General features: G+C 72.1%; 51 protein-coding genes and 3 tRNA genes (2 of these 54 running past the window's edge). 27 read left to right on the forward strand and 27 right to left on the reverse strand.

The window, feature by feature from the left end; genetic code table 11:
* From IF28_RS0112400 to IF28_RS0112410, 3 genes are all read left to right on the forward strand, one after another.
* Positions 1 to 1,744: the 3' portion of an MMPL family transporter gene (locus IF28_RS0112400; RefSeq protein ID WP_030217977.1), read on the forward strand. Its footprint begins 338 nt before the window's first position; the window shows 1,744 of its 2,082 coding nt (coding positions 339-2,082); its start codon lies off the left edge, out of view; it ends in the stop codon at positions 1,742 to 1,744.
* Positions 1,745 to 1,870: 126 nt separating this feature from the next.
* Positions 1,871 to 3,058, forward strand: coding sequence for a sensor histidine kinase (locus IF28_RS0112405; protein ID WP_078621116.1), 1,188 nt, complete (start codon positions 1,871 to 1,873; stop codon positions 3,056 to 3,058).
* Positions 3,055 to 3,717 carry a response regulator transcription factor gene (locus tag IF28_RS0112410; protein WP_030217981.1) on the forward strand — a complete coding sequence of 221 codons (663 nt, stop codon included), beginning with the start codon at positions 3,055 to 3,057 and terminating at the stop codon, positions 3,715 to 3,717. Before IF28_RS0112405 ends, IF28_RS0112410 begins: the two co-directional genes overlap by 4 nt.
* 10 nt (positions 3,718 to 3,727) lie before the next feature.
* Here the strand turns inward: IF28_RS0112410 and IF28_RS0112415 are convergent, their stop codons facing one another.
* Positions 3,728 to 3,964, reverse strand: coding sequence for a hypothetical protein (locus tag IF28_RS0112415; protein ID WP_030217984.1), 237 nt, complete (start codon positions 3,962 to 3,964; stop codon positions 3,728 to 3,730).
* Positions 3,965 to 4,158: 194 nt separating this feature from the next.
* Between IF28_RS0112415 and IF28_RS0112420 the strand changes: the two genes are divergently transcribed.
* Both IF28_RS0112420 and IF28_RS0112425 read left to right on the forward strand, forming a co-directional pair.
* Entirely contained in the window at positions 4,159 to 4,761 is a 603-nt protein-coding gene (locus IF28_RS0112420) for an ArsR/SmtB family transcription factor (protein WP_030217988.1), read from the forward strand.
* 11 nt (positions 4,762 to 4,772) lie between these two features.
* Positions 4,773 to 4,961, forward strand: a complete 189-nt coding sequence (locus IF28_RS0112425; RefSeq protein WP_030217991.1) for a hypothetical protein — start codon at positions 4,773 to 4,775, stop codon at positions 4,959 to 4,961.
* 9 nt (positions 4,962 to 4,970) lie between these two features.
* Here IF28_RS0112425 and IF28_RS0112430 read toward each other — a convergent pair whose 3' ends face one another.
* A complete protein-coding gene (locus IF28_RS0112430; RefSeq protein WP_030217993.1) occupies positions 4,971 to 6,449 on the reverse strand; it encodes an alpha/beta hydrolase in 1,479 nt (492 codons plus the stop codon).
* Between the two features lie 177 nt (positions 6,450 to 6,626).
* Positions 6,627 to 7,328: a DUF4328 domain-containing protein gene (locus IF28_RS0112435; protein ID WP_078621085.1), complete on the reverse strand. Its 702-nt coding sequence runs from the start codon at positions 7,326 to 7,328 to the stop codon at positions 6,627 to 6,629.
* Positions 7,329 to 7,583: 255 nt separating this feature from the next.
* On the opposite strand from IF28_RS0112435, the gene IF28_RS39175 reads away from it, so the two are divergent.
* The 5 genes from IF28_RS39175 (at position 7,584) to IF28_RS0112460 (ending at position 10,872) form a co-directional block, all read left to right on the forward strand.
* Positions 7,584 to 7,883, forward strand: coding sequence for a hypothetical protein (locus tag IF28_RS39175; protein WP_158713677.1), 300 nt, complete (start codon positions 7,584 to 7,586; stop codon positions 7,881 to 7,883).
* A gap of 285 nt (positions 7,884 to 8,168) precedes the next feature.
* Positions 8,169 to 8,384 (forward strand): hypothetical protein, encoded by a 216-nt coding sequence (locus IF28_RS0112445; protein WP_030218000.1) that lies wholly within the window; start codon positions 8,169 to 8,171, stop codon positions 8,382 to 8,384.
* Between the two features lie 21 nt (positions 8,385 to 8,405).
* Positions 8,406 to 9,152 (forward strand): DNA repair protein RecO, encoded by a 747-nt coding sequence (recO, locus tag IF28_RS0112450; RefSeq protein WP_030218006.1) that lies wholly within the window; start codon positions 8,406 to 8,408, stop codon positions 9,150 to 9,152.
* A 21-nt stretch (positions 9,153 to 9,173) separates the two neighbouring features.
* Positions 9,174 to 10,025: an isoprenyl transferase gene (locus IF28_RS0112455; RefSeq protein WP_030218009.1), complete on the forward strand. Its 852-nt coding sequence runs from the start codon at positions 9,174 to 9,176 to the stop codon at positions 10,023 to 10,025.
* A gap of 454 nt (positions 10,026 to 10,479) precedes the next feature.
* Positions 10,480 to 10,872, forward strand: a complete 393-nt coding sequence (locus tag IF28_RS0112460) for a hypothetical protein (RefSeq protein WP_158713678.1) — start codon at positions 10,480 to 10,482, stop codon at positions 10,870 to 10,872.
* A gap of 79 nt (positions 10,873 to 10,951) precedes the next feature.
* Here IF28_RS0112460 and IF28_RS0112465 read toward each other — a convergent pair whose 3' ends face one another.
* The 4 genes from IF28_RS0112465 to IF28_RS0112480 all read right to left on the reverse strand — a co-directional run bounded on the left by IF28_RS0112465 (position 10,952) and on the right by IF28_RS0112480 (position 14,123).
* Entirely contained in the window at positions 10,952 to 11,371 is a 420-nt protein-coding gene (locus IF28_RS0112465) for a Fur family transcriptional regulator (protein ID WP_030218014.1), read from the reverse strand.
* A 63-nt stretch (positions 11,372 to 11,434) separates the two neighbouring features.
* Complete coding sequence (locus tag IF28_RS0112470; protein ID WP_030218017.1) at positions 11,435 to 12,337, reverse strand: metal ABC transporter permease; 903 nt, start codon at positions 12,335 to 12,337, stop codon at positions 11,435 to 11,437.
* Between the two features lie 5 nt (positions 12,338 to 12,342).
* Positions 12,343 to 13,113 carry a metal ABC transporter ATP-binding protein gene (locus tag IF28_RS0112475; protein WP_030218020.1) on the reverse strand — a complete coding sequence of 257 codons (771 nt, stop codon included), beginning with the start codon at positions 13,111 to 13,113 and terminating at the stop codon, positions 12,343 to 12,345.
* A gap of 23 nt (positions 13,114 to 13,136) precedes the next feature.
* Complete coding sequence (locus IF28_RS0112480) at positions 13,137 to 14,123, reverse strand: metal ABC transporter substrate-binding protein (RefSeq protein WP_030218023.1); 987 nt, start codon at positions 14,121 to 14,123, stop codon at positions 13,137 to 13,139.
* A 162-nt stretch (positions 14,124 to 14,285) separates the two neighbouring features.
* Between IF28_RS0112480 and IF28_RS0112485 the strand changes: the two genes are divergently transcribed.
* Positions 14,286 to 15,668 (forward strand): glycine--tRNA ligase, encoded by a 1,383-nt coding sequence (locus IF28_RS0112485; RefSeq protein ID WP_030218029.1) that lies wholly within the window; start codon positions 14,286 to 14,288, stop codon positions 15,666 to 15,668.
* A 308-nt stretch (positions 15,669 to 15,976) separates the two neighbouring features.
* Here IF28_RS0112485 and IF28_RS0112490 read toward each other — a convergent pair whose 3' ends face one another.
* A complete protein-coding gene (locus tag IF28_RS0112490; protein ID WP_234325112.1) occupies positions 15,977 to 16,180 on the reverse strand; it encodes a hypothetical protein in 204 nt (67 codons plus the stop codon).
* 118 nt (positions 16,181 to 16,298) lie between these two features.
* Between IF28_RS0112490 and IF28_RS0112495 the strand changes: the two genes are divergently transcribed.
* Entirely contained in the window at positions 16,299 to 16,766 is a 468-nt protein-coding gene (locus tag IF28_RS0112495; RefSeq protein WP_158713679.1) for a hypothetical protein, read from the forward strand.
* Here the strand turns inward: IF28_RS0112495 and IF28_RS0112500 are convergent, their stop codons facing one another.
* Positions 16,767 to 18,212: an MFS transporter gene (locus IF28_RS0112500; protein WP_030218037.1), complete on the reverse strand. Its 1,446-nt coding sequence runs from the start codon at positions 18,210 to 18,212 to the stop codon at positions 16,767 to 16,769.
* 78 nt (positions 18,213 to 18,290) lie between these two features.
* Here IF28_RS0112500 and dusB point away from each other — a divergent pair, with 78 nt between their 5' ends.
* On the forward strand, positions 18,291 to 19,511 hold the full coding sequence (dusB, locus tag IF28_RS0112505; RefSeq protein WP_406710402.1) for a tRNA dihydrouridine synthase DusB: 1,221 nt from the start codon (positions 18,291 to 18,293) through the stop codon (positions 19,509 to 19,511).
* Here dusB and IF28_RS0112510 read toward each other — a convergent pair whose 3' ends face one another.
* A complete protein-coding gene (locus IF28_RS0112510) occupies positions 19,512 to 21,230 on the reverse strand; it encodes a hypothetical protein (RefSeq protein ID WP_030218043.1) in 1,719 nt (572 codons plus the stop codon).
* A 509-nt stretch (positions 21,231 to 21,739) separates the two neighbouring features.
* Here IF28_RS0112510 and ppdK point away from each other — a divergent pair.
* Both ppdK and IF28_RS0112520 read left to right on the forward strand, forming a co-directional pair.
* Positions 21,740 to 24,460 (forward strand): pyruvate, phosphate dikinase, encoded by a 2,721-nt coding sequence (ppdK, locus tag IF28_RS0112515; RefSeq protein WP_030218046.1) that lies wholly within the window; start codon positions 21,740 to 21,742, stop codon positions 24,458 to 24,460.
* Positions 24,461 to 24,637: 177 nt separating this feature from the next.
* The gene (locus tag IF28_RS0112520; RefSeq protein WP_234325114.1) at positions 24,638 to 25,303 is read left to right on the forward strand and encodes a hypothetical protein; all 666 of its coding nucleotides are present in this window, start codon (positions 24,638 to 24,640) and stop codon (positions 25,301 to 25,303) included.
* Between the two features lie 31 nt (positions 25,304 to 25,334).
* Here IF28_RS0112520 and IF28_RS0112525 read toward each other — a convergent pair whose 3' ends face one another.
* From IF28_RS0112525 to IF28_RS0112540, 4 genes are all read right to left on the reverse strand, one after another.
* Positions 25,335 to 25,748 (reverse strand): excalibur calcium-binding domain-containing protein, encoded by a 414-nt coding sequence (locus IF28_RS0112525; RefSeq protein ID WP_030218051.1) that lies wholly within the window; start codon positions 25,746 to 25,748, stop codon positions 25,335 to 25,337.
* A 159-nt stretch (positions 25,749 to 25,907) separates the two neighbouring features.
* Positions 25,908 to 26,258, reverse strand: a complete 351-nt coding sequence (gene nirD / locus IF28_RS0112530; RefSeq protein ID WP_030218052.1) for a nitrite reductase small subunit NirD — start codon at positions 26,256 to 26,258, stop codon at positions 25,908 to 25,910.
* Positions 26,255 to 28,852 (reverse strand): nitrite reductase large subunit NirB, encoded by a 2,598-nt coding sequence (nirB, locus tag IF28_RS0112535; RefSeq protein WP_030218054.1) that lies wholly within the window; start codon positions 28,850 to 28,852, stop codon positions 26,255 to 26,257. Before nirB ends, nirD begins: the two co-directional genes overlap by 4 nt.
* Complete coding sequence (locus IF28_RS0112540) at positions 28,852 to 30,069, reverse strand: NAD(P)/FAD-dependent oxidoreductase (RefSeq protein ID WP_030218058.1); 1,218 nt, start codon at positions 30,067 to 30,069, stop codon at positions 28,852 to 28,854. Before IF28_RS0112540 ends, nirB begins: the two co-directional genes overlap by 1 nt.
* Before the next feature lie 171 nt (positions 30,070 to 30,240).
* Between IF28_RS0112540 and IF28_RS0112545 the strand changes: the two genes are divergently transcribed.
* Positions 30,241 to 31,023, forward strand: a complete 783-nt coding sequence (locus IF28_RS0112545) for a sulfite exporter TauE/SafE family protein (RefSeq protein ID WP_030218061.1) — start codon at positions 30,241 to 30,243, stop codon at positions 31,021 to 31,023.
* A 109-nt stretch (positions 31,024 to 31,132) separates the two neighbouring features.
* On the opposite strand, the gene IF28_RS0112550 is transcribed toward IF28_RS0112545, so the two are convergent.
* From IF28_RS0112550 to IF28_RS0112560, 3 genes are all read right to left on the reverse strand, one after another.
* On the reverse strand, positions 31,133 to 31,774 hold the full coding sequence (locus IF28_RS0112550; RefSeq protein ID WP_030218068.1) for a class F sortase: 642 nt from the start codon (positions 31,772 to 31,774) through the stop codon (positions 31,133 to 31,135).
* A gap of 117 nt (positions 31,775 to 31,891) precedes the next feature.
* Positions 31,892 to 32,428 carry a hypothetical protein gene (locus tag IF28_RS0112555; RefSeq protein WP_030218071.1) on the reverse strand — a complete coding sequence of 179 codons (537 nt, stop codon included), beginning with the start codon at positions 32,426 to 32,428 and terminating at the stop codon, positions 31,892 to 31,894.
* 315 nt (positions 32,429 to 32,743) lie between these two features.
* Positions 32,744 to 33,160, reverse strand: coding sequence for a gamma-glutamylcyclotransferase family protein (locus IF28_RS0112560; RefSeq protein ID WP_030218074.1), 417 nt, complete (start codon positions 33,158 to 33,160; stop codon positions 32,744 to 32,746).
* Between the two features lie 198 nt (positions 33,161 to 33,358).
* Between IF28_RS0112560 and IF28_RS0112565 the strand changes: the two genes are divergently transcribed.
* Positions 33,359 to 35,005 carry a M4 family metallopeptidase gene (locus IF28_RS0112565; protein ID WP_030218077.1) on the forward strand — a complete coding sequence of 549 codons (1,647 nt, stop codon included), beginning with the start codon at positions 33,359 to 33,361 and terminating at the stop codon, positions 35,003 to 35,005.
* Here IF28_RS0112565 and IF28_RS0112570 read toward each other — a convergent pair.
* Together IF28_RS0112570 and IF28_RS0112575 are read right to left on the reverse strand one after the other, a co-directional pair.
* Entirely contained in the window at positions 34,939 to 37,107 is a 2,169-nt protein-coding gene (locus IF28_RS0112570; RefSeq protein WP_234325116.1) for a molybdopterin oxidoreductase family protein, read from the reverse strand. The two genes, IF28_RS0112565 and IF28_RS0112570, sit on opposite strands and share 67 nt — an antisense overlap.
* Before the next feature lie 98 nt (positions 37,108 to 37,205).
* Complete coding sequence (locus tag IF28_RS0112575) at positions 37,206 to 37,916, reverse strand: SanA/YdcF family protein (RefSeq protein WP_030218081.1); 711 nt, start codon at positions 37,914 to 37,916, stop codon at positions 37,206 to 37,208.
* 158 nt (positions 37,917 to 38,074) lie between these two features.
* Between IF28_RS0112575 and IF28_RS0112580 the strand changes: the two genes are divergently transcribed.
* The 5 genes from IF28_RS0112580 (at position 38,075) to IF28_RS0112600 (ending at position 45,130) form a co-directional block, all read left to right on the forward strand.
* The gene (locus IF28_RS0112580) at positions 38,075 to 38,842 is read left to right on the forward strand and encodes a sirohydrochlorin chelatase (RefSeq protein WP_030218085.1); all 768 of its coding nucleotides are present in this window, start codon (positions 38,075 to 38,077) and stop codon (positions 38,840 to 38,842) included.
* A gap of 150 nt (positions 38,843 to 38,992) precedes the next feature.
* Positions 38,993 to 40,288, forward strand: a complete 1,296-nt coding sequence (locus IF28_RS0112585) for a deoxyguanosinetriphosphate triphosphohydrolase (RefSeq protein WP_030218088.1) — start codon at positions 38,993 to 38,995, stop codon at positions 40,286 to 40,288.
* Between the two features lie 92 nt (positions 40,289 to 40,380).
* On the forward strand, positions 40,381 to 41,646 hold the full coding sequence (locus IF28_RS0112590; protein ID WP_030218091.1) for an NAD(P)/FAD-dependent oxidoreductase: 1,266 nt from the start codon (positions 40,381 to 40,383) through the stop codon (positions 41,644 to 41,646).
* Positions 41,647 to 41,797: 151 nt separating this feature from the next.
* Positions 41,798 to 43,726 (forward strand): DNA primase, encoded by a 1,929-nt coding sequence (gene dnaG, locus IF28_RS0112595; protein WP_030218094.1) that lies wholly within the window; start codon positions 41,798 to 41,800, stop codon positions 43,724 to 43,726.
* Positions 43,727 to 43,918: 192 nt separating this feature from the next.
* Positions 43,919 to 45,130: an RNA polymerase sigma factor gene (locus tag IF28_RS0112600; protein WP_030218097.1), complete on the forward strand. Its 1,212-nt coding sequence runs from the start codon at positions 43,919 to 43,921 to the stop codon at positions 45,128 to 45,130.
* A 116-nt stretch (positions 45,131 to 45,246) separates the two neighbouring features.
* On the opposite strand, the gene IF28_RS0112605 is transcribed toward IF28_RS0112600, so the two are convergent.
* The 4 genes from IF28_RS0112605 to IF28_RS0112620 all read right to left on the reverse strand — a co-directional run bounded on the left by IF28_RS0112605 (position 45,247) and on the right by IF28_RS0112620 (position 50,863).
* On the reverse strand, positions 45,247 to 47,175 hold the full coding sequence (locus IF28_RS0112605) for an ABC transporter ATP-binding protein (RefSeq protein WP_030218100.1): 1,929 nt from the start codon (positions 47,173 to 47,175) through the stop codon (positions 45,247 to 45,249).
* Positions 47,175 to 48,908 (reverse strand): ABC transporter ATP-binding protein, encoded by a 1,734-nt coding sequence (locus tag IF28_RS0112610; protein ID WP_030218103.1) that lies wholly within the window; start codon positions 48,906 to 48,908, stop codon positions 47,175 to 47,177. The genes IF28_RS0112605 and IF28_RS0112610 overlap by 1 nt, the downstream gene beginning before the upstream one ends.
* 113 nt (positions 48,909 to 49,021) lie before the next feature.
* Positions 49,022 to 50,476, reverse strand: a complete 1,455-nt coding sequence (locus IF28_RS0112615) for an FGGY family carbohydrate kinase (protein ID WP_078621088.1) — start codon at positions 50,474 to 50,476, stop codon at positions 49,022 to 49,024.
* Positions 50,477 to 50,548: 72 nt separating this feature from the next.
* Positions 50,549 to 50,863, reverse strand: a complete 315-nt coding sequence (locus IF28_RS0112620; RefSeq protein ID WP_078621091.1) for a hypothetical protein — start codon at positions 50,861 to 50,863, stop codon at positions 50,549 to 50,551.
* 138 nt (positions 50,864 to 51,001) lie between these two features.
* Here IF28_RS0112620 and IF28_RS0112625 point away from each other — a divergent pair.
* From IF28_RS0112625 to IF28_RS0112635, 3 genes are all read left to right on the forward strand, one after another.
* Positions 51,002 to 51,074 (forward strand) — tRNA-Asn (locus IF28_RS0112625).
* 5 nt (positions 51,075 to 51,079) lie between these two features.
* Positions 51,080 to 51,152, forward strand: a tRNA-Asn gene (locus tag IF28_RS0112630).
* A gap of 179 nt (positions 51,153 to 51,331) precedes the next feature.
* A tRNA-Ile gene (locus IF28_RS0112635) sits at positions 51,332 to 51,408 on the forward strand.
* Positions 51,409 to 51,447: 39 nt separating this feature from the next.
* Here the strand turns inward: IF28_RS0112635 and IF28_RS39425 are convergent.
* Positions 51,448 to 51,594, reverse strand: coding sequence for a hypothetical protein (locus IF28_RS39425; protein WP_199808987.1), 147 nt, complete (start codon positions 51,592 to 51,594; stop codon positions 51,448 to 51,450).
* Positions 51,595 to 51,658: 64 nt separating this feature from the next.
* Positions 51,659 to 52,252 (reverse strand): ANTAR domain-containing protein, encoded by a 594-nt coding sequence (locus IF28_RS0112645; protein WP_037893054.1) that lies wholly within the window; start codon positions 52,250 to 52,252, stop codon positions 51,659 to 51,661.
* A 183-nt stretch (positions 52,253 to 52,435) separates the two neighbouring features.
* Between IF28_RS0112645 and IF28_RS0112650 the strand changes: the two genes are divergently transcribed.
* Entirely contained in the window at positions 52,436 to 52,762 is a 327-nt protein-coding gene (locus tag IF28_RS0112650; RefSeq protein ID WP_234325118.1) for an STAS domain-containing protein, read from the forward strand.
* Entirely contained in the window at positions 52,759 to 53,700 is a 942-nt protein-coding gene (locus IF28_RS0112655) for a sensor histidine kinase (RefSeq protein WP_030218118.1), read from the forward strand. The genes IF28_RS0112650 and IF28_RS0112655 overlap by 4 nt, the downstream gene beginning before the upstream one ends.
* 9 nt (positions 53,701 to 53,709) lie before the next feature.
* Here IF28_RS0112655 and IF28_RS0112660 read toward each other — a convergent pair whose 3' ends face one another.
* A complete protein-coding gene (locus IF28_RS0112660) occupies positions 53,710 to 54,747 on the reverse strand; it encodes a rod shape-determining protein (RefSeq protein ID WP_030218121.1) in 1,038 nt (345 codons plus the stop codon).
* 127 nt (positions 54,748 to 54,874) lie between these two features.
* Positions 54,875 to 57,225: the 3' end of an SAV_2336 N-terminal domain-related protein gene (locus IF28_RS37035; RefSeq protein ID WP_078621095.1), read on the reverse strand. The gene runs 2,626 nt beyond the window's last position; only the last 2,351 of its 4,977 coding nucleotides appear in the window; the start codon falls outside the window, past its right edge; the stop codon is at positions 54,875 to 54,877.

Here is a 57,225-nt window from a genome sequence, read left to right on the forward strand (position 1 = left end):
GGACGGCACCACCCTCATGTACCCGGTCTCCAGCACCCAGCCGGGCCAGGACGAGGAGGCCAGGGACGCCTTCGTTGGCGGGGTGCGCGAGATCGCCGACGGCACCGGAGGCCTGAGCGTGGAGGTCGGCGGGCCCGGCGCGCTCGGCACCGACATGGGCAAGGTGTTCGAGACCATCGACGGCACCCTGCTGCTCGCCACCCTCGGCGTCGTCACCGTGCTGCTCGTGCTGATCTACCGCAGCCCGTTCCTGTGGCTGGTCCCGCTCACCGTCGCCGGTGTCGCCGCCGCCCTCGCCATGGCCGCCGGATACGGCATGCACGAACTCTTCGACGTCACCGTCACCGGCCAGAGCGGCGGCATCATGACGGTGCTCGTCCTCGGCGCCGGTACCGACTACGCCCTGCTGATCGTCTCCCGCTACCGCGAGGAACTCCGCCGCCACGAGCGGCCGTACGACGCCATGACCGCCGCCCTGCGCGGCTGCGGGCCGGCGGTCCTCGCCTCCTCCGGCACCGTCGCCGCCGGACTGCTGTGCCTGCTCGCCGCCGACCTCAACAGCAGCAGCGGCATGGGCCCCGTCGGCATGGTCGGGGTGCTCTCCGCGCTCGTCGCCATGACGACCCTGCTGCCCGCCGTCCTCGTCCTGCTCGGCCGGCGCGTGTTCTGGCCGCTGATCCCCGCCTACGGCAGTACGCCCAAGGCCCGCCGGTCGCTGTTCGCCGCCATGGGCACCTCGGCCGCCCGCCGCCCCGCCGCCGTCCTCGCGGGCGGCGCCGCCCTCCTCGGCGCGCTCGCCCTCGGCACCCTCAACCTCACCGGCGAACTCAGGCAGGAGGACTCCTTCACCGACCGGCCCGAGTCCATCACCGCGATGGCGACCCTCGCCGACGCCTACCCCGGGCGCAGCAGCCGCCCCCTCACCGTGATGGCCCCCACCGACCGGGCCGGCGCCGTCCTGGCGAAGGCCCGCACCACCGAGGGGGTCGCCGACGCCACCGAGGGACGCAGCGGCGAAGGCTGGACCGAGATCGCCGTGTTCGCCACCGCCGCCCCCGAGACGGCCGGCGAGACCCGCACCATCGAGGCCCTGCGCGCCGGACTCGACGACGGCCACGGTGCCTACGTCGGCGGCCTCAGCGCCCAGCGGCTCGACCTCGCCGACAGCGAGTCCCGCGACCGCGGGGTGATCGTGCCGCTCGTCCTCGCCGCCGTGTTCGTGATCCTCTTGGTCCTGCTCCGCAGCCTCGTCGCACCACTGCTGCTGCTCGCCGCGGTCGTCGCCGTGTGGGGCGCGGCCCTCGGCATCGGCGGACTGGTCTTCGAGCCGCTGTTCGGCTTCGCCGGCACCGACCCCGGACTCGGACTGCTGTCCTTCGTGTTCCTGGTCGCCCTCGGCGTCGACTACGGCATCTTCCTCATGCACCGGATGCGCGAGGAGTCTTTGAACGGCGCCGAACCCGAGGCCGCCGCGCTCACCGCCCTGCGCACCACGGGCGGCGTGATCGCCTCCGCCGGAGTCGTCCTCGCCGCGACCTTCGCCGTGCTCACCACGCTGCCCCTGGTGGGCCTCGTCGAACTCGGCTTCGTCATCGCGGTCGGCGTCCTCCTCGACACCTTCCTGGTGCGCACCTACCTCGTCACCACGGCGAGCGTGCTGCTGCGCCGGTGGATGTGGTGGCCCGGCCGGCTCTCCAGGGCCCCGCGGCCGGTCCCGCGCGAACGGCAGCCGGAACCGGTGTAGCGGGCCGGCCGTACCGACCGGGCGCCCCCTCCCTGCCGAGGGGGCGCCCTCCTCCCGGAGGATGGAGCCGTGCAGGCACCCACCACGACACCGAGCGCGCACCGCCCCCGCATCGGGGAGCGGATCATGGCCGCGGTCAACCGCGACCCCCTGACCGCCCCGCACGCGGTCCGCAACGACACGATCCTCGCCGCGTCCACCGCCGCGGTCGCCGTCGCCCTCGCGCTGCTCGTCGACCAGGGCCGCGCACCCGACGCGCTCGGTTGGACGCTGCTCCTCGCCGCCCATGTGCCGCTGGCCTGGCGGCGCCGCCGCCCGCTGACGGTTCTGCTGCTGGTCCTGCTGCCGGTCGTGCCGTACCACGCCCTCGACAACAACCACGGCGCGCCCGTCGCCGCGACCCTGGTCGCCCTCTACACCATCGCGTCGACCACCACGCCCCGCCGCACCCTCCTCCTCGGCACCGCCGTCATCGGCGCGACCCTCACGGTGAACGCCCTCACCAACCCCGACGGCTTCGTCGAACTGTTCCGCATCACCGGCTGGGTCGTCGCCGTCCTCGTCTTCGGCGTCGACGTCCGCTTCTACCGCCAGTACGTCACCGCCATCGTCGAACGCGCCGAGCGGGCCGAACGCACCCGGGAGGAGGAGGCGCGCCGCCGGGTCGCCGAGGAGCGGCTGCGCATCGCCCGCGATCTGCACGACCTGCTCGCCCACAGCATCACCCTCATCGGCGTGCAGACCTCCGTCGCCGCGCACGTGCTGGCCGCCGACCCCGGGCGTCTCGACCGGGAGACCGTCGCCAAGGCCCTCGACGACATCGCCGAGACCTGCCGCACGGCCCGCGGTGAACTCCGTACGACCCTGGAGGTGCTGCGCGACAACGGCGGCCCCGCGGACACCCGGGGCCCGCTGGCCGGCCTCGACGGCCTGCCCGACCTGGTGGAGGCCGCGCGGCTCGCGGGCGCCCGCGTCGAACCGGCCGTCCGGGTGGCCGGTCCGGTACCGCCCGCCGTCGGCGCCGCCGCCTACCGGGTCGTCCAGGAGGCGCTGACCAACGCGGTCCGGCACGCCGGCCCCGAACCGGCGATACGGGTCGAACTGCGCGACGACGACGGCGTACTGCGCCTGTCCGTCACCGACGACGGCACCGGACCCACGCCCGGCGGGACACCCGGCTTCGGTCTCGTCGGCATGCGGGAGCGGGCCCGCAGCGTGGGTGGCACACTCGACGCCGGACCACGGGCGGGCGGCGGGTTCGAGGTCACCGCGAGCCTGCCGCTGACGCCCGCGACTCGGGAAGGAACCGGATGACCATTCGCGTGCTGCTCGCCGACGACCAGACCCTGGTACGGGAGGCGTTCGCGCTCCTCCTCGAGTCGGCGCCCGACATGGAGGTCGTCGGCCAGGCCGCCACCGGCCGTCAGGCGGCGGAACTGGCCCGCACCGAGCGGGCCGACCTCGTCGTCATGGACATCCGCATGCCCGACCTCGACGGCATCGAGGCGACCCGGCTGATCGCCGCCGACGACGATCTCGCCGGTGTGAAGGTGCTCGTCCTCACCACCTACGACACCGACGAGAACATCGTCGACGCGCTGCGCGCCGGGGCCTCCGGGTTCCTGGTGAAGGACACCCGGCCGGCCGAACTCCTGGACGCCATCCGCACGGTCGCGGCCGGCGATGCGCTGCTCTCACCCGGCCCCACGGCCCGCCTGATCGAACGCTTCCTGCGCAGCCCGTCCGCACCGGTCGCGGCCGGACCCGAGTGCCTGTCCGAGCGTGAGCGGGAGGTGCTCGCGCTGGTCGCGCGCGGTCTGAACAACGCCGAGATCGCCGACGCCCTGGGGCTGAGCCCGCTCACCGCGAAAACCCATGTCAGCCGGACCATGGGCAAGCTCGGGGTACGGGACCGGGCTCAACTCGTCATCGTGGCGTACGAGTCGGGGCTGGTGGCGCCGGGGACGCCGTGAGCCCTCCGCCTCAGAGGGTGTGGTGCAGCCACCGCTGAATGGTGCTGTTGATGCTGCCGGACAGGGCGCTCAGGCTCTCGATGGCCTCGCGGTCCTCGGGCCGGGGCGGGATACCGGCGGCGGTCAGGGCCGCGTGCAGCTCCAGCCGGCGCCGGTCGCGCGGGCCGATGGCGGCGCCGAGGCGGTCGGCCGGGAGCGGCGGGGCCAGCAGGTAGTCGCCGTCCAGCGTGAACGCGGTCGCGGTCATATCGGGCTCCTCACCCTGGGGTGTCGCTACTTGCGGGACAGGAGAGCCGTAGCGGGGGCCCTGGTTGCGTATGGGCTGAAACGTCACGCCGATGGCGTCTTCGGCAGCTCATCGGCTTACAGGGAGAACCTTGCAAAGAAGTGGATGCAAAGAAAGTGTTGCAACGGCTTCTTTGCAGCGCTACTTTTGTACGCATGGACACGCCCGGTGAGGACCAGGACCCGCAAGGCCCCGCGCTGCACAGCCTCGACGCCCGCTCGCTGCGCGGCCTCGCGCACCCCCTGCGGATGCGGCTGCTGAACGTGCTGCGGCGCAACGGCCCGGCCACCGCCTCCCAACTCGCCGCCAGACTGGGCGAGTCCAGCGGAGCCACCAGCTACCACCTGCGCCAGCTCGCGACCTACGGGTTCGTGGAGGACGCGCCGGAGCACGGCAAGGGGCGGGAGCGGTGGTGGAGGGCGGTCCACCAGGGGGTGCGGTTCGACGACGCCCTCCTCAGGGACCGCGACCCCGAGGTCCGGGGGGCCGCCGACCTGTTCCTGCACGAGGTCGCGAACCAGCACACGCAGGAGATCTCGACCTGGCTCGGCACCGGCGACGACTGGTCCGAGGACTGGCGCCGGGCCTCCGACCTGAGTGACTGGACGCTGCGCCTCACCCCGGACCTCGCGGACGAACTCATCCACAGGATGCACGACCTCGTGGAGAGCTACCGCGCCAGGACCCCCGCCCCGGGCACCCCGGGCAGCGAACAGGTACGCGTCCACACCCACGCCTTCCCCACCCGTACGGAATGAGAGGCGGCCCGATGCATCCGGAAACCCATCTCGCCCTGCACCACGCCCGCGCCGCCGACCTCCGCGCGGAGGCCGACGCCCACCGCCTCGCCGCCTCGGTCAGGCGCCCCCGCCGCCTGCGCACCCGCCTCGGCTGGACCCTGGTCGACGTCGGCCTCCGCCTGGCCGCCGCCCCCAGGACACCGGCGCTCGTGCCCTAGGGGTGCCCCCTAGCGGCAGTACACGTCCCGGGCGGGGCGCTCGCCGGTGGCCAGGTAGTGGGAGACCACGCGGTCGCCGCACTCGTTGCCGTTGGCGAGGTAGGCGTCGTGGCCGGTGGCGTCGACGGTGACCATCACCGCCCGTCGGCCGAGTGCCTCCCGCATCCGTATCGCGCCGGCGAGCGGGGTGTTGACGTCCCGCTCGTTCTGGACGAGCAGAATGTCGGACGGCCCCCGGTCGGTGATCCGCACCGGCGCCTCACGCGGCGGGAACGGCCAGGCCGCGCAGAGCATCGCGTTGCGGGGCATCCCGGCGGTGAGCGGGTACTTGGCGCGGCTCTCGGCGACGTCCTTCTCGTACCGGGCCTGGGACGTGGGCCACGCCACGTCGTTGCAGAGGGTCGCGGCGCCCACGGCGGCGACGTTCTGCAGCAGTTCTTCGGGCGGCGCCTGGGGCGCGGGCGGCACGGTGCCCTGCGCCGCGGCCCGCATCAGCCCGGCGAGCGCCGGGTAGCGGCCGGGGGAGGCGAGGCTGTCCAGCATGGTCTGGCGCAGTACGTTGCCGTTCAGCTCCTCGGGATTGGCTCCGGGCCACGGGACGGGCTCGCGGTCGAGCCGGGCGGCGAGGCGCAGGAACAGCGGGCGCACGTCGGATGCCCGGCGCGCCAAGCGATCCGGATTGCCGGGCTGCGACGCCCACGCGGCGAAGTGCGGGAAGGTGTCCTCGACCCCCTGCTCGTGGGCTGCGAGCCAGGCGCGGTTGACGCGGGCCGGGTCGGGGTTGTCGACGCTGTCCAGCACGATCCGGTCGGTGCGGTGCGGGAACAACTGCGCGTACACGGCCCCGACGTACGTCCCGTACGACACTCCCCACGCGGAGATCCTCCGCTCGCCCAGCGCGGCCCGGAGGCGGTCGATGTCGCGGGCCTCGTCTGCGGTGCTGATGTGTTCGATCAGCTCACCGCCGTGGCGTGCGCAGGCGTCGGCCATGCGCCGGGCGGTGGCCATGTTCCCGTCCACCGAGCCGTCGGGGGCGGGCCAGGGACGGAGCCTGGAGGTGGCCAGGTCGCCGTACTCCAGCCCGCAGTCGACGGGGGTGGACGGGGCGAGCCCGCGCGGCGCGAACCCGATGAGGTCGTGGGTGTCACGGACGTCCTGGGGGAGCTTCTGTCCTTTCCCGGACGGGTCGTTGAGGCTGGATCCGCCCGGCCCGCCGGCGATGAGCAGCAGAGCCCCGCGCCGGGAGTCCGGCTTCTCGGCGGGGATGCGGGAGACGGCGAGGGAGATCTGCGGCCCGTCGGGGTCGGCGTGGTCCATGGGGACCTGGAGGGTGGCGCACTCCTGGCGGGGGTCGGCGACGGTCGTGCCCGCGCAGGGTCCCCAGGCGAGGGGCGCGGGTACGGCTTGGGCGGTCAGGGGTGGGAGCAGGGCGACGAGGAGGGCGGCGGGTACGGCGGTGAGGACGGTGTTGCGCATGATCGGAGTCATGCGTACGAGCCTCGCGGCATCACGCGACGGACCACATCCGGGCAACGGCCTTATTTCTACGGGGGTTTACCGCCAGGGGTAACCGGGGGCGGACCGGGGGTGCGTTCCGTGCGCGCTGGTCGACGAGTGGCCCGACGGTGCGTGTGGACTCGAGCCGGGGAACGTCCTGGCCGACGGTCACGTCCCGTTCGGTGTCCAGTACGGGCCCTCGGTCGCCTTCCGGCGCTGCAGGGCCGTCAGTCGTACCGCGAACAGGACCGCGGCCCCCGCGGCGGCCACGTACAGGAGGTCGACCGCGAGGTACAGCGTCACGGCGTCGCTGATCTCGGTGAGCGAGTCGGCCGTGTCGAGGCGCGAGGCGGCGTACCGGCCGAGCAGGGTGTTCCCGGCGAACAGACCCCACCACAGGTTCACCGGCCACATCGGTACCCGGCGCGCCTCCCCCTCGGCCGGCAGCGGTGAGCAGGCCCCCCACATGTCGACCGCGACGCGGTACGGCAGCCACAGGTTGGCGAGGGGGACGAACCACGCACCGATCGCCCACCCCTGCCCCATGCGGAACCGGTCCGGTGCCATGAGCCCGGTGCGGCGGCGCATCAGGAAGAACCAGGTGACGAAGAGCACCGCACAGAGCAGGGTCGTGGACACCTGGACCTGACCCGCCCTCTCGTACAGGTCGTCCGCGGAGGCGAAGCTCGATGAGGTCATGTTCTCGTCAAGCACTTCGCGGAGCCGGACACCGGTGTACACGGCGAACAGGTCGCTGAGGGCTGCCGCCGCGAACGCCGCCACCACGGCGGTGAGGAGACCGCGCGAGGCGAGCGGAACGCTGCCGGGCAGCGGAGAGGGCGGGCGCGTCCCACCATCGGATCCGAGCATGACGAAGGCCCCCCACGGGCGGTAAGACGATGATCACCCGCTGAATCGCGCGCGGACGCACGGTATGCCGGACGGTGGAGGCCCGTCCAGCACAATTCGCCGTCGGACGGCGCCCGTGAACTCCGTCCGTGCGGTCGGCCCGACGGCGATCGCCGGTCCGCCGGCCACCTTGCCGCACAGCCTCCGTATGAGCCCCGGCACGACCGTGGGTTCCCATTATCGGATTCGTGTTGCCGGCCGCTCCGGTTCCGCAGCGTGCGCGAGGCAATCGGCAAAGCGCTGTACCTTGATGAGCTTGCGCCGCATCCGCTCGACATCGACGTCGGTTTTCGGCGCGCCGTCGATCCGCCGGGCCAGGTCCAATTGCGGTTTGTGGACGGCCTGTTCGATCCGGCCGATTCAGCCGCCCGGGACGAACACCCGTGTACCCGGCTCGACCTGCGCGAACCCCGCGTACTCGCGCCGGTGCTCGAGTCCCGTGCCGAAGAACTCCCATGCCGCCTGACACGAACCATTGGCCATAACCAACCCCCTTGTGCTGACCCGCACTTGTAGCGCACGCCCTCCTGCCGAGTGTAGGCGCGACGCGTCATTCCGGGGGTCCGAAGAATGAAAGAGGAAAAGCGAGGGGATCACCGTGGAGGCACGACACTCGACGCTCCGCGTCGAAGAAGCGGAGGACGTGGTGAAGGAATTGCGGGCGGCACTCGCGAAGGCCGGAATTACCCCGCCGTCACCCGGGCACGACCCGGTGAGTCCTGCGCGGGAGGTGCCCCGTCCGCTCGTCGAACCGGGCCGGTGCTCGGTGGGGACCGCGCGGCGGATCGCGGCGGTGGTGCGGTGAAGCCGCCCGTCGGCGCCCATGTCGTGGACACCCGGACCGAGCGGATCGGCGTCGTCATGGGGCATGAGGGGCCCTACGTCCAGCTGAGACCGTACGGCGGCGGCCGGGAATGGGACGCGGACCCCGGGGCCGTACGGCGGGCGACGGCGGCCGAGCGGCTGCGTGCGGCGACGGCGTACACCAATGCCCGGAGTCGCGGTGAGGTGTCGTGAACGTAGGCGACAATGGATGCCATGAGTCTGTTCCGCGACGACGGCATCGTGCTGCGCACCCAGAAGCTGGGTGAGGCGGACCGGATCATCACCCTGCTCACGCGCGGTCACGGCCGGGTACGCGCGGTGGCGAGGGGCGTGCGCCGGACGAAATCGAAGTTCGGTGCGCGTCTCGAACCGTTCTCGCACGTGGACGTGCAGTTCTTCTCCAAGGGGAGCGAGCTGATCGGCCGCGGGCTGCCCCTGTGTACGCAGAGCGAGACGATAGCGCCGTACGGTGGCGGGATCGTCACCGACTACGCGCGGTACACGGCCGGCACCGCCATGCTGGAGACCGCCGAGCGGTTCACCGACCACGAGGGCGAGCCGGCGGTGCAGCAGTATCTGCTGCTGGTCGGGGCCCTGCGCACGCTGGCGCGGGGCGAGCACGCACCGCATCTCGTGCTCGACGCCTTCCTGCTGCGGTCGCTCGCGGTGAACGGGTACGCGCCGAGTTTCACGGACTGCGCGAAGTGCGGGATGCCGGGTCCGAACCGGTTCTTCTCGGTCGCGTCCGGCGGTTCCGTCTGTGTGGACTGCCGGGTGCCCGGCAGCGTCGTACCCTCGCCGCAGGCCCTGGAACTCCTCGGAGCGCTGCTTACGGGAGACTGGGGGACCGCGGACGCGTGCGAGGCGCGGTACGTCCGGGAGGGGAGCGGGCTGGTGTCCGCGTACCTGCACTGGCATCTGGAGCGCGGGCTCCGTTCGCTCCGGTACGTCGAAAAGTAAGCACGAGGAGACGAGAGACACATGGCCGTACGCGGGTTCCTGGGGCGTCAGCGACGGGAGTACAGGACGCCGGAACCGCACCCTTCGGGCGCGCGGCCCCCGAAGATCCCCGGGGAACTGGTCCCGAAGCATGTGGCGATCGTCATGGACGGCAACGGGCGGTGGGCGAAGGAGCGGGGGCTGCCGCGCACCGAGGGGCACAAGGTCGGCGCCGAGCGGGTGCTGGACGTGCTCCAGGGCGGTGTCGAGATGGGGGTCGGCGCGATCTCGCTGTACGCCTTCTCCACCGAGAACTGGAAGCGGTCGCCGGACGAGGTGCGCTTCCTGATGAACTTCAACCGGGACTTCATCCGCAAGACGCGGGACACGCTCGACGAGCTGGGCATCGGGGTGCGGTGGGTCGGGCGGATGCCGAAGCTGTGGAAGTCGGTGGCGAAGGAGCTGCAGGTCGCCCAGGAGCAGACGAAGGACAACGACCGGCTGACGCTGTACTTCTGCATGAACTACGGCGGGCGGGCGGAGATCGCGGACGCGGCGCAGGCGCTGGCGGAGGACGTGCGGGCCGGGCGGCTCGACCCGTCGAAGGTCAACGAGAAGACGCTGCAGAGGTACATGTACTACCCGGACATGCCGGACGTGGACCTCTTCCTGAGGCCCAGCGGGGAGCAGCGCACCTCCAACTACCTCCTCTGGCAGAGCGCCTACGCCGAGATGGTCTTCCAGGACGTGCTCTGGCCCGACTTCGACCGCCGCGACCTGTGGCGGGCCTGCGTCGAGTACGCCTCCCGCGACCGCCGCTTCGGCGGCGCCGTCCCCAACGAGGAACTGGCCGCCATGGAGGCGGCGATGAGGGGCCGTACGGCGGAGTCCTGACGGCTGGCCGTCGTGGATGTGACGCCCGCTTGCCGCCAACCTCGTTGGCGGGGAGCCCTGGTGGGCGCGGGAGGCGTGAACAGGCTTGCGGGGGAAGGGAGCAGGGGGCGCCCCGGAGAGTCGGCCGGGGCCTCCCATGGTTGCCCCGGCCGACGGTCCGGGACGGTCAAATGGTCTCGATCAACGGTGACTTGTGTGATCCGGCAACCATCCGGTGCGATGTCGGATGCACCCTCCAGGTGCTTGACCGTTCATCGTTCGGCCTGGTCCGGAGCCATCTTTTGCACTCGGGGAAGAGCTGCGCAATGGTGGAAATCGAGGATCTTTTCGATGCCTGGGGGGCGGGACGGCCGGCCGAAGCCGAGTCCTCCCGGTGCGGATCCTCGTGCCCTTCCACCATCCACGCTTGGAGGCTGTCATGGCCGTTCGCTTGACAAACGCGAGGAAGAGGAACGTGTCCCGGGGTGCCGTAGCGAGCGTGTTCGCGCTGGCGCTGGCCTTCCCGGTGGCTGCGGCCACGGCAGCCTCGGCCAATCCGCAGAACCCGTCGGTGGTCCTCAGGGGAAGCGTCAGCTGCGCGAACTTCGGCCCCCAGTTCGTGCCGACCTCCCTGTCGGTCCAGTCGGTCGGAGGGGCGGCCAACAGCACGACGATCAACGCGACCACGCCCCGGGCCCTCTATTCGCAGCTGTCCCTCAACCCGGTGAGCCCGGGTGCGGGCGACAACGCGACCGCCACGCTCACGTGCACGAGCACCACGGATGGGCTGGAGGAGACCAAGGTCGTGAACTTCCAGCTGGTCCGTCCGGCGGGCATCGGCGTCACGGCGACCCTGAACATCCTTTGACCGCCACTCCTGTCGAGGCCGGTCCCGCCCCATGGACACCTGCATGGGGCGGGACCGCGTGCCTTCTTCGGCGAAGGGCTCAGCCCTTCGCCACCCCCGCGCACTCCGCGCAGGTGCCGAAGATCTCGACCGTGTGGGCCACGTTGACGTAGCCGTGTTCCGCCGCGATGGCCTCCGCCCACTTCTCCACCGCCGGGCCCTCCACCTCCACCGCCTTGCCGCAGGTGCGGCAGACCAGGTGGTGGTGGTGGTCGCCGGTGGAGCAGCGGCGGTAGACGGACTCGCCCTCGGCGGTGCGCAGGACGTCGACCTCGCCGGCGTCGGCGAGGGACTGGAGCGTGCGGTAGACCGTGGTCAGGCCGACGGAGTCGCCCTTGTGCTTGAGCATGTCGTGGAGTTCCTGCGCGCTGCGGAACTCGTCGACCTCCTGCAGGCACGCCGACACAGCGGCACGCTGCCGGGTGGCACGGCCCTTCACGGGCGGTCCTGCGGTCGTCACGGGATTGCCTCCTCACGTCGGGCCGTCTGCCGGGGCCATTGTGCCAGTCCGGGCAGCGGGGAGTCAGGCGCCGGCCGGGTCCCCCGATTCACGGCCGGCCGGAATCGCACACTCCGCGGGATCGCCGCCCGGCTGTGCGGCGGCCAGTGCCCGGGCGCGGCGGCGGGCCAGCGGGGTGGCCAGCGCGGTCAGCGCGATGAACGCGGCGATGGTCAGCAGCACGATCGTCGCACCGGGCGGGACGTCCTGGTAGTACGAGGTGACCGTGCCGCCGATGGTCACGCTCACACCGATCGCGACGGCGATGGCGAAGGTGGCGGCGAAGCTGCGGGTGAGCTGCTGGGCGGCCGCGACCGGCACCACCATGAGCGCGCTCACCAGCAGCAGGCCGACCACGCGCATCGCGACGGAGACCGTGACGGCGGCCGTGATCGCCGTGAGCAGGTTCAGGAAGCGCACCGGCAGGCCCGTGACCCGGGCGAACTCCTCGTCCTGGCTGACCGCGAACAGTTGCCGGCGCAGACCGACGGTGATCAGCACCACGAACGCGGCCAGCAGGCAGATCGCGGTCACGTCGGACTCGGACACCGTGGACAGCGAGCCGAACAGGAACGAGGAGAGGTTCGTGGTGGAGCCGCCGGGGGCGAGGTTGATGAACATGACACCGCCGGCCATACCGCCGTAGAAGAGCATCGCGAGGGCGATGTCACCGCGGGTCTTGGCGTACCAGCGGACCAGTTCCATGAAGACGGCGCCGAGGACGGAGACGAGCGTCGCCATCCACACCGGGGACCAGCTGAGCAGGAAGCCGAGGCCGACACCGGTCATGGCGACGTGGCCGATGCCGTCGCCCATGAGGGCCTGGCGGCGCTGGACGAGGTAGATGCCGACGGCGGGGGCGGTGATGCCGACCAGGACGGCGGCGAGCAGCGCCCGCTGCATGAAGGCGTAGTCGAGGATGTCCATCGGATTCAGCTCAGCAGTCCTGTGCGGATCGGTTCGGTGCCCGCGGGGGCGTGCGGGTGGACGTGGTCGTGGCCGGGCAGGGCGTGCTGGCCGACGGCCTTCGGGGGCGGGCCGTCGTGCAGGACGCAGCCGTCGCGCAGGACGACCGCCCGGTCGATCAGGGGCTCCAGGGGGCCCAGCTCGTGCAGGACGAGGAGGACCGTGGCGCCCTCGGCGACCTGGCCCTTCAGCGTCTCGGCGAGGATCCCCTGGCTGGCCAGGTCGACGCCCGCCATCGGCTCGTCCATGATCAGCAGTTCGGGTACGGCGGCGAGCGCGCGGGCGATCAGGACCCGCTGGTGCTGGCCGCCGGAGAGGGCGTCCACGGAGTCCTTGGCCCGGTCCGCCATGCCGACGAGGTCCAGGGCATGCCGTACGGCCTCGTGGTCGGCCCTGCGGAAGAGGCCGAAGCGGGTACGGGAGAGACGGCCGGAGGAGACGACCTCGGTGACCGTCGCCGGGACGCCGCCGGACGCCGTGGTGCGCTGCGGGACGTAGCCCACGCGCGCCCAGTCGCGGAACCGGTGCCGCGGGGTGCCGAACAGTTCGATCTCCCCAGCGCTGACCGGTACTTGGCCGATGACGCTGCGTACGGCCGTCGACTTGCCGGAGCCGTTGGCGCCGAGCAGGGCGACGACCTCACCGCGGCGCACGGTGAGGTCGATGCCGCGAAGGACGGGGCGGGAGCCCAGCTCGGCGCGGACGCCGCGCAGGGAGATGACGGGCTCGGTCGTCATGCCGTCCTCCGGTGGTTCGTCGGTCACTTGCTGCCCAGGGCCGTCTGCAGGGCCTTGAGGTTGGCTTCCATGACCTGGAAGTAGTCGTCGCCGCGGGAGCCGTCGGTGATGCCCTCGAGCGGGTCGAGGACGTCCGTCTTCAGTCCGGTGTCGCCGGCGAGGGTCTTGGCGGTCTTGTCGCTGACCAGGGTCTCGTAGAAGACGGTGGTGACGCCGTCGGCCTTCGCCATCTCCTGGAGTTCCTTCACACGGGCCCCGCTGGGCTCGGACTCCGGGTCCAGGCCGCTGATGGCCTCCTCGGTCAGGCCGTAGCGCTCGGCGAGGTAGCCGAAGGCGGCGTGCGTGGTGATGAAGACGTCGTTCTTCTTGTCCGCGAGGCCGGTCTTGAAGGTGCTGTCGAGCTCGCCCAGCTTCTTGACCAGGGCCTCGGTGTTCTTCTTGTAGTCGGCGGCGTGGTCCGGGTCCGCCTTCTCGAAGGCCTTGCCGACCCCCTCGGCGACCTCGGCGTACTTCACCGGGTCGAGCCAGATGTGGGGGTCCTTGCCGCCCTCGTGCTCGTGGTCGTGCCCCTCCTCCCCGTGTTCCTCCTCCTCGTGCGCGTGCTCGTCCGCGTGCCCGCCGGCCTCGGAGCCGTGCTCCTCCAGGGTGGTCAGCGTGGCCGCGTCGATCTTCGTGGTGACGGGGGACTGGCCGATGGCCTCGTCGACGGAGGGCTGCAGGCCCTTGAGGTAGAGCGCCGCGTCGGACTCCTCGAGCTGCGCGGTCTGCTTGGCGCTGATCTCCAGGTCGTGCGGCTCCTGGCCGGGCTGGGTCAGACTGGTGACGTTGACGTGCTCGCCGCCGATCTGCTCGGCGAGGAAGGCCATCGGGTAGAACGACGCGACGACGTCGAACTTGTCGGTGTTGCCCGCGGCGGCGCTGTCGGAGGAGCAGGCGGTCAGGGTGCCGAGCCCGAGGGCGGTGACCGCGGCCAGCGCGGCCGTGGATATGTAGTGTCGTCGTACGTTCATGACAGTCATTTTCAACGAAGATGGAAACCGTTGTCAACAAGCCTGGTCGGAGATCCGGAACGGGCCCCCGATTTGGCCGTGAGGCAGTCCCCGCCGGTAACCTGAGTCATTCGCTGGAAGCAATCTCGCTTCGTCGCCCGTCGTCGTAATGAAGAGAGCACCGTGGCCGCCGACAAGATCGACACCATCGTCAGCCTGAGCAAGCGCCGTGGCTTCGTTTTCCCTTGTAGTGAGATCTACGGCGGCCAGCGTGCCGCCTGGGACTACGGGCCGCTGGGTGTCGAGCTCAAGGAGAACCTCAAGCGCCAGTGGTGGCGCTACATGGTGACGTCGCGCGAGGACGTGGTCGGTATCGACTCGTCCGTGATCCTGGCCCCGGAGGTGTGGGTCGCCTCCGGTCACGTCGCCACGTTCACGGACCCGCTGACCGAGTGCACCTCCTGCCACAAGCGGTTCCGCGCGGACCACCTGGAGGAGGCGTACGAGGAGAAGAAGGGCCACGCCCCCGAGAACGGCCTCGCCGACCTCAACTGCCCCAACTGCGGCAACAAGGGCACCTTCACCGAGCCCAAGCAGTTCTCGGGTCTGCTCTCCACCCACCTCGGCCCGACCCAGGACAGCGGCTCCGTCGCCTACCTGCGGCCCGAGACCGCCCAGGGCATCTTCACCAACTTCGCCCAGGTGCAGACCACTTCGCGTCGCAAGCCGCCGTTCGGCATCGCCCAGATGGGCAAGTCCTTCCGCAACGAGATCACGCCCGGCAACTTCATCTTCCGCACCCGCGAGTTCGAGCAGATGGAGATGGAGTTCTTCGTCAAGCCGGGCGAGGACGAGGAGTGGCAGGAGTACTGGATGGAGCAGCGCTGGAACTGGTACACCGGTCTCGGCCTGCGCGAGGAGAACATGCGGTGGTTCGAGCACCCGAAGGAGAAGCTCTCCCACTACTCCAAGCGCACCGCCGACATCGAGTACCGCTTCCAGTTCGGCGGCAGCGAGTGGGGTGAGCTGGAGGGCGTCGCCAACCGCACCGACTACGACCTCGGCGCGCACTCCAAGGCCTCCGGCCAGGACCTCTCCTTCTTCGACCAGGAGGCCCAGGAGCGCTGGACGCCGTACGTCATCGAGCCGGCGGCCGGTGTCGGCCGCGCGATGCTGGCGTTCCTGCTGGACGCGTACATCGAGGACGAGGCGCCCAACGCCAAGGGCAAGATGGAGAAGCGCACGGTGCTGCGGCTGGACCACCGGCTCGCGCCGGTGAAGGTCGCGGTGCTGCCGCTGTCGCGCAACGCGGAGCTGTCGCCGAAGGCGAAGGGGCTTGCGCAGGCGCTCCGGCAGAACTGGAACATCGAGTTCGACGACGCCGGTGCGATCGGGCGGCGTTACCGCCGGCAGGACGAGATCGGTACGCCGTTCTGTGTCACCGTCGACTTCGACACGCTGGACGACAACGCGGTGACCGTGCGTGAGCGGGACACGATGAAGCAGGAGCGGGTGTCCCTGGACCAGATCGAGGGGTACCTCGCCGCACGCCTCGTCGGCGCGTAGCCGCTGGCCGCGGGGGGTACGGGGGGTGATCTCCTGTTGATCCGATGCGGTCGTCGGCCACGGTGACCGCCCAGGGGGCTCCGCCCCCCGGACCCCCCGCCCTCGCCCACCAGCCACCCGACTCGGTTGGCTGGTGGGCCGGCGTCCCCCCGGGGGCTCCGCCCCCGGACCCCCGTTCCCCCGCCTCCTTCGTTCCCGCGGGCAGTCGTGCCGCAGGGCGGCACGGGTGGGCGCGACGGCACCCCGCCAACGCCGGGCTGCGAGAACACCCCCCGGCCCCCACAAGCGCCGGGGCGTGCCGGCGGCCCTCACCGCTCCGGCGGGTCCACCGTCGCCCCGTGCGCCTCCGCCAGATGCTCCTGCGCCTTGAGCCACGGCAGGAACTGCGCGCTTCTCCGCCAGCCGCACGTGTCACATCTGATCGTCCGCTGCGCCCCGGTGCGCCGTACCCGCACGACGTGCTCCCGCCCGTCCGGGTCCAGCCGGCTGACCTTACTCGCATCGATCTCCACGACGACTCCTCCAGGCCCCTCCGACGGCACCCCTGCCCACGCCCCTGCCCACACCACCGCCCGGCACGGTACCGTTCCGCCCGTGCCCCGGGGGCCGTTCGGGAGGGGGGAGAACGAAATGGCAGACGCGATAGGGGTGTTCGTCGCCGCGATCGCACTGGCCGTATCCGTGTGGTCCGTCTTCCACCTCGCCCGCCAGACCAGAGCCGCCGCCGAACAGGCGAAGATCAGCAACGCGGTGGCCGCCGTCTCCGCGAACGACATGGCCCTGCGCGCCCTGCGCGAAGTGCACCTCCTCCTGCTCGAACGCCCCGGCTCCCGCGCGTACTTCTACGCCGGTAAACCGCTGCCCGAGCAGCCGGGACACCAGGACGAGCGCGACGCGATCACCACGATCGCCGAGCTGCTCGCGGACGTCATGAGCAGCGGCCTCGTGGTCCACGAGAAGGTGCCCGACAGCACCAGCGCCCAGCCGTGGACCGACTACTGCCGGCACACCCTGGCCGGCAGCCCGGTCATGTGCGACCTGGTGCGGGCGCACCCCGCATGGTGGCCCCCGCTCGCCCGGCTGCTCCCGCCGGGCTGATCAGGCGTGCGCTCCCGCCTCCTGCCGGATCTCCGCCGTCTCCAGCCGCTCCGCCGTCCGCTCGGCGGTGCGGTGGGCCCAGCGGCCTGACGTCAGCAGACCCACGACCAGCACCACCAGCCCGCACACGGCGAGGATCCACCACCCCGGTCGCGCCGCAGCCACGAACGCGGACGCGTACGGCGCCGACCCGACCCCCGCCGCCAGCACCGCCCCGATCACCGCGACCCCCAGCGCCTGCCCCAGCTGACGGCTGGTGGAGGCCACCGCTGACGCCACCCCCGCCTGGGCCACCGGCATGCCGGACACCGCCGTATTGGTGATCGGCGCGTTCACGAAGCCGAAGCCGATGCCGAAGAGGACGTACCCGATGAACAGTGTGACGTTCGACGTCTCGGCCTCGAAGAGGGCGAAGAGGAACCCGCTCACCGTCATCGCCCCGCCGGCGATCAGCAGCGGCAGCCGCGGCCCCCGGCTGCCGACCAGCCGCCCGGACAGCGGGGCGCACAGGAACGTCGGGACGGCCATCGGGAGCATCCACAGCCCCGCGTCCCACGCGCTCAGCCCCCGCACGTTCTGCAGATACAGCGTCGACAGGAACAGGAACCCGCCGAGCGCCGCGAACGCGCTCACCGCTATCACCGTCGCCCCGCTGAACGGCGCAGACCGGAAGAACCGCAGATCGATCAGCGGTTCGGGGCGGCGCGGCTCGTAGCGGAGGAGGGCCACCAGCGCGGCCAGGGCGACCAGGGCGAACGGCGCGAGCACCGGGAACGAGGCGTGCGGCGCCTCGATGATCGCGTACGTCAGCGAGCCGAACAGCACGATCACCAGCACCTGGCCGACCGGGTCGGGCCGGCGTGCCTTCGGTGCCCGGGACTCCGGCACGAACCGCCAGGTGAGCAGCAGTGCCGCCAGCCCCACCGGGAGGTTGATCCAGAAGATGGAGCGCCAGCCGACCGACTCCACCAGCAGCCCCCCGACCAGCGGACCCGCGGCCATCGAGATACCGACGACCGCACCCCACACACCGATCGCACGGGCCCGCTCACGCCGGTCGGTGAAGGTGTTGGTGATGATCGACATGGCGACCGGGTTCAGCATCGAGCCGCCGACCGCCTGCACCATGCGGAACACGATCAGGGAGTTCAGGTCCGGCGCGAGCGAGCACAGCACCGAGCCGAGGGTGAAGACCACCAGGCCCGTCATGAACACCCGTCTGCGGCCGATCCGGTCGGCGGTCGAGCCCGCGAGCATCAGCAGCGAGGCCAGGACGAGCGTGTACGCGTCGATGGTCCACTGCAGACCCGAGGTACTGGCGTCGAACTCCCGCTGCAGGGAGGGCAGGGCGACGTTGAGGACCGTGTTGTCGAGGCTCACGATCAGCAGGCTCATGCAGCAGATCGCGAGCACCAGCATGCGTCGGCCATGGCTGAGCTCGGGCATGGACTCCATCGTACGCGCATATCGATAGTGCGGCTAACTAATGACCGTTACACGCTCACGCTCCGGGTGCCGTCCCGCATGCGGGACAATGGGGGAATGCCCACGCCCACACCTCCCGCGGACACGACTTCGGACATGACCCCGAACACGACCCTGCGCATCGGCCCGCACGCCGTGCTGCCCCCCGTCGTGCTCGCCCCCATGGCCGGGATCACCAACGCGCCCTTCCGCACCCTGTGCCGAGAGTTCAGCGGCGGGAAGGGCCTGTTCGTCAGCGAGATGATCACCACCCGGGCGCTGGTCGAACGCAACGACAAGACCATGCAGCTGATCCGCTTCGACGAGAGCGAGAAGCCCCGCTCCATCCAGCTGTACGGCGTCGACCCCGCGACCGTCGGCAAGGCCGTCCGCATGATCGCGGAGGAGGGTCTGGCCGACCACATCGACCTCAACTTCGGCTGCCCGGTCCCCAAGGTGACCCGTAAGGGCGGCGGCTCGGCGCTGCCGTACAAGCGGAACCTGCTGCGGTCCATCCTGCGCGAGGCGGTCAGCGGGGCCGGGGAGCTGCCGGTCACGATGAAGATGCGCAAGGGCATCGACGACGACCACCTGACCTACCTGGACGCCGGCCGGATCGCCGTCGAGGAGGGGATCACCGCGATCGCGCTGCACGGCCGTACCGCCGCCCAGCACTACGGCGGCACCGCCGACTGGGACGCCATCGCCCGGCTGAAGGAGCATGTCCCGGAGATCCCGGTGCTCGGCAACGGCGACATCTGGTCCGCCGAGGACGCGCTGCGGATGGTGCGCGAGACCGGCTGCGACGGCGTGGTCGTCGGCCGGGGCTGCCTCGGCCGGCCGTGGCTGTTCGCGGACCTGGTCGCCGCCTTCGAGGGGCGCGCCGGCGCCCGTGCCGCGGGCACTGACGGATGCGGCGTACGGCCGGCCCTGCGCGAGGTCGCCGACGTCATGGTCCGGCATGCCACGCTGCTCGGGGAGTGGATCGGGGACGAGTCGCGCGGGGTGATCGACTTCCGTAAGCACGTCGCCTGGTATCTGAAGGGCTTCGCGGTCGGCTCCGAGATGCGCAAGCGGCTCGCGATCACCTCCTCGCTGGAGGAACTGCGTTCCGGGCTGGACGAGTTGGACCTCGACCAGGCCTGGCCCACCGGCGCCGACGGACCGCGCGGCCGTACGTCCGGCAACAACCGGGTGGTGCTGCCGGACGGCTGGCTGAAGGACCCGTACGACTGCGCGGGCGTCGGCGAGGAGGCGGAACTGGACACCTCCGGGGGCTGATCACTCCCCGGTGGGGTGCGGGGTGGAGCCGTAGGCGGTCAGGAAGCGGTCGCGGAACGAGCTCATCCTCCACACCGGCGCGTCCTTCGCCGGGCGCAGCCCCTCCGTCCAGTTCCAGCCGTCGATCCTCTCCAGCACCTTCGGGTCCTTGGCGACGACCGACACCGGCACGTCCCGGCTCGCGCCGTCGCCGCTGACGCGGGCGATGGGCTGGTGGTCGCCGAGGAAGACGAGGACGGTGTCGTCGGTGCCGTAGCGCTCCAGCCACTCGGTGAGGGCGGTGACCGAGTACTGGACCGACTTTCCGTACTCCCGCCGGGACTCGGTGGAGTCGGCGACCACGCCGGCGGGCTTCTTCCCCGCTTCCCGGATCGCGTCGAAGACCGAGCCGTCGCCGAGTTCGTCCCAGTCGACCATCTTCGGGATCGGCGCCCAGGGCTGGTGGCTGGAGGTGAGGATGACCTCCGACATCAGCGGCTTGTCGCGCTTCCTGCCGTGCTCCAGACGCTGGAACGCCTCCAGGGCGTACTGGTCCGGCATGGTCGACCAGCTGAACTTCGGTCCCTGGTAGCCGAGTTCGAAGGCGTCGTAGACCTTGTCGAGGCCGTACCACTTCGCCTCCGGCCAGCCCTTCTGCACGCCCGGCATGACGCCGACGGTGTCCCAGGCGCCCGTCTTCTGGAACGCCTTGGTGAGGGTGAGGTGGTCGCCCGAGGTGACCGTGCGATAGCGCTGCTGGTTGTCGATCCACAGGCCGGACAGGGCGGTGGAGTGGCCGAGCCAGCTGCTGCCGCCGTACGTCGCCGAGGTGAGCCAGCCGCTGCGGGCGTGGAAGCCGGCCTTGGCGAGCGCCGCGGTGCGGGTGTCGAGGGTGTCGATGACGCCGGGCGCGATCAGCGGGTCCTCGGTGGCGGTGCGGCCGTAGCTCTCGATGAAGGCGAAGACGACGTCCTTGCCGCGCAGGTCGGGGACGAGCCGGCCGGGGGGAGTGGCGCCGAAGGTGTCCGCCCGCGCCTCCTTCGCGAAGGCCGCCTCGTCGCGCAGGGTGGCCACCACGCGCTCCGTCTGCTCCTTCAGCGCGCCGGCCGCCTGGTCGGAGGCGACCGGCGTGCCGGAGATCTGTACGCCGAGCGCGGTGCAGGTGACCCACACGGTGCCCGCGATCAGCGCGCCCCGGGTGGCGCGGGGGCGGTGCCGGGCGAGGAGGTTGCCGAGCCGGACGGTGGCCAGCGCCATCACGGTCACGAGGAGCAGGGTGAGGACGACCGCGCCGACGGCGGCCGCGACGGCGGCCGTGGAGCCCATCGAGTCGGCGACGTACGCCTGGGCGTCGTCGAGCAGACCCCAGTCGAGTACGACGTTGAAGCCGCGGCCCAGATACTCCTTGAACCCCATGTCCAGCAGGTTCAGCACGGTCAGGACGCCGATGCCGGCACCGTACAGCGCGGCCACGACGATACGCGGGCGGCGGGGCAGGGCGATCAGCAGCACGGCGCCGATGATCGCCTCGGCCGGGATGCGGGTGAAGCCGTCGGGCCGCAGTCCGGGGGCCGCGTTCGGCATGAGGAGGGCGCCGACGACGAGGGCGGCCGCGAAGGCGTGCAGCGTCCAGCGGGCGGTCCGCACGGCGGCGGGGTGGGCGTCGCGTGCGGCGCGCAGACGTGCGCGCGGGGAGGTCAGGCGTACGCGTATGGAGGTCAGGCGTGTGAAGACAGGCAACCCTGAGGTCCCTTCCGTACCGAGCCCGGTGGGAGGCGGACCCGGCGTGGGGGTCCGGGTCCGCCGCCGTTCCGTACGGGCGGGACGAACCGTGTGTTCATCCGGCGCGGTGAAGCGTGGGTTCGACGGGTCCGCATGGTGGAACCCGGTTCGCTGTGGCAGCGTGATTCTCGCCACCCTTGATAGGGGTCGCGCTCAGATGAGCGGATCATGGGCGACTGCACTTCTCAAAGGGTGGCACTCGGTGCCATCTTTTGATCGTTCAGCGAGCGAAATCATACGTGGCGATTGTCGCTCATATGAGCGTGACAGAAGCCGTGGGAAGCGTCGGTGTGTTCAAGAAGTGAAAACATTCGGCCGTCGTGGCTTGCCAAGCTTTGACTTTCGATCCGCTGGCGGACGAGTGGTTACAGGCGCATGACGCACAAGTGGACGTACCCAGACGCCTTTGATCTGGGTACATTCCTCGCCGTCAGGGCAGCCACCGCGTCCTCGAGGAGTCGAGACCCGTGTCGGAAAACAAAGATCCCCACGTAGCGAAGTTCGTTTACGACTTCACCGAGGGCAACAAAGACCTGAAGGACCTGCTCGGCGGCAAGGGCGCCAACCTCGCCGAGATGACCAACCTGGGCCTTCCCGTCCCGCCCGGCTTCACCATCACCACCGAGGCGTGCAAGACCTACCTCGACAGCGGCGAGGAGCCGGCGGCACTGCGTGACGAGGTGAGTGCGCACCTCGACGCCCTCGAGGCCCGGATGGGCAAGAAGCTGGGCCAGGCCGACGACCCCCTCCTCGTGTCGGTCCGCTCCGGGGCGAAGTTCTCCATGCCGGGCATGATGGACACCGTCCTCAACATCGGCCTCTCCGACAAGTCCGTGCAGGGCCTCGCCCGGCAGGCCGGCGACGACCGGTTCGCGTGGGACTCCTACCGGCGCCTCATCCAGATGTTCGGCAAGACCGTCCTCGGTGTCGACGGCGACCTCTTCGAGGACGCGCTGGAGGCGGCGAAGACGGCCAAGAAGGTCACGGTCGACACCGAGCTGGAGGCCGCCGACCTCAAGAAGCTCGTCACCAGGTTCAAGAAGATCGTCAAGACCGAGGCCGGCCGGGACTTCCCGCAGGACCCGCGCGAGCAGATGGACCTCGCCATCAAGGCGGTCTTCGACTCCTGGAACGGCGACCGCGCCAAGCTCTACCGCCGCCAGGAACGCATCCCGCACGACCTCGGCACCGCCGTCAACGTCTGCTCCATGGTCTTCGGCAACCTCGGCCGGGACTCCGGCACCGGTGTCGCCTTCACCCGCGACCCCGCCTCCGGCCAGCAGGGCGTCTACGGCGACTACCTGCAGAACGCGCAGGGCGAGGACGTCGTCGCGGGCATCCGCAACACCGTGCCGCTCGCCGAGCTGGAGCAGATCGACAAGAAGTCGTACGACCAGCTGATGCAGATCATGGAGACGCTGGAGAACCACTACCTGGACCTCTGCGACATCGAGTTCACCATCGAGCGCGGTCAGCTGTGGATGCTCCAGACCCGTGTCGGCAAGCGCACGGCGGGCGCCGCCTTCCGGATCGCCACCCAGCTCGTGGACCAGGGGCTGATCGACGAGGCCGAGGCGCTGTGCCGGGTCAACGGCGCCCAGCTCGCCCAGCTGATGTTCCCCCGCTTCGACGAGGACGCGAAGGTCACCGCGGTCGGACGCGGTATCGCCGCCTCGCCGGGCGCCGCGGTCGGCAAGGCGGTCTTCGACTCGTACACCGCCGTGAAGTGGTCCCGGTCCGGCGAGAAGGTCATCCTGATCCGCCGGGAGACCAACCCCGACGACCTGGACGGCATGATCGCCGCCGAGGGCATCCTCACCTCGCGCGGCGGCAAGACCTCCCACGCGGCCGTGGTCGCGCGCGGCATGGGCAAGACCTGCGTCTGCGGTGCGGAGGAGCTGGAGGTCGACACCAAGCGCCGCCGGATGACCGTGCCCGGCGGGCAGGTCGTCGAGGAGGGCGACGTCGTCTCCATCGACGGCTCGTCCGGCAAGGTGTACCTCGGCGAGGTGCCCGTCGTGCCCTCGCCGGTCGTGGAGTACTTCGAGGGGCGGATGCACCCGGGCGCCGACGACGCCGACGAACTCGTCGAGGCCGTGCACCGGATGATGGCCTTCGCCGACCGCAAGCGCCGGCTGCGGGTGCGGGCCAACGCCGACAACGCCGAGGACGCGTTGCGGGCGCGGCGGTTCGGCGCGCAGGGGATCGGGCTGTGCCGTACCGAGCACATGTTCCTCGGCGACCGCCGCGAACTGGTCGAACGGCTGATCCTCGCCGACACGCAGACCGAGCGCGAGGAGTCCCTGAAGGCGCTGCTCCCGCTGCAGAAGCGGGACTTCGTGGAGCTCTTCGAGGCGATGGACGGCCTCCCGGTCACGGTCCGCCTGCTCGACCCGCCGCTGCACGAGTTCCTGCCCGACATCACCGAACTGTCGGTCCGGGTCGCCCTCGCCGAGTCCCGGCAGGAGCCGCACGAGAACGAACTCCGCCTGCTCCAGGCCGTGCACCGGCTGCACGAGCAGAACCCGATGCTGGGCCTGCGCGGTGTGCGCCTCGGCTTGGTCATCCCGGGCCTGTTCACCATGCAGGTGCGGGCCATCGCGGAGGCGGCCGCGGAGCGCCGGGCGGCCAAGTGCGACCCCCGCGCGGAGATCATGATCCCGCTGGTCGGCACGGTCCAGGAGCTGGAGATCGTCCGCGAGGAGGCCGACCAGGTCATCGCCGAGGTCGAGCAGGCCACCGGCACCTCGCTCAAGCTCGCCATCGGCACGATGATCGAGCTGCCGCGCGCCGCGCTGACCGCCGGCCAGATCGCGGAGGCGGCCGAGTTCTTCTCCTTCGGCACGAACGACCTCACACAGACGGTGTGGGGCTTCTCCCGCGACGACGTGGAGGCCTCCTTCTTCACGGCGTACCTGGAGAAGGGCATCTTCGGGGTGTCGCCGTTCGAGACGATCGACAAGGACGGCGTGGGCTCGCTGGTCGCCGCCGCCGCGCAGGCCGGCCGCGCCACCCGCCCCGACCTGAAACTCGGCGTCTGCGGCGAGCACGGCGGCGACCCGGAGTCCGTCCACTTCTTCCACGAGGTCGGCCTGGACTACGTCTCCTGCTCCCCGTTCCGCATCCCGGTCGCCCGTCTGGAAGCCGGCCGCGCGGCCGTCACGTCGACGGGCAGCGACCACCGGTAGGGGAGGGCACGCGAAGCCCCGGAGCCGTTGTCTGTCACCCGACCCTCACCGATCGGCAACGGCTTCGGACCACCAAGCAGAGGACGGCACCCGTGCGGGGGTGCCGTCCTCTCGCGTGTGTAAGGTCCGGGAACCGGATCAACGAAGCCGCCACGGGCGGGGAACACGGGGGACGCAGTGCCGTTTCGGATACGCAGGAGCACGATCAGACCGCTGAGCGCCATGGGCGGCTACGCCGTCGACCCGTGGAAGTCCCTGCGGCGCACGCTCGGGGTGGCGGGGTTCGGGTGCCTGACCGCACTGGTCACCGCCTACGTGTCCTACCTGGCGTTGCGGTGGGTGTGGGTGCCCATCGCCGTGGGGGTCGTGCTGGGCCTGGCGTTCGTCGTCCTGCTGATACTGCTGCACCGGGCGGCGTGGATCGGCCTGCTGTCGATCGTGCCGGCGCTGTTCATCCTCGTCGGGGCCGTCCAGTACGCGCCCGAGGCGGCGCTGGAGGCGCGCGGGGTGCGCGAGGGCGTGGTGGTCGTCGCGGACAGCGCGACCGGGAAGGACGGCAAGAACCACCGGCTCACGCTGCGGACGGCGGACGGCGAGCAACTCGAGGAACGGTTCACCTACAACGGTTCCGGGGCGCCGAGGGTGGGGGAGCGGCTCGACGTCATCCGTGACCCGGAGGGCGTGGTGCCCATGGAGCAGGCCGACGAGGTGGACGCCGCGGGCCGGCTGGGCGGCCTGGTCGCCGGGCTGGTGGCGTGGACGCTGCTGGCGGTCCTCGCCGGGTGGCGCGGGCACGTACGCCGCCGGCGGGGGAAGACCGACTCCCTGCTGCTGTCCCTGTAGAGCGGGGAGCCGGCCTTCGCGCGGAGCACCGTCAGTCGGTGCCGCCGCGCCGCCTGCGGGCCGCGATCATCACACCGCCGCCGAGGAGCACGACGGCGGCACCGCCGGCCGCGATGTACGGGGTGGCGTTGCTGCCCCCGGTCTCGGCGAGATCGGTGCCGCCGGACTGCTCCTTGCCGTCGGAGGCGGTGGTCCCGGTCTCCGTGCTCTCCTCGTGCGGCTTGAAGTCCGCCGGCGGCTGGTCGCAGCCGATGCCGTCGTTGTCCCGGTCCAGGTGCTTGCCGTAGTGGTCGTCACCCCTGGCGATGTTGCTGTACCCGTTGTCGTACGCCTCGGTGCAGTTCTTGAACGGGTGGTTGCCGCCGTGTGCCACGGCGGTGGCCGGTACGGCGGCCAGGGCGAGCGCGGCGAGCAGCGTGGCGGCGGAGGTACGGAACGGATGCATGGTGGAGAGCCCCCCAGATCGGGCGATTGCGTGTGCTTGGTACGAGGTGCCCGAAGTTACTGGGGTGCTGATGGCGTGTGGGGGATATGGGGGACCCGTGATGCGAACGTGACGTGACCGGAAGGTAACTCTCCGCAACTCTCCGGTGGGCCCGGCCCGTTACGCCGCCTTCGCCTCGTACGTCGTCACCCGGACCGTCTCGTCGTCCAGGCACTGGCCCGACTCCAGGTCGAAGCGCTGCTTCAGGAGGGGGGAGGCGACGAAGGGATGGCCCTGGTGGGTGCCGGTGAGGCCTCGGGAGAGGACTGCCGCGCCGGTGAAGGGGTCGCGGTTGTCGATGGCGTAGAGGCGGCCGGTGCGGTCGGTGAAGACGGCGACCTGGCTGCCGTCGGGGAGGAGGGCGGCGACGCCGCGGCCGGGGAGCAGGGTGCTGAGGTCGCAGACCGTGAACCAGGCGTCGGTGAGGCGGAGCTGGACCTTCAGGTCGGTGGTCTCGAGGGTCAGGGTCATCGCGTCGCGGTTCCTTCCAGGAGGTCGTCGGCGGGGCGCAGGCCGATGTGCAGCAGCGGCAGGTCGGGCTTGATCTGGTCGCGTTCGGGGACGAAGGCGACCACCGGGTCGGGGGTGTCGGGGGCGTTCACGAAGGAGACGAACCGGGCGAGCTTCTCCGGGTCGTCGAGGGTCTCGGCCCACTCGTCGCGGTAGTGCGCGACATGCGCGGCCATCAGGGACTCCAGCTCGTCGCAGATGCCGAGCGAGTCGTGCACGACGACGTCCCGTACGTGGTCCAGTCCGCCGGGGACGCGGTCCAGCCATACGCTGGTGCGCTCCAGACGGTCGGCGGTGCGGATGTAGAACATCAGGAACCGGTCGATCAGACGGATCAGTTCGGCGTCCGACAGGTCCTGCGCGAGCAGGTCCGCGTGGCGCGGGGTGGCACCGCCGTTGCCGCCGACGTACAGGTTCCAGCCGCCCGCCGTGGCGATGACGCCGAAGTCCTTCGACTGGGCCTCCGCGCACTCGCGCTGGCAGCCGGAGACGGCCGACTTGAGCTTGTGCGGGGAGCGCAGCCCCCGGTAGCGCAGCTCCAGGTCGATCGCCATACGGACGGAGTCCTGCACGCCGTAGCGGCACCAGGTCTGGCCGACGCAGGACTTCACGGTGCGCAGCGACTTGCCGTAGGCGTGCCCGGACTCGAAACCGGCGTCCACCAAACGGGCCCAGATCACCGGGAGCTGTTCCACCCGCGCGCCGAACATGTCGATGCGCTGGCCACCGGTGATCTTCGTGTAGAGGCCGAAGTCACGGGCGATCTCACCGATCACGATCAGCTTCTCCGGCGCGATCTCGCCGCCGGGGATACGCGGTACGACCGAGTACGAGCCGTTCTTCTGCAGGTTGGCGAGGAAGTGGTCGTTGGTGTCCTGCAGCGCCGCCTGCTCGCCGTCGAGGACGTGGGTGCCGGCGCCGATCGTCGGGGCGAGGGACGCGATGATCGAGCCGACCGTCGGCTTGCACACCTCGCAGCCGTCGCCGCCCCGGGCGTCCTCGCGGCCGTGCCGGTCGAGCAACTCCCGGTAGGAGGTGACGCGCAGGGCGAGGACGATCTCGTACAGCTCCTCGCGGGTCTGGGAGAAGCAGCCGCACAGGCCCTTGTCGACCTCGACGCCGCTCGCCTCCAGCTCGGCGTTGATCAGCTGGCCCAGCACCTTGACGCAACTGCCGCACGTCGTACCGGCCTTGGTGCACTTCTTCACCTCGGGCACGGTGGTGCAGTGGTGCTCGGTGACGGCCTCGCGGATCGTGCCCTTGCGGACGTTGTTGCAGGAGCAGATGATCGCGTCGTCCGGCAGCGCCGACGGCCCGAGCTGCACGGGCGCGCCCGCGCCGGCCGGCAGCACCAGCGACTCGGGCGAGACCGGCGGGACCGAGCCCGTGAAGGCCTTCAGCGTGCCGTACGCCTCCGCGTCGCCGACCAGGATGCCGCCGAGCAGCGTGCCGTCCCGGCCGATGACGAGCTTCTTGTACAGCCCGGAGCGGGAGTCGGAGTAGACGACGTCCAGGCAGTCGCCGGCGGTGCCGTGCGCGTCGCCGAAGGACGCCACGTCCACGCCGAGCAGCTTCAGTTTGGTGGACAGGTCCGCGCCGGTGAAGGACGACTCGTCCTCGGCGATCGTCGCGGCGACCGTCTCCGCCTGCTCGTAACCGGGCGCGACCAGGCCGTACACCCGGCCGTCGGCGGCCAGCGCGCACTCCCCGATCGCGAACACGCGCGGATCGGAGACCGTACGGCACTGCTCGTCGACCGCGATGCCGCCGCGCTCGCCGACGGACAGGCCGCATTCGCGGGCCAGTTGGTCGCGGGGGCGGACACCGGCGGAGAACACCACGAGATCGGTGGAGAGTTCGGAACCGTCCGACAGCCTCATCCCGGTGACCGCGCCGTCGTCGCCGACCACGATCTCCTGTGTGCCCACCCCGGTGTGGACCGACAGGCCCATCTCCTCGATGGTGCGCAGCAGCGCCGCCCCGCCGCCCTCGTCGACCTGCACCGGCATCAGCCGGGGCGCGAACTCCACGATGTGGGAGGTGAGTCCGAGTCCCCTGAGCGCGCCCGCCGCCTCCAGGCCGAGCAGCCCGCCGCCCACCACGGCACCGGTCGTCGACCTCCGCGCGTACTCCTCGATCGCGAGCAGGTCCTCGATGGTGCGGTAGACGAAACAGCCCTCGGCGTCCTTGTTCGGCACCGGCGGAACGAACGGGTAGGAGCCGGTGGCCAGCACCAGGACGTCGTAGCCGACGACCAGCCCGGAGCGGGCCGTCACCTCGCGCGCCTCACGGTCGACGGCGACCGCCGGGTCGCCGACGTACAGCTCGATGCCGTGCTCCTCGACGAACGCCGCGTCCGTCAGCGACAGTTCCTCCGGCGTACGCCCCGAGAAGTACGAGGTGAGCTGTACCCGGTCGTACGCCGGGCGCGGTTCCTCGCACAGCACGACCACGCGGTGCGTGCCGGTCAGACCGCGCTCGGCGAGCGCCTCCAGGAAACGCTGGCCGACCATGCCGTGGCCGATGAGCACGATGGTCGAAGTGTCCGTGGACATCAGGAGCCTCCGTCATGGGTGAGCAGGTGGAGCAGGGGCCCGCCGTCGGAGGGGAGCGGCTCTGCTCCCTCCCAGGCGCGCGCGAGGGCGCCGACGGTGCCGAGTTCGCCGACCAGGACCCCGCCGACGAGCCGGTCGTCACGGACGACGACCTTGCGGTAGGTGCCCCGGGTGGCATCGGTGAGCTGGACCACGTCGTCCCCCGGCAGCGCCTCGGTCTCCCCGAACGCGGCCAGGTCGAAGGGACTGTCCGGGCCGGTGAGGGTGAGCCGGGTCAGCGAACGGGTGCCGGTGTAGCGGGAGTCCGTGTCCCCGGCCAGCAGCGCGGCGAGCGCGTCGGCCTGTTCCAGCGCCGGGGTGGCGAGGCCGTACACCGTGCCGGCGTGCTGGACGCAGTCGCCGATCGCGTGGATGTACGGGTCGGAGGTGCGCAGTTCGTCGTCGACGACGACCCCCCTGCCGACCTCCAGGCCCGCCGCCTGCGCGAGACCGGCCCTCGGGTGCACCCCGCAGGCCAGCACCACGAGGTCCGCGTCGAGGGCGTACCCGTCGGCCAGCTCCACCGAGCGGACCGCGCCGCCGACGCAGCGCACGTCCCGTACCCGGCACTCGGTGTGCACCTCCACGCCGAGGCCGGTCAGATACCGCTCGACGAGCGCGGACGCGGCCGGATCGAGCCGGCGTTCCATGATCCGTCCGGCCTGCTGGGCGAGGACGACCTGCGCGCCGCGCACGGCGAGCGCGCGGGCCGCGGAGACGCCGAGCAGCCCGCCGCCGATCACCACCGCCCGCACTCCCGGCCGTACCGCCTTGGCGAGGCCCAGGCAGTCGTCCATGGTGCGGAAGGCGTGCACGCCCTCGGGCAGCTCGTGATCCGCGGTGAACAGGCCGCGCAGCGGCGGCAGCACCGGGTTGGAGCCGGTGGCCAGCACCAGCCGGCCGTACCCGATCGACGTGCCGTCCGCGCAGACGACGGTGCGTGCCGCGCGGTCGACACGGGTGACGCGGGCGCGGGTCAGCTCCGCGGGCGCCGGCAGGGCGATCACCTCGGGGCTGTAGCGCCCGGCCAGCACCTCGGCGAGCAGCACCCTGTTGTACGGGCGGTGCTCCTCCTCGCCGATCAGCGTCACGGGCGTGCCGAGCTCACCGAGCCGCCGGGCGAGCCGTACGCCCGCGAGGCCGGAGCCGATCACCACCACACGCTCGTTCGAGGTCATGCACCGAGCCTGCGGTGCGGGTGTTACCCGTCGGCATCCCCTCTGTTTCCCGCGCGGAACGCTGCCCTCAGCGGGGGAAGGGGGCGGATGTGAGGAGGCCGACGCCCCGCAACCTCAACAAACGCTCATCTTGATGGACGTGACATCTATCCCGTCCCTAGGGTCATGACCATGCCCGACATCTCTCTGACCACGGTCGTCCTGCTCTGTCTGGCCGCCCTCGCCGCCGGCTGGATCGACGCCGTGGTCGGCGGCGGCGGGCTGCTGCTCCTGCCCGCCCTGCTCCTCGGTCTGCCCGCCGGCACCCCCGCCGCGCACGCGCTCGGCACCAACAAGGCGGTCGCGATCGTCGGCACCACGGGCGCGGCGGTCACCTACGCCCGCAAGGCGCCCGTCGACGTGAGGACCGCCGTACGCATCGGCCTCGCGGCCCTCGCCGGATCGTCGGCCGGGGCGTTCTTCGCGGCCGGCATGAGCACCGAGGTCCTCAAACCGGTGATCATGGTGGTGCTGCTCGCGGTGGCCGCCTTCGTGATCCTGCGCCCCGCCTTCGGCACGGCCCCCGCCACCGGCCCGGCGACCCGCCGCCAGATCCTCGCCGCGATCGGCCTCGGCGGTCTCGGCATCGGCTTCTACGACGGTCTCATCGGCCCCGGCACCGGTACCTTCCTCGTCCTGGCGCTCACCGCCCTGCTCCACCTCGACCTGGTCACCGCCTCCGCCACCGCGAAGATCGTCAACTGCTGCACCAACGCGGGCGCCCTCGCCATGTTCGCCTGGCAGGGCGCGGTGCTGTGGCAGCTGGCGGGCCTGATGGCGGTGTTCAACCTGGCGGGCGGCACCCTCGGCGCGCACACGGCCCTGAAGAAGGGCAGCGGCTTCGTCCGCGTCGTCCTGCTGACGGTCGTCTTCGCCCTGGTGGCGAACCTGGCGTACGAGCAGTGGCTGGCCTGACCGGCGCACCGGGTGATCAACCCGGCTGACGTGATCCACACGCGCGGGTCAGGCTCCGGCGTCGGGTGCCGGCCTGCGCGGCGACGCCGTTTCACGCCCGTCCGGCGGCTCAGCGGCCGCCGGTCAGATGGGCGTAGACGACGACGTTGCCCCGGTACCCGGTCGTCCGGGAGTAGCCGCCGCCGCAGGTGATCACCCGTAGTTCGGGGCGGGGCGCGGCGCCGTAGACCTTCTCGTCGGGGAAGTGCCGGGCGTCGTACACCTCGACCGCGTCCACCGTGAACACGGCCGTCCCGCCGTCCCGCCGGGCCACCTCGATGCGCGCGCCCTTGCGCAGGGCGCCGAGGGAGTAGAAGACCGCCGGGCCGTCCGCGTTGTCGACGTGGCCCGCGATGATCGCCGTGCCCGTCTCGCCGGGCGTGGTGCCGGCCTCGTACCAGCCGGCCAGGTTCTCGCGGTCGGCCGGGGGGACGTCGAGGCTGCCGGTGCTCGTCAGGCCGAGGCCCGTCAGGGGCGCGTCGACACCGATCGCGGGGATGCGGACACGCGAGGGCGGGGAGGGCGGCAGCGCGGGGGCCGCGGTGCGGTGGCCGGCGGTTCCGGAGCGGGCCTGGGCGGCGGACGGCTGCGGCGGCGCGGGCGTCCCGGCCCCGTCGTGCAGCAGCCACATGCCCGAGCACAGGGCGAGCGCGGTGACGGCGGCTATCGCCGCGTTGCCCGGACCTCCGAGCCGGCGGAACCTGCGGCGCATGGCGGACCGACCTCCTCTCGAGTCGGCCCCGTACCCCCCTCCGGGCCGCGAGGGGCGTCGGACCCGGAGGGGGAGGGGACTTGCGGTACCGGCGGGACGGGCGGCGGAGGGTGCCCGTCAGATCCCGTCGCCTCTCGCCCGGCGATGCAGGAGCCAGGTACCGCCCGCGGCGGCGACGGCGAGCGCCGACACACCGGCCGCGGTCCGTACGGGGTCGGGGCCCAGCGCGCCTCCGACCCCCGTCTTCACACTCCCCCGGGGAACCACCTGCTCCGCGTCGGGCGTCAGCGTGACCTTCAGGTCACCGGCCACCCGCCGGCCGCTCCCGTCGCACGTCGCGACGATCTCGTACGTCCCCGGCTGCGCGCTCGGCGGCACCTGGAACCCCCCGATCAGGTCCCGTTCGTGCGCGCTCGCCGTCAGCGTGAACCGGCCGGCGCCCACGGCGGTGGCGTCGCCCGCCGCCGTCCCGCCGTCGCCGCAGCCGGCGGTGTTCGCCGTCACCTGCGCGCCCGGCGCGACCGAGGACGGGTACACCTCCAGGGTCCCGTCCGGCGTGCCGCGGGACTCCCCGGCGTACGCGGGCGCGGCGAACAGTCCCGCGGTGGCCACGGCGAGCGCGGTGCCGGACAGCAGCCGGGCGGTACGTCGCATCGATGCTCCCTCGAGCGGGCCACGGCCCGCGGCACCCCCATGTGCCGCCGTCGGACGCGTCCCTGCCCCTCCGAGGTAAGTGCCACCGGCGCCGCACCGCTCCCCGGGGGCGCGTCGGGGCGCGGGCCGAACGGGTGTCGGCCCCACCCGTACGGCCGCCCCCGCACGCCTCGTTCCAGCAGGTCACCGGCACCGTGCCGATCCGGTCGCGAAGGGTGCGCGGAACGGGGGTGAACGGGTGACCGGGCGTCTGCGAAGACCCCGGCGGGGAGGCGTACGCACCGGGGCGCCCGCTCCCGGCGGGGCGAACCGGGTCTACCCCCGCGCCCCCCGCCACTCCCCGCCCTCGATCAGCTTTCCCCGCTTCCGCAGCCCCTCCGCGACGGCGGGCGCGGCGACGTAGACCCACGCGCCGGCCGCCGTACCGTCCGCCCTTCGGACGACCTCCCGTGCCACCCGCTCGTAGAGGTTCCGGGGATCCCCCGGCACGTACCGCTCGAGCCGGTCCAGTTCGGCGAGCAGCCCCTCGTACTCCTCCGGCAGCGCGGTGACCAGTTCCCCCGTCACGACCCCGCCCGGCTCCTCGACGGCGTACGGATACCCCGGCCCCTCGTACAGCACCGCACCCCGCAGCCGGGCGGGTTCGTCGTGCCGGGTGCGGCCGTGCAGGACGAGGCCGTGGTTGGTTCCGCAGGGGCGGAGGGTGCCGTAGACGAAGAAGGGGAGGATCACGCGTTCACCTGCGCGGACGGTCGTCGGAGCCCCTCTGCACCGGAGTGCCACCGGAGCCTTGCAGGAACGATTCTCACCCCTCACACACCCCCACATTCGCGCTATGGACATGACAGACCGGGCGCCACTTGAATCACGGTCAACATCAGTGCCGCCCCACCCCCCACCTGCGTCGGGGCGCCCGTTCCAGGAGACCGCTTGAGCCCGATACGGCATGCCCGAGGAGCCCGTCTCACCACCGCCGGCGTCACCGTCACCAGCGCCGCCCTGCTGGCCGCCGCACTCTCCCCCACCCCCGCCGGTGCGGCCGGACACCCCAGCCGCTCCACCGCGATCGCGAACGCCGCGTCCGTCCTCACCGAGCGGGCCGCCGCCCTCGGTCTCACCCCCGGCCAGAAGACGAAGGTCCGGGACGTCATCGTCGACAGGGACGGCTCCCAGCACATCCGCTACGACCGCACCTACCGCCGACTCCCGGTGCTCGGCGGCGACTTCGTGCTCCACCTGGCCCCCGACGGCAGCTACCGGGGCGTCACCCGTGCCACCCGTGCCGCCGTCGGCCTCCCCACCGTCACCCCGGAGCTGGCCGCCCCCAGGGCCGCCGGCCTCGCGGCGCACGCCCTGCGCGCCGTCAACCTCGGCGAGACCCTGACGAAGCTCACCGCGAAACCCGAGCTGGTGGTCGACGCCCTGCACGGCACCCCCAGGCTGGCCTGGCGCACCGACGCGGTCGCCGAGGACTCCCTCGGCAACCCGGTCGCCCGCACCGTCCTGACCGACGCCCGCACCGGCACCCGTATCGACGCCTGGGACAGCCTCGAGAACGCCTCCGGCAACGGCAGGTCCCTGTACGGCGGCACGGTCCCGCTGGAGACCACGCCCACGGCGTCCGGCTACGAGCTCAAGGACCCCACCCGGGGCGGCACCTACACCGGCGACGCGGGCAACCGGACCGACCTGTGCGTCCTGGTCGTCTGCCTCGACCGCGCGGCCGCCCCCGTCCTCACCGACGCCGACAACCACTGGGGCACCGGCGCCGCCTCGGACCGCGCCACCGTCGCCGTGGACGCGCAGTACGGCACCGACGTCACCTGGGACTACTACGAGGACGTCCACGGCCGCCGGGGCATAGCGGGCGACGGCAAGGGCTCGTACAACCGCGTGCACTACGGCAACGCGTACAACAACGCCTTCTGGGACGACCGTTGCTTCTGCATGACGTACGGCGACGGTGACGGCACGCAGATGGGCCCGCTGGTGTCCCTGGACGTGGCCGGCCACGAGATGACCCACGGGGTGACGTCGAAGACGGCCGGCCTGGCCTACTCGGGCGAGTCCGGCGGCCTGAACGAGGCCACCTCCGACATCTTCGGCACACTGGTGGAGTTCCACGCGGCAAGCGCCGAGGACACCGGGGACTGGCTGATCGGCGAGGAGGTCGTCCGGGACGGCTTCGGCCGGGAGGCCCTGCGGTACATGGACGAACCGTCGAAGGACGGCCGGTCCGCGGACTGCTGGGACACCTCCGTCAAGGACCTCGACGTCCACTACTCGTCCGGCGTCGCCAACCACTTCGCCTACCTGCTCGCCGAGGGCAGCGGCGCCAGGACCATCAACGGAGTCGCCCACGACTCCCCGACCTGCGACGGCTCCACGGTCACCGGTATCGGCCGCGCCCGGCTCGGGGCGATCTGGTACCGCGCCCTCACGGTCCACATGACCTCCTCGACCGACTACGCGGCCGCCCGCACGGCGACCCTGAACGCGGCCGCGGACCTCTACGGCGAGGGCGGCACCGAGTACGCGGCGGTCGCGGCGGCCTGGAGCGCGGTCGGCGTCGGCTGACCGGCTTCCACCGCCTCCAGACGTACCGCGCACGCCTTGAACTCCGGCATGCGGGACGTCGGATCGAGGGCGGGGTTGGTGAGGGTGTTGGCGCGGCCCTCACCGGCCCAGTGGAACGGCATGAACACGGTGTCCGGGCGGATCGCGGTCGTGATCCGCGCCGGCGCCACCGCCCGCCCGCGCCGCGACACCACCGCCACCGGCTCCCCCTCGGCCACGCCGATCCGCTCCGCGAGCCGGGGGTGCAGCTCCACGAACGGTCCCGGAGCCGCGGCGTTCAGCTCGTCCACGCGCCGGGTCTGCGCACCGGACTGGTACTGCGCCACGACCCGCCCGGTGGTCAGCAGCACCGGGTACGCCTCGTCGGGCTCCTCGGCGGCCGCCCGGTGCGACACCGGTACGAACCGGGCCCGCCCGTCCCCGGTGGCGAACCGGTCGAGGAAGAGCCGGGGGGTGCCGGGGTGGGGCCCCGACGCGTCCGCCGGGCACGGCCAGAACACGCCGCTCTCCTCCGCCAGCCTGCGGTAGGTGATCCCGGAGTAGTCCGCGGGCCCGCCCGCACTCGCCCGGCGCAGCTCCTCGAAGACCTCCTCGGGATCGGTGGGGAACTTCTTCTCCAGGTTCTCCCCGTCCCGGCCCAGCCGCGCCGCCAGCTCGTGCATGACCTCCAGATCGCTGCGGACACCCTCCGGCGGCGTGATCGCCCGCCGCCGCAGCAGCACCCTGCCCTCCAGGCTGGTCGTCGTCCCCGTCTCCTCCGCCCACTGCGTCACGGGCAGGACGACATCGGCGAGCGCGGCCGTCTCCGACAGCACGACGTCGCACACCGCGAGGAAGTCCAGCGAGCGGATCCGCCCCTCGATGTGCGCGGCACGCGGCGCCGACACCACCGGGTTGGAGCCCATCAGCAGCAGCGCGCGGATGTCCGTACCGAGCGCGTCGAGCAGCTCGTACGCACTGCGCCCCGGCCCCGGAAGCGTGTCGGGGTCCACCCCCCAGACCCCGGCGACATGCGCCCGCGCCGCCGGATCGGTCAGCTTGCGGTAGCCGGGCAACTGGTCGGCCTTCTGCCCGTGTTCACGACCGCCCTGCCCGTTGCCCTGCCCGGTCAGACACCCGTAACCGGACAGCGGCCGCCCGGCCCGGCCCGTCGCCAGACAGAGGTTGATCCACGCGCCCACGGTGTCCGTCCCCTTGGACTGCTGCTCGGGCCCGCGCGCCGTGAGCACCATCGCGGCCTCCGGCTCGCAGAACAGCCGCACGGCCTCCCGCAGTTGCGGGACGGGCACGCCGGTGATGCGCTCCACGTACTCCGGCCAGTGCGCCATCGCGGCGGCCCGGGTCTCCTCCCAGCCGCCGGTGCGCTCCCGGATGTACGCCTCGTCGGTACGCCCCTCGGCGACGACCAGGTGCAACAGGCCGAGCGCCAGCGCGAGATCGGTACCGGGGCGCGGCGCCAGATGCAGATCGGCGTGCTCGGCGGTCTTCGTACGGCGCGGGTCGACGACGATCAACGTGCCGCCGTTCTCCCGGAGTTCGGTGAAGTACCGCAGCGAGGGCGGCATGGTCTCGGCAGGGTTCGACCCGACGAGAATGACGCACCCCGTCCTCGGAATGTCCTCCAGCGGAAACGGCAGCCCGCGATCCAGCCCGAACGCCAGGTTGCCCGCCGCGGCGGCCGACGACATGCAGAACCGCCCGTTGTAGTCGATCTGCGAGGTCCCCAGCGCCACCCGGGCGAACTTCCCGAGCGCGTACGCCTTCTCGTTCGTCAGCCCGCCCCCGCCGAACACCCCGACCGCATCGGCCCCGTACGTGTCCCGGATCCCCCCGAGCCCCCGCCCGACCCGCCCCAGCGCCTCCTCCCACGAGGCCGGCACCAGCGCACCCCCCTCGTCCCGCACGAGCGGCGACGTCAGCCGCACCCCCGCCGCCAGCACGGCGGGCGCGGTCCGCCCCTTCCCGCACAGCGCCCCCCGGTTCACGGGAAACTCCGTCCGCTCACTCACCACGACACCTCGCCCGTCCGGGGCCGGCGTCAGATTCATCCCGCACTGCAGGGCGCAGTAGGGGCAGTGCGTGGGCGTCACGGTCTCTCGCATACCCCCAGGCTGCGCCCCGCTTGTTACGCACCGCCCCGACCGCTGTTACACCGGCGGTACGGCGACCTCCCGGCGGGCGGGGAGCGGCGGTGAGGGGCTCAGTCGCCCGCCCGCGCGGACGCCTCCTCCAGCGCCCGCTCCACGCCCGGCTCCCTCGGTCCGAGGAAGTGCGGATCCGGGTGGAAGGCCGCGTCCAGGGCCGCCTTGCCCGCCGCGAGGAGCTCGCGGGTGGCGCCGTAGTACCAGGTGATGTCGTGGCGGTCGTCGACGCCGATGCCGTACGAGGTGACGCCTGCCGTCCGGCACAGGGCCACCGCGCGGCGGATGTGGAAGCCCTGGCTGATCAGGACCGCCCGGTCCACGCCGAAGATCCTCTTCGCGCGGACGCAGGAGTCCCAGGTGTCGAAGCCCGCGTAGTCGCTGACGATCCGCGTGCCGGGGACGCCGTGCCGGGTGAGGTACGTACGCATCGCGTCCGGCTCGTCGTACTCCTCCCGGCTGTTGTCGCCGGTGACCAGCACCACCTCGATCCGCCCCGCCCGGTACAGCTCCGCCGCCGCGTCCAGCCGGTGCGCGAGATACGGCGACGGCTCCCCGTCCCACAGCCCCGCGCCGAACACCACGGCCACGTCCGTGCGCGGCACGTCGGCGGTGGTGCGCAGCCGGTCGTCCGTCGTCACCCGCAGCCACGTCGCGGGCAGCAGCGCCAGCACGCACACCGCCATCACCGCCTGCACCAGCCTCCGCCGCCCCGTACGGGTACGCGGAAGCCAGGACGGACGGTGAAGGCGGACTCTGAAACGGCGCATCGGACGGGCCCTCCCCGGTAGCTCCCCGACCTGGAGAGACGCCCCGCCGGGCGTTCCGGTTCACCTCACACGCCCGCTCGTCCACATCGTGAACCCCTGGAAAGCGGCCGTCACGCGTGCGCAACAGGAAGGCAACGTCCCGCCGTCACGATCGGTGCATGACGACGTACACCACGAGCCCTCCCGCCCTCGTCGTCGTGGCCCACGGCAGCCGCGACCCGCGCGCGCTGAGCACCGTACGGCAGCTCCTGGACCGTGTCCGCGCACTGCGGCCGGGCCTGCCCGTGCACCTGGGCCACATCGAGCTGAACGCGCCGCTGCTCCCCGACACGCTCGCCGGGCTGGACGCGTGCGGCACCCGCGCCGCCGTCCTCGTGCCGCTGCTGCTCAGCCGGGGCCACCACGTCAAGCGGGACATCCCCGAGATGGCCGCCGGGGCCCACCTGCACACGCGCGTGTCCGCCCCGCTCGGCCCGCACCCCCTCCTCGTCGACGCCCTCCACGCCCGCCTCACCGAGGCCGGCTGGCACACCCCGGCGGACGCGGCGGCCCGCCGCGCGAGCGGCATCGTGCTCGCCGCCGCCGGCTCCCGCGACCCCGAATCGAGAGCCGACACGGGCCGCACCGCGCGGCTGCTCGCCGAGCGCCTGGGCGTCCCCGTCGTCCCCGCGTACGCCTCCGCCGCCGCCCCCACCGTCCCCGACGCCGTCCGCGCCCTGGCCGCCCGGGGCCGCCACCGCGTGGCCGTCGCCTCCTGCTTCACCGCCCCCGGCCGCTTCGCGACGGAATGCGCGGCAGCGGCCCCCGGTATCGTGTCCGCCCCGCTCGGCACCCACCCGGCGATGGCCCACCTCCTCCTCCACCGCTACGACCGGACCCGGAGGATTCCGTCCACCGCACCTTTGAAGCTGGCGTCAGCCATCTGAGGGGCGCGGGGAACCGCGCAAGAACAGGGGTCTGGGGGCGCGGCCCCCAGGGACGGGACGGGAAGGGGCGGAGGGGGCGGAAAACCCCACCGCAACCCGAACCCCACGGCCACGTCCCCCACTGTCACACCTCCCCCGTACTGTCGTCACATGGAAGGCGCCGCACCCCTCACCGCATACGACCCCATGTCAGTCGCCCGCTGGGCCCCCGAGCCCGACAAACGCCCCGGCCGCACCGCCTTCCAACGCGACCGCGCCCGCGTACTCCACTCCGCCGCCCTCCGCCGCCTCGCGGGCAAGACCCAGGTCGTCACCCCCGGCGACCGGAGCCAGGTCTGGGACGCCAGCCCCCGCACCCGCCTCACCCACTCCCTCGAATGCGCCCAGGTGGGCCGTGAGCTCGGCGCGGCCCTCGGCTGCGACCCCGACCTCGTCGAGGCCGCCTGCCTCTCCCACGACCTCGGCCACCCGCCCTTCGGCCACAACGGCGAACAGGCGCTGAACGAGTTCGCCGAGGACTGCGGCGGCTTCGAGGGCAACGCCCAGTCGCTCCGCCTCCTCACCCGCATCGAGCCCAAACGGTTCACCCCCGACGGCTCCGTCGGCCTCAATCTCACCCGCGCCACCCTCGACGCCGCCACGAAGTACCCGTGGCCGCGAGGCGCCCACCCCACCGACCCGGCCTCCCCGAAGTTCGGCGTCTACGAGGACGACCGCCCCGTCTTCGACTGGATCCGCGAGGACGCCCCCGAGGGCCGCGTCTGCTTCGAGGCCCAGGTCATGGACTGGGCCGACGACGTGGCCTACTCGGTGCACGACGTGGAGGACGGCCTGCACGCCGGCCACATCGACCCCGCCTGCCTGCACGCCGAGCCGGAACGCCGGGCCGTCTTCGAGATCGCCGCCGGCCGGTACGCCCCCGCCGGCACCGACCCGGAGGAGCTCGCCGAGGCCCTCGACCGCCTCCTCGGCCAGGAGTGGTGGCCGCACGGCTACGACGGGACCGCCGTCGCCCAGGCCCGCCTCAAGGACGCCACCAGCCAGCTCATCGGCCGCTTCTGCCTCGCCGCCGAGGCGGCCACCCGGCAGGCATGGGGGCACCTCCCGGGCCGTTCGGGCACGGGGCGCCCGACCAGATACGAGGCCGAGCTGGTCGTACCCAGAAGCACCCGTATGGAGTGCGCGGTCCTCAAGGCGGTCGCCGTCCGTTACGTCATGCAGCGCGACGAGCAGGCCCGGCTCCGCGCCGATCAGCGGATCGTCGTACTCGAACTGGCCGAGGCGCTCACCGCCCGCGCCCCCGAGGGCCTGGACCCCCAGTTCCGCACGCTGTTCGAGCAGGCCCCCGACGACCGTACCCGCAAGCGCGTGATCGTCGACCAGATCGCGTCGCTCACCGACGCCTCGGCCCGCTCGCTTCACGCCCGGTTCACCGGGCAGGCATGAGCTGTATGGCCTGATCGGGTCACTCCCCCTTCCGGCAACACCCTGCGTGCGGGACGCTCGCAGATGGCGACACCCTTACGAGGAGGCATCACGTGGTCGACGCGGATCAGACATTCGTCATCGTCGGAGGCGGACTGGCCGGCGCGAAGGCGGCCGAGACGCTGAGAACGGAGGGCTTCACCGGCCGCGTGATACTGATCTGCGACGAACGGGACCACCCCTACGAGCGGCCGCCCCTGTCCAAGGGCTACCTCCTCGGCAAGGCCGAACGCGACAGCGTCTTCGTCCACGAGCCCGCCTGGTACGCGCGCCACGACATCGAGCTGCACCTCGGCCAGACCGTCGACGCCATCGACCGCACCGCGAAGACCGTCCGCTTCGGCGAGGACGGCACCGTCGTCCGCTACGACAAACTGCTCATCGCCACCGGTGCCGAGCCCCGCCGCCTGGACATCCCGGGCACCGACCTCGTGGGCGTCCACCATCTGCGCCGCCTCGCCCACGCCGAACGCCTCAAGGGCGTCCTGACCTCCCTCGGCCGGGACAACGGCCATCTGGTCATCGCCGGCGCCGGCTGGATCGGCCTGGAGATCGCGGCGGCGGCCCGGCAGTACGGCGCGGAGGTCACCGTCGTCCACCGCGGCCGGACCCCGCTGCACTCCGTCCTCGGCCCCGAGCTCGGCCAGCTCTTCGCCGAGCTCCACATGGAGCACGGGGTGCGCTTCCACTTCGGTGCCACGCTCACCGAGATCACCGGCCAGGACGGCATGGTCCTCGCCGCCCGCACCGACGACGGGGAGGAGCACCCGGCGCACGCCGTCCTCGCCGCGATCGGCGCGGCGCCGCGGGTCGCTCTCGCGGAGGCGGCGGGGCTGGAACTGGCCGACCGCGCGGACGGCGGGGGCGTCCGCGTCGACGAACGGCTGCGCACGTCCGACCCGGACATCTACGTCGCCGGCGACGCCGCGTCCTTCCCGCACGCCCTCTTCGACACACGGCTGCGCGTGGAGCACTGGGCCAACGCGCTGAACGGCGGCCCGGCGGCCGCCCGCTCCATGCTGGGCCGCGAGGACGCCTACGACCGCGTTCCCTACTTCTTCTCCGACCAGTACGACCTGGGGATGGAGTACTCCGGGTGGGCGCCGCCGGGGTCGTACGACGAGGTGGTGATCCGGGGCGACGCGGGGAAGCGCGAATTCATCGCGTTCTGGGTTCGTGAGGGCCGCGTGCTCGCGGGGATGAACGTGAATGTGTGGGATGTCACGGATCCGATCCAGGGGCTGATCCGCTCCGGCGTGCCGGTGGACACGGAGGCGTTGGCGGATCCGCGGGTGCCGCTGGAGTCGCTTGTCGCCTAGGCGGCGTCCGCCGGGTTTTGTCGGGGCGCGCGTGGGGCGGCGTCGTGGCTGGTCGCGCCCACGCGGCGGAGCCGCACATGTCACAGCCCCGCGCCCCTTGCGGGGCGCTGCGGCTCGCCGGGGTGTCGGTACGGCCACGTAGGATTCAGGCGTGGCTGGGCGGATCAACGATGAGGACGTGAAGGCGGTTCGGGACGCGGTTCCGATCGACGCCGTCGTGTCCGAGTACCTCCAGCTGCGGAACGCGGGCGGCGGGAACCTGAAGGGCCTCTGCCCGTTCCACGACGAGAAGTCGCCGTCCTTCCAGGTCAGCCCGAGCAAGGGACTCTTCCACTGCTTCGGCTGCCAGGAGGGCGGCGACACCATCACGTTCGTGATGAAGGTCGACCACCTCTCCTTCTCCGAGGCCGTCGAGCGCCTCGCCGGCCAGGCCGGCATCACGCTGCGTTACGAGGAGGGCGGGTACAACCCCTCCCACCAGCGCGGCGAGCGCATCCGCCTGGTCGAGGCGCACAAGATCGCCGCCGAGTGGTACGCGGAACAGCTGGCGGCCTCCGCCGAGGCGGACACCGGCCGCAGTTTCCTCGCCGACCGCGGTTTCGACCAGGCCGCCGCCGTGCACTTCGGCGTCGGCTACAGCCCCCAGGGCTGGGACCACCTCACCCGCTTCCTGCGCGGCAAGGGCTTCAGCGACAAGGAGCTGCTGCTCTCCGGGCTCGCCCAGGAGGGCCGCCGCGGCCCCATCGACCGCTTCCGCGGCCGGCTGATGTGGCCCATCCGCGACATCGGCGGAGAGGTCGTCGGCTTCGGCGCCCGCAAGCTCTACGAGGCGGACAACGGGCCGAAGTACCTCAACACGCCCGATACGGCGATCTACAAGAAGTCCCAGGTCCTCTACGGCATCGACCTCGCCAAGAAGGACATCGCGAAGGCGTCCCGGGCGGTCGTCGTCGAGGGCTACACCGACGTCATGGCCTGCCACCTCGCCGGGGTGACCACCGCCATCGCCACCTGCGGCACCGCCTTCGGCGGCGACCACATCAAGATCCTGCGCCGGCTGCTCATGGACAACGGCAGCGCGCGCGTGATCTTCACCTTCGACGGTGACGCGGCCGGCCAGAAGGCGGCCCTGCGCGCCTTCGAGGACGACCAGAAGTTCGCCGCCGAGACCTATATCGCCATCGCCCCCGACGGCATGGACCCCTGTGACCTGCGGCTCGCCAAGGGCGACGAGGCCGTCGCCGACCTGGCCGAACCCCGCACCCCGCTCTTCGAGTTCGCCCTCCGCCAGATCGTGGTCCGCTACGACCTGGACACCCCGGCCGGCCGCGCCGCCGCCCTCGACGAGGCCGCGCCGATCGTCGCGCGGATCAAGAACAGCGGCGCCCAGCACGAGGTCGCGGTGCAGCTCGCCGGGATGCTCGGCATCCTCGACACCCAGTTCGTCGTCAAGCGGGTCGCCCAGCTCGCCCGCTGGGCGCGCGACCGCGGCGGCAGGGGCCCCGCCCCCGACCGGCAGCAGCGCGGCGGCGGCCCCCAGCAGTACGACTCCGCGCCGGACCGGCCGGCCCCCCGCGGACCCGCCCTGAACCTCCGCAACCCGGTCTTCGCCACCGAACGCGAACTGCTCAAGCTCGCCCTCCAGCGCCCCGAACTGGTCTCCCCGGCCTTCGACGCGTACGGCGTCGACGAGTTCACGGCCCCGCCCTACGCGGCCGTACGCCAGGCGGTCCTGGACGCGGGCGGCGCGGAGTACGGCGTCCAGGACCCGCAGGAGTATCTGATCCGGGTCCGGGAGGCCGCCCCCGACGACGCCGTCCGCGCCATGGTCACCGAACTCGCCGTCGAGGCCATCATGTTGCACCGTGGTGTGAAGGGCGTCGACGAGGTCTATGCCGGCGCCCAGCTCGTCACCGTCCGCCGCCGCGCGGTCGAGCGCCGCATCCGCGATGTCGCCAGCCGCCTGACCCGCCTCAGCGGCCACGGCGACCCGGGCGAACTGGCCGCCGTACAGAACGAGTTGTGGGTCCTCCAGCAGTACGACCAAACCCTGCGGGAGCACGGAGCGGCAGCCCTGTAGCGGCTCGGACGCCCGTGAGGGCGGGCGTCACCGCCCGCGCCGGCTCCTCGGCCCGACGGCGCGGCCTCTGGGGTACGTCCCTCGGCGGCGACGGATCGGCGAGTCGCCGGTCACCGCCGGTTCCGGACCGGACGCAAAAAGTCATCGCACGCCCCTCGTGGGGACGATGTGTCGTACCCCACACTGGGGGCGGTGCCTGAGTCCTCGGAGCGCGGCCGATCCGTCACCGACGGGTCCCGGACATCCGCGGTTGTGCTCATCGCGTACGGGACGGACAGCGGCGAGGCCGCCCACTCCGTCCCCGAAGTACCGCTGCCCCACTCCCCGGCAGCGATCATCCTGGAGGTCGCCCCCGTGCAGACCCAGACCCAGACCCTCACCCAGCCCGACGCCGGCGTTCTCGTCGCCGTGCCCGCGCAGAGCCGCGTCGCGCACCACCCCGAATCCGCCGACCCCGTGGAGCCGGTGGCGCGCCTGCGCACCGACACCGGCGGGCCCTCCTCGGACCTGTTCCGGCAGTATCTGCGCGAGATAGGGCGCATCCCGCTGCTGACCGCCGCCGAGGAGGTCGAACTCGCCCGCCGGGTCGAGGCGGGACTCTTCGCCGAGGAGAAGCTGCGGCTGGCCCCCGATCTGGACAGTCGGCTCGCCGTCGACCTGGACCGGATCGTCGTCATGGGCCGGATGGCCAAACGACGCCTGATAGAGGCGAACCTGCGGCTCGTCGTGTCCGTCGCCAAACGGTACGTGGGGCGCGGACTGACCATGCTGGACCTGGTCCAGGAGGGAAACCTCGGCCTGATCCGCGCGGTGGAGAAGTTCGACTACGCGCGCGGGTACAAGTTCTCGACGTACGCCACGTGGTGGATCCGCCAGGCCATGTCGCGCGCGCTGGCCGACCAGGCCCGGACGATCCGCGTGCCCGTGCACGTGGTCGAGCTCATCAACCGGGTGGTGCGGGTGCAGCGGCGGATGCTGCAGGAGCGCGGCTACGAGCCGACACCGGAAGAGGTCGCCGCGCATCTGGACCTGCCGCCCGAGCGGGTCGGCGAGGTGCTGCGGCTCGCCCAGGAACCGGTGTCGCTGCACGCGCCGGTCGGCGAGGAGGACGACGTCGCCCTCGGCGACCTCATCGAGGACGGCGACGCGGCGAGCCCCGTCGAGTCGGCGGCGTTCCTGCTGCTGCGGGAGCACCTGGAGGCGGTGCTGTCGACTCTGGGGGAGCGGGAGCGGAAGGTGGTGCAGCTGCGCTACGGGCTGGTGGACGGGCGTGCCCGTACGTTGGAGGAGATCGGGCGGATCTTCGGTGTGACGCGGGAGCGGATACGTCAGATCGAGTCGAAGACGCTGAACAAGCTGCGCGATCACGCCTTCGCGGATCAGTTGCGGGGGTATCTGGACTGAGTTTTCGCCCCCGCCGCCCCTTCCCATTCCCGTCCCCCGGGGGCGCTGCCCCCGGACCCCCGCTCCTCAAACGCCGGAGGGGCTGAAGCGAGCCCCTCCGGCGTGTGAAAGGGGCGTCAGTCGACCTCCGCCACCGCCTCGGCGAACTGGGCCTTGTACAGGCGGGCGTACGCGCCCTCCGCTGCCAGGAGCTTCTCGTGGGCGCCCTGTTCGACGATCGCGCCGTTCTCCATGACCAGGATCGTGTCCGCGTCGCGGATCGTGGAGAGGCGGTGGGCGATGACGAAGGACGTGCGGCCGTGGGCGAGTCGGGCCATCGCCTTCTGGATGAGGACCTCCGTGCGGGTGTCCACGGAGCTCGTGGCCTCGTCCAGGACCAGGATCACCGGGTCGGAGAGGAACGCCCGCGCGATGGTGATGAGCTGCTTCTCGCCCGCGCTGACCCCGCTGCCCTCGTCGTCGATCACCGTGTCGTAGCCGTCGGGCAGGGTGCGGACGAAGCGGTCGGCGTGGGCCGCGCGGGCCGCCTCCTCGATCTCCGCGCGGGTGACCTCGCGGGAGGAGCCGTACGCGATGTTCTCCGCGATGGTGCCGCCGAACAGCCAGGTGTCCTGGAGCACCATGCCGATGCCGGACCGCAGTTCGTCGCGGGACATGTGCGCGATGTCCACGCCGTCCAGCGTGATCCGCCCTCCGGAGACCTCGTAGAACCGCATCAGCAGGTTGACCAGGGTCGTCTTGCCGGCGCCCGTCGGGCCGACGATGGCCACGGTGTGGCCCGGTTCGGCCTTCAGGGAGAGATCCTCGATCAGCGGCTTCTCGGGGTCGTAGCGGAACGACACGTTCTCCAGCGCGACCCGCCCGCGCAGCTCGGCCGGCTTCTCGGCCGGGGAGGGGTCGGCCTCCTGCTCCTCGGCGTCGAGGAGTTCGAAGACCCGCTCCGCCGAGGCGACACCCGACTGCACCAGGTTCGCCATGGAGGCGACCTGCGTCAGCGGCATGGAGAACTGGCGCGAGTACTGGATGAAGGCCTGCACATCACCGATGGACAGCGTGCCGGACGCGACCCGCAGGCCGCCGACGACCGCCACCAGTACGTAGTTGATGTTCGAGACGAAGAACATCAGCGGCTGCATGACGCCGCTGTTGAACTGCGCCTTGAACCCGGCCTCGTACAGCGCGTCGTTCTCCTCGGCGAACTGCTTCGCCGACTCCTCCTGCCGCCCGAACACCTTCACCAGGGTGTGCCCGGTGTACATCTCCTCGATGTGCGCGTTGAGGGTGCCGGTCGATTTCCACTGCTGCACGAAGTGCGGCTGCGACCGCTTGCCGACACGGGTGGCGACGACGAACGACAGCGGCACCGTCACCAGCGCGACCAGCGCGAGGATCCAGGAGACGTAGAACATCATCGCGAGCACACCGATGATGGTGAGCAGCGAGTTGATCAGCTGGCCCATCGACTGCTGGAGCGTCTGCCCGATGTTGTCGATGTCGTTGGTGGCGCGGCTGAGCACCTCGCCGCGCTGCCGCTTGTCGAAGTACGACAGCGGCAGCCGCGACAGCTTCGTCTGTACGTCCTCACGCATCCGGAACATGGTGTGGTTGACCGCCCGGTTCACCAGCCGGGTCGCGAACGCCATCAGCAGACCGGCGACGCCGAACACCGCCAGCGCGAACAGCAGGACGTTGCCCACCGCCGTGAAGTCGATGCCCTCACCGGGGGTGAAGTCGGTGCTGCGGAGCATGTCGGCGACATCGCCCTCGCCCCGCGCCCGCATCGCGTCGAGCACCTGTTCCTTGGTGGCGCCCTCCGGCATGTCACGGCCGACGATGCCGGCGAAGACGAGGTCGGTCGCCCTGCCGAGGATCTTCGGGCCGATCACGCTGAGGCCGACACTGAGGACCACGCAGGCCAGCAGGCCGTAGATCGTCCCGCGTTCCGGCCTGAACCGCGAGATCAGCCGTTTGCTCGACCCCTTGAAGTCGAGCGTGCGCTGGTCGGGGCCGCCCCCGGCCATCATCCGTCCTCCGGGCCCGGCCATCAGGCAGCCTCCGCTTCCGTCAGCTGGGAGAGCACGATCTCCCGGTAGGTCTCGTTGTCCGCCATCAGCTCGTGGTGCCGGCCGGTGCCGACGACGCGGCCCTCGTCCAGGACCACGATCCGGTCGGCGTCACGGATGGTCGCCACCCGCTGGGCGACGATCACCACGGTCGCCTCGGACGTCTCCCGTCCGAGCGCCGCCCGCAGCGCCGCGTCCGTGGCGTAGTCGAGCGCGGAGAAGGAGTCGTCGAAGAGGTAGATCTCCGGGCGCTGCACCAGCGTCCGGGCGATCGCCAGACGCTGGCGCTGACCGCCGGAGACGTTCGTCCCGCCCTGCGAGACCGGCGCGTCGAGGCCGCCCTCGAGCCGCTCCACGAAGTCCCTGCCCTGCGCCACCTCCAGCGCGTGCCACAACTCCTCGTCGGTGGCGTCCGGATTGCCGTAGCGCAGGTTCGACGCCACGGTGCCCGCGAAGAGGTACGGCTTCTGCGGGACGAGCCCGACCGTCCTCGCCAGCAGCGCCGGGTCGATGTCCGCCACGGGTACGTCGTCCACCAGCACCTCCCCGCCGGTCGCGTCGAACAGCCGGGGGACCAGGCCGAGCAGCGTGGACTTGCCGCTGCCGGTCGAACCGATCACGGCGGTGACCTCGCCCGGCCGCGCCACCAGGTCGACGGACCTCAGCACCGGCTCCTCGGCCCCCGGATAGCGGAAGCCCGCGCCCCGGATCTCCAGCCGGCCGTGCCGGCGCAGCTCGGTGACCGGCGCGACGGGCGGCACCACGCTGGAGGACGTGTCCAGCACCTCGTGGATGCGCTCGGCGCACACCTCGGCGCGCGGCACCATCATGAACATGAAGGTGGCCATCATCACGGACATGACGATCTGCATCAGATAGGCGAGGAACGCGGTCAGATCGCCGATCTGCATCCCGCCGCTGTCGATGCGGTGCGCGCCGAACCACACCACCGCGATCGACGACAGGTTCACCACCGTCATGACCACCGGGAACATCAGCGCGAGCAGATTGCCCGTGCCCAGCGCCACGTCGGTCAGCTCGGTGTTCGACGTACGGAACCGCCCCTGCTCGTACTCGTCCCGCACGAAGGCGCGGATCACCCGGTTGCCGGTGATCTGCTCGCGCAGCACCCGGTTCACCGTGTCGAGCCGCGTCTGCATGGTCCGGAACAGCGGACGCAGCTTCCGTACGATCAGTGTCACGCAGATGCCGAGCACCGGCACCACCGCGACGAGCACCCCGGACAGCGGGACGTCCAGGCCGAGCGCCATCACGATGCCGCCCACACACATGATCGGCGCGGACACCATCAGGGTGAACGTCATCAGGACCAGCATCTGCACCTGCTGGACGTCGTTCGTCGTCCGGGTGATCAGCGAGGGCGCGCCGAAGTGACCCACCTCACGCGCCGAGAACGACTGCACCCGGTCGAACACGGCCGCGCGCACGTCCCGCCCCAGCGCCGACGCGGTCCGGGCGCCGTAGTAGACGGCACCGATGTTGCACACGACCTGGACCAGGGAGACACCGATCATCACGGCGCCGTAGCTCAGGATGTAACCGCTGTCGCCTTCGACGACGCCGCTGTCGATGATGTCCGCGTTCAGGGTGGGCAGGTAGAGCGAGGCGCAGGTCTGCAGGAACTGCAGCAGCACGAGCAGGGCGATGGGTCTCTTGTAGGGCTGGAGATGGGTCCGCAGGAGTCGTATGAGCACGCTGAATCTCTCGGAGTGGTCGGCGAGGGCGATGGTTGCCCCTGGCCCCTATCGTCGAACACTCCACCCGCGTTACCTCAAGCGAATTAATCCACGGGCTTCTCTTACGGCTCTTACCCGCGGAACGCCCCCGGGTGGGTCTGCTCGCGCACCGACACGTACTGCTGGCGCACCGCCTGACCCACCGCGAGCTCGTCCCCCGGATCCAGCACCTGCGCCACCGGGCCCTGCCAGATGGGCGGGGTACGCGGATCGAGTGCGCCCTGCGACACACCGAGCGCCCAGGCCGCCTGCCGGGCCGCGCCGATCGCCGCGTAGTCCGCCGGCTGCGGCACCACGACCTGCGCCCCGAACAGCGCGGGCGCCGCCGACTGCACGGCCGGCAGTTCCGCGGCCGGCCCCAGCAGGAACACCCGCCGCACGTCCACGCCCCGGCCGCGCAGCACGTCCAGCGCGTCCGCGAGGGCGCACAGCATGCCCTCGAACGCGGCCCGCGCCAGATGCTCCGCCTTCATCGACTCGCGCCGCAGCCCCGCCAGCGTGCCCGCGGTGTGCGGCAGATTCGGGGTGCGCTCGCCCTCCAGATACGGCAGCAGCACCAGCCCGTGCGACCCCGGCGTCGACTTCATCGCCAGATCGGACAGGCTCTCCAGATCGGGCAGGCCGAGCAGTTCGGCGGTCCCGCGCAGGGCCCGTACGGCGTTCAGGGTGGTGACGACGGGCAGATGCATGCCGGTCGCGTCCGCCAAAGAGGTGATCATGCCGGACGGGTCGACGAGCGCCTCGGGGTGCACGGCCATCACGGACCCGGACGCGCCCAGCGACACCACCGCGTCCCCCAGCCCGATCCCGAGCCCGAACGCCGCCGCCATCGTCTCGCCCGTACCGGCGGAGATCAGCAGCCCTTCCGGAGTCGTACCGGCCGCGTCCGCGGGGCCGATCACCTCGGGCAGCATCACCTGGTGGCCGAGGGCCAGCTCGACCAGATCCGGCCGGTAACCGCCGGTGGCCGCCGCCCAGTACCCGGTGCCGGACGCCCCGCCCCGGTCGGTGGTGCGCCGCACCGGCCGGCCGAGCAGCTGCCACACCAGCCAGTCGTGCGCCTGCAGCAGTACGGCGGTCCGCGCGGCGTTCTCCGGTTCGCTGCGGGCCATCCAGCGCAGCTTGGTCACCGGCTGCGCGGCTCCGGGCACACTGCCCACGGCCTGCGCCCACGCCTCCCGCCCGCCCAACGCGTCGAGCAGATCGGCCGCGGCGACCTGCGCACGCTTGTCACCCCCGGTCATCGCCGGCCGTACGGTGTTGCCCTGCGAGTCCAGCGGCACCAGCGCGTTCTGCTGCGCCGACACGCCGATGGCCTGCACGCCCTCCAGCAGCCCGCCGCCCGCCGCCTCGCCCAGGGACAGCAGCCAGGCCTGCGGGTCGACGTCGGAGGGGCGGCCGCCGCCGTCGGCGCCCTGGATCGGATGCTGGGCATACCCCTGCCTGAGCACGGCTCCCGTGTCCGCGTCACAGACGACGATGCGAGTGAAATCCGGCGCGCTGTCCAGTCCGGCGACTATCCCCATACGGCGATTTTGCCGCATGGGGACGGGTGCGTGGAGCGGGGGAGCCGTCGGGGCGCGTGCGGGGACGTCCCCTCACGTGTTGCTCGTGCCCCAGTCGTCCTCCGCCGGGGCGTGGGCCGTGCGTTCGCGCAGGGCGTGGACGCGCTGGGCGACCGAGTCGGGCATGCGGTCGCCCACCTTGTCGCTGACCGCGTGGTACGCCTTGTCCGCGAAGTCGCGGCCCTGCTGGGCCGCCGTCTCCGCGGTGTTGCGGACCGCGGGGTTCTGCGTGAACTGCTGCGCGGACCTCTTCATCTGCTCGTAGCGCTCGCGTCCGGCTTTCGTGCCCAGCACGTAACCCAGGACGACTCCGGCGACGAACGTGAGCCGGTAACGCATGGCGGTCACCCTTCCCATAGTTCCGGCGACAGGGCCGGGGAGTACCGATTGGCGGAGCACCCCCCTGCTTGCGCTAATGTATGTGTCGCAGCGAGCGAGCGCCCCCTGGCGAATACCCAGGCGGGTACGTTCGATGCAACGAGGCATTCCTCCGTAGCTCAATTGGCAGAGCAGCCGGCTGTTAACCGGCAGGTTACTGGTTCGAGTCCAGTCGGGGGAGCTCGGTCCCCTGTAGCTCAATTGGCAGAGCAGCCGGCTGTTAACCGGCAGGTTACTGGTTCGAGTCCAGTCGGGGGAGCATGCTGAACGAGGACCCCGTTGGGGTCCTTTTTCATGTCCGGGGGAACCGTGCGCCGACCGGCGAAGTCTCCATGGTCACCAAGGCCGTACGCAGCGCCGACCATCCGAAGCAGGAGATCGTATGAGCGGCTATGCTGCGGCAGACGGCGCGCACACATGTACGCGACACGCCGCTATGGGGCGGTAGCTCAGCCGGTTAGAGCAGCGGACTCATAATCCGTCGGCCGTGGGTTCGAGTCCCACCCGCCCCACCACGCACTCCTCTTGGCGCCTCCGACAGCACGGCGAAGCCGCTACTCGGGGGTCTCGTCCGTCGTCGACGGTTCTCGTTCGCCCTCCGCCTGGGACGGGGTCGAGTGAGGGATCTCCGGAATGTTCCATTCGTCGTCGTCGCGGTCGCCCTCGGCCTGGGACGGGGTGTGTTCGCTCAGTTCGCTCATGGTGGTGGCTCCGGTCGCGGGGCGGATGGTGCGTTCGTGGCCGGGTACCCCGTGCGGGACGGTGTCATCGGAGGGAGCGGCGGGCCAGGGCGCGGGACAGGGCCGCGCGGACGTTTTCCGGCGGCGGAGTGGCCTGCGCGGCCGCCGAGGCGGTGAGTGATTCCGCGACCGTGCGCAGTCTGGTGTTGGACAGCTGGGACGCCTCCCGCAGGATGTGCCACGCCTCGTCCGAGGTGCAGCCGTACGTCGCCATGAGGATGCCGCGGGCCTGGTCGATCACCGGGCGGGACGCGATCGCCTGCCGCAGCTGCTCCACCTCCTCCTGGAGCAGGAGCAGACGTTCCTCCTGCTCCTGGGCCGGGCGCAGGGGATCGGTGGTGTCGAGGCCGGCCAGTTCCAGGACGCGGCGCGGCTGGCCGTTCCAGCGCGTGGCCGTGACCGGCACCGAACGGCGCCGGCGGTGGTCGCGCAGCACCTCCAGGAACTCCAGGCCCCCCGTGTCCATGAAGTACACGCCGCTCATGTCCACATCGACCCGGGCCGTGCCCGCGGGCAGCTCCGCCAGTTTCGCGGCCAGGACCCGCGCACACCCGCGCACCAGCTCGCCGCGCGGCGTGAGCAGCGCCCGGCCCGCGTCCGTGCGACCGCCGATGACCAAGGTGCTCAGCCTTTCCGGGAGGGGGCGTTCGGATGGGTTTGTCCGTCGCCGGCACCGGAGCGGTAGGCTGCGCACGGTCCCGGCTGCGCTGGGGGTGCGCCTGCCCACCCCGCGGCGTCCTACACACCCGGCCGGGGAATGGCCGGGAACCGACGGGGTACAGGCCGGGAAGTGTGGGGAGACGTGGACGATCGCCGGACGCCGTCGCTGACGGTGCGCCCGCTCAAGAGCGGCCGGGGTGTCCGCGCGGCCGGGGAGATCGGTCTGGCCACGCATACGATCTGGGAGCGCGTGCTGGAGCAGGCCGTGCGCGAGGGTGAGGCCGTGTACCAGCTGGAACTGTCCGAGGTGACGTTCGTCGACGTCGCGGGCGCCGGAGCGCTCGCGGCGGCCGCCGGGCGGCTCGGGGAGGGCCGCCGGTTCGTCGTGCGCCGGCCGCCGTCCGCGCTGTGCCGGGTGCTGGAGACGTTCTGGCCCGGCCTGTCGACGATCGAGGTGTCGATGTCATGAGTGCCGCGGCCGAACACATGGATGTGCTCCCCGGTCCCTTCGTCCACCCCGCCCTCTTCTACCGGGACGAGCGGGAGTACCTGGACGCCACCGTGCCCTTCGTGCGCGAGGGGCTCGCGGCCGGCGAGGCCGTGGCGGTCGCCGTGCCCGGTGAGCGGCTGCGGCTGGTCCGGGACGCCCTCGGCGCCGACGCGGACACCGTCCGCCTCCTCGACATGCGCGAGGCCGGACGCAACCCCGGCCGGATCATCCCCGGGGTGCTGCGCGCCTTCGCCGACACCGTGGCGTCGGGGCGGCGGGTGCGGATCATCGGCGAACCCGTCTGGGCCGGCCGCTCCGCCGCCGAGTACCCCGCCTGCGTCCAGCACGAGGCGCTGATCAACGCCGCCTTCCGGGACCGCGCGGTGACGATCCTGTGCCCGTACGACGCCGCACGGCTGCCCGCGTACGTACTGGCCGACGCGTACGCCACCCACCCCACCGTCATCCCCGCCGGGCCCCGGCCGCGGTCGTACGACCCCGACGCGGCCGTCGCCCGGTACAACGAGCCGCTGCCGCTCGTCGCCGACGCGATGACCTTCCCCTTCGCCGCCGAGTCGCTGCCCACGGCACGGCACGCCGCCTCCGACGAGGGCCGGCGGCTCGGCCTCACCGGCGTCACCCTCGAGGACCTCGCCCTCGCCACCGCCGAGCTGACCACGAACAGCGTGCTGCACGGCGGCGGTTCGGGGGTGCTGCGGGTGTGGGCCGAGGGCGGCCATGTGCTGTGCGAGGTGCGCGACGGGGGCCGGATGACCGACCCCCTCGCCGGACGCCGCCCCGCGAGCCGGGACCAGCGGGGCGGTCGCGGACTGCTGATGGTCCATCTGATCGCCGACCTGGTGCGCGTGCACACGGGGGACGACGGTACGACGATCAGATGCTGGTTCTCCCGCTGACCCTCCGGCTCACGCCCGCAGCGGGTCCAGGACCATCGGGGCGATCTTGCCCTCCAGCATCTCGCCCAGCCCCTGTACGGCGCAGAGCTCCGGGCGTTCCGCGATGTGCACCGGCATGCCCGTCGCCTGGCGGAGCATCTGGTCGAGGCCCGGCAGCAGCGCGCTGCCGCCGACCATCATGATGCCGCGGTCGACGAGGTCGGCGACCAGGTCCGGCGGGCATTCCCGCAGCACCCTGCCGATGCCGTCGAGGACGGCGGTGAGCGGCGTCTGGATGGCCCGCCGTACGGCGGCCGTGTCGACGTGTACGGAGCGGGCCAGACCGGTGGCGACGTCCCGGCCGTGGATCTCCGTGGACGCCGGGCCCTGCGGGGTGAGCCCGTTGCCGTGCAGGGCGAGCTGCAGGGGCCGTACGGACTGGCTCGGCAGCATCAGTTCGTGCTGGTGGCGCAGGTGCTGCACGATCGCGTGGTCCACGGCCTCACCCCCGACGGGGATGCGCTCCGCCGTCACGATCGCCCCGAGGGACAGCACGGCCACCTGGGTCGCCGCCGCACCGCACACCATGATCATGGTGGCCTCGGGCCGCTCCACCGGCAGACCGCAGCCGACGGCGGCGGCGATGAGCGTGTCGACGAGCTCCACCCGGCGGGCCCCGAGGCCGACCAGGGTCTCGATCGCGGCGCGCCGGGCGAGCGGATCGGCGTCGTGCGGGACGCAGGCGGCGGCCCGCAGCCGGGGCCTGCGGCGCAGGGTGCGGCGCAACTTGTCGCCGAGCAGCTGCCGCAGCATGCGCTGCGCCATCTCGATGTCGACGACCGTGCCGCCGGTGACGGGGCGTACGACGCGGATGTAGGCCGGCGTACGGCCCGTCATCTTCTCCGCGAACTCGCCGACCGCGATCAGTGCTCCGGTGCGGGTGTTCACGGCGGCGGTGGACGGCTGGTCGACGACGAGTCCGGCGCCCTTGACGTAGACCCGGGTGCGGGCGGCGCCCAGGTCGACGGCGAAGTGGCAGCGGCGCAGCTGCTCCAGACTGGCGGTCACGTCAGATCCTCCCGAGCTCGCGGCCGTTCGGTCCGCCGGGGGGCGGACCTCTTTGGCATCGTGCGGGTGGGGCGGCGTGGGCGCGCCTTGTGGAGGGCCGGGTGGCGGACGGCCGAACGGGGATGGGTCAGGAGTCACCGCGCGGCGGCAGGGCGCGGACCGCGTCGAGCAGCGGGCGCAGACCCTCGACGGTGAGACTCGCCGGACCGGACCGGCGGAGGACGCCCTCGGTGTGCCGGCAGCCGATGAAGGGCACCCCCGCGGCCCCGGCGGCGGCGCTCTCCACGGCGGTCGACCCGATCATCACGCAGCGGGCCGGGACGGTGCCGAGCCGGTGGAGGGCGCGGCGCAGGACGTCCGGGTGGGGCATCAGCAGGGAGAGGTCGGCGGAACGGCCGTGCACGCCGCCCGCCAGATACGGGGTGAGGCCCACCCGGTTCAGGAAGGCCTCGGCCGCACCGGCCGCGTGATCGGTGACCACGGCCAGGCGCAGGCGGCGGGCGGACAACGCCCGTACCAGATCGATGGACAGGGGCTCGGGGCGGGCCGTGCGGGCGGCTCTCGTCTCGTGGCGGTCCAGGGCCGCGCGCACTTCCTCCACCATGGGGTGGCCCGTCAGCGCGCGCAGCAGTTCGACGGGGGTGATGCCGTCCCCCGCGGGCGTCACCGGACGGCCCTCCGGCGCCAGTGGCCGTCTGCCGGACAGCGCGTCCTCGGGGTCCCGCCCCTCGACGGCGAGACGGGCGAGGTCCCGCACCACCTCGGCCGCCCGGCTGTCGTGGAACAGCCTGGTGAGCGTGGTGTCGAAACCGACGATCACGGCGTCGGCGGCCATGAGCACGTCGGCGGGCCCGATCTCCGGGTGCCGTGCGATGCGCGACGCGCGTGCGGCGGGGAGGGCGCTGACCAGGAGGTCCCAGCGGACGGTGCAGTGGGGCACGCCGTGCGTTCCGAGCCGCTCCAGGAGCGCGTGCCGCAGCTGTGCCCGGCCGGCGGAGGGAAGACGGTCGGCCGTCTCGCGCAAGCGGGTCGCGACGTGACGGCGGAGGAAGCCCCGCACGTCGTGCGGGCCGCCGCCGGCCAGGGCGACCGGATCGGAGACCCGCCACACGGCCTCGCCCCGGACCACGGCGACCGAGCCGTGCCTCAACTCCGGCCCCCTCAGCTCCAGCGCGGTGCGGTGCTCGGTCAGGTCGACCTCGTAGTAGCGGTCGGCGCCGGGGACGCGGCTGGTACCCAGCCCTCCGCCGGGCAGCGCGTAGACGACCGTCCTCGTCGAGCCCTGCGACGGCGGGAGGTGACCGGCGGGCAGGGGGAAGGGGCCCAGCACCGGGGGCAGCGGGGCGGTGTCGCGGGGGAAGGCGGTGTACCAGCCCACCGTCCGCTCGCCGTCGAGGGGCCGGACCGACTCGGTGAGCTCCCGCTCCGTCGCCAGTTCCCGCCGGAGGGACGGTGTGAGGGCGAACACGCCGTGCGCCCCGGACGAGTCCAGTGCCGCACGGACCGCTGCCTCGGCGGGGAGTTCGGCCCGCCCTTCGTCCCACATGCGCAGGACGGTCACGATCAGCCGGGGCCCGCCCACCACCCGGAGCATGTCCGGGAACCCCCGCAGCGCGGCACGCAGCAGGGGCGCCGTCGGGCCGCCCGGCTGCACGAGGACCGTGCAGCCCTCGTCCCGCTCGAGGAACCGGTACGCCTCCGCGGGCATCCCGGCGGCCGTCAGGACCCGGGTGACCGCCCGTCCCAGGGCCGCCACGGTGTCGGGGTGCTCGGGGCCGTCCGCCACGTCGAAGAAGAAGCCGGTGAGGGCATCGGACGGGTCCACGAGATCCTGTCCGGCGGGTGTCGCGGACCCGTCGTCCTCCGAGGCTGACGGGCGTGCCTCGGGAGGGATGCCGGGGGGCCTGGAGACGTACGCGGGCCGGTCACCGAGCGGGTCCGAGGGCGAGGACGTCGTCGGGTCCCAGGCGGGGTACGTGCCCTCGGGCAGCTCGTCCGGTGCGGCGAGCGGGTCGTACTCCGGCTCGTCGGGCGGTGTCCCGGAGGCGGGGTCGTCCCGTGCCGGGCCGTCGAGCTCCTCGCGCAGTTCGTGTCCCAGGGCCAGCAGCTCCGGGTGCCGGCCGCCGGCCAGCTCGTACTCCTCGTACACCGCCAGCGCTTCCTCGGCCCGGCCCTGGCGCCGCAGGGCGATGAGGTGGAGGCGGCGGAAGTCCTCGCGGGAGGGGTGGGCGCGTACCAGGGCCTCCAGGTCCGCCGCCGCGCGCGCCGGGTCCCCGAGGTCCAGGGCGAGTTCCGCGCGTTGGCGGTGGAGGTTCAGACGGAGCTGGGCCAGGCGGGTGCGGGCGGTCCGGGCGGCGGGGCCGGGGACGTCCGCGAGGGGTTCGCCGCCTTGCCAGAGTTCCAGCGCCTCGGTGATCAGCGTGTGCGCCTCGGTGAGGTCGTCCCGTCGGCGTGCCTCGTCGGCCCGGCGGACCAGGT

It is taken from the genome of Streptomyces sp. NRRL WC-3626 (genome assembly GCF_000718785.1).
Classification (GTDB): domain Bacteria; phylum Actinomycetota; class Actinomycetes; order Streptomycetales; family Streptomycetaceae; genus Streptomyces; species Streptomyces edwardsiae.

Coding starts and splice junctions, on each gene's coding strand:
- IF28_RS0112405 (WP_078621116.1), top strand. CDS start 1,871: ATGGCCGCGGTCAACCGCGACCCCCTGACCGCCCCGCACGCGGTCCGC.
- IF28_RS0112410 (WP_030217981.1), top strand. CDS start 3,055: ATGACCATTCGCGTGCTGCTCGCCGACGACCAGACCCTGGTACGGGAG.
- IF28_RS0112415 (WP_030217984.1), bottom strand. CDS start 3,964: ATGACCGCGACCGCGTTCACGCTGGACGGCGACTACCTGCTGGCCCCG.
- IF28_RS0112420 (WP_030217988.1), top strand. CDS start 4,159: ATGGACACGCCCGGTGAGGACCAGGACCCGCAAGGCCCCGCGCTGCAC.
- IF28_RS0112425 (WP_030217991.1), top strand. CDS start 4,773: ATGCATCCGGAAACCCATCTCGCCCTGCACCACGCCCGCGCCGCCGAC.
- IF28_RS0112430 (WP_030217993.1), bottom strand. CDS start 6,449: ATGACTCCGATCATGCGCAACACCGTCCTCACCGCCGTACCCGCCGCC.
- IF28_RS0112435 (WP_078621085.1), bottom strand. CDS start 7,328: ATGCTCGGATCCGATGGTGGGACGCGCCCGCCCTCTCCGCTGCCCGGC.
- recO (WP_030218006.1), top strand. CDS start 8,406: ATGAGTCTGTTCCGCGACGACGGCATCGTGCTGCGCACCCAGAAGCTG.
- IF28_RS0112455 (WP_030218009.1), top strand. CDS start 9,174: ATGGCCGTACGCGGGTTCCTGGGGCGTCAGCGACGGGAGTACAGGACG.
- IF28_RS0112470 (WP_030218017.1), bottom strand. CDS start 12,337: ATGGACATCCTCGACTACGCCTTCATGCAGCGGGCGCTGCTCGCCGCC.
- IF28_RS0112475 (WP_030218020.1), bottom strand. CDS start 13,113: ATGACGACCGAGCCCGTCATCTCCCTGCGCGGCGTCCGCGCCGAGCTG.
- IF28_RS0112480 (WP_030218023.1), bottom strand. CDS start 14,123: ATGAACGTACGACGACACTACATATCCACGGCCGCGCTGGCCGCGGTC.
- IF28_RS0112495 (WP_158713679.1), top strand. CDS start 16,299: ATGGCAGACGCGATAGGGGTGTTCGTCGCCGCGATCGCACTGGCCGTA.
- IF28_RS0112500 (WP_030218037.1), bottom strand. CDS start 18,212: ATGCCCGAGCTCAGCCATGGCCGACGCATGCTGGTGCTCGCGATCTGC.
- dusB (WP_406710402.1), top strand. CDS start 18,291: ATGCGGGACAATGGGGGAATGCCCACGCCCACACCTCCCGCGGACACG.
- IF28_RS0112525 (WP_030218051.1), bottom strand. CDS start 25,748: ATGCATCCGTTCCGTACCTCCGCCGCCACGCTGCTCGCCGCGCTCGCC.
- nirD (WP_030218052.1), bottom strand. CDS start 26,258: ATGACCCTGACCCTCGAGACCACCGACCTGAAGGTCCAGCTCCGCCTC.
- nirB (WP_030218054.1), bottom strand. CDS start 28,852: ATGTCCACGGACACTTCGACCATCGTGCTCATCGGCCACGGCATGGTC.
- IF28_RS0112540 (WP_030218058.1), bottom strand. CDS start 30,069: ATGACCTCGAACGAGCGTGTGGTGGTGATCGGCTCCGGCCTCGCGGGC.
- IF28_RS0112545 (WP_030218061.1), top strand. CDS start 30,241: ATGCCCGACATCTCTCTGACCACGGTCGTCCTGCTCTGTCTGGCCGCC.
- IF28_RS0112550 (WP_030218068.1), bottom strand. CDS start 31,774: ATGCGCCGCAGGTTCCGCCGGCTCGGAGGTCCGGGCAACGCGGCGATA.
- IF28_RS0112555 (WP_030218071.1), bottom strand. CDS start 32,428: ATGCGACGTACCGCCCGGCTGCTGTCCGGCACCGCGCTCGCCGTGGCC.
- IF28_RS0112570 (WP_234325116.1), bottom strand. CDS start 37,107: ATGCGAGAGACCGTGACGCCCACGCACTGCCCCTACTGCGCCCTGCAG.
- IF28_RS0112575 (WP_030218081.1), bottom strand. CDS start 37,916: ATGCGCCGTTTCAGAGTCCGCCTTCACCGTCCGTCCTGGCTTCCGCGT.
- IF28_RS0112580 (WP_030218085.1), top strand. CDS start 38,075: ATGACGACGTACACCACGAGCCCTCCCGCCCTCGTCGTCGTGGCCCAC.
- IF28_RS0112585 (WP_030218088.1), top strand. CDS start 38,993: ATGGAAGGCGCCGCACCCCTCACCGCATACGACCCCATGTCAGTCGCC.
- IF28_RS0112605 (WP_030218100.1), bottom strand. CDS start 47,175: ATGGCCGGGCCCGGAGGACGGATGATGGCCGGGGGCGGCCCCGACCAG.
- IF28_RS0112615 (WP_078621088.1), bottom strand. CDS start 50,476: ATGGGGATAGTCGCCGGACTGGACAGCGCGCCGGATTTCACTCGCATC.
- IF28_RS39425 (WP_199808987.1), bottom strand. CDS start 51,594: ATGAGCGAACTGAGCGAACACACCCCGTCCCAGGCCGAGGGCGACCGC.
- IF28_RS0112655 (WP_030218118.1), top strand. CDS start 52,759: ATGAGTGCCGCGGCCGAACACATGGATGTGCTCCCCGGTCCCTTCGTC.